Annotated in this window: 50 protein-coding genes, 1 tRNA gene and 1 riboswitch; of the genes, 27 read left to right on the top strand and 24 right to left on the bottom strand. The window is 67.6% G+C overall.

Features of this window, described 5'->3' with window-relative positions:
- Positions 1-106: 106 nt before the first annotated feature.
- Complete coding sequence (locus ACR9ZH_RS13915) at positions 107-1057, top strand: bifunctional helix-turn-helix transcriptional regulator/GNAT family N-acetyltransferase (protein ID WP_481291352.1); 951 nt, start codon at positions 107-109, stop codon at positions 1055-1057.
- A gap of 24 nt (positions 1058-1081) precedes the next feature.
- On the opposite strand, the gene crp is transcribed toward ACR9ZH_RS13915, so the two are convergent.
- Positions 1082-1759: a cAMP-activated global transcriptional regulator CRP gene (gene crp / locus ACR9ZH_RS13910; RefSeq protein WP_427460509.1), complete on the bottom strand. Its 678-nt coding sequence runs from the start codon at positions 1757-1759 to the stop codon at positions 1082-1084.
- Positions 1760-2124: 365 nt separating this feature from the next.
- Here crp and speD point away from each other — a divergent pair, with 365 nt between their 5' ends.
- The 3 genes from speD to ACR9ZH_RS13895 all read left to right on the top strand — a co-directional run bounded on the left by speD (position 2125) and on the right by ACR9ZH_RS13895 (position 5085).
- Positions 2125-2910 (top strand): adenosylmethionine decarboxylase, encoded by a 786-nt coding sequence (gene speD, locus ACR9ZH_RS13905; RefSeq protein ID WP_036109987.1) that lies wholly within the window; start codon positions 2125-2127, stop codon positions 2908-2910.
- A gap of 87 nt (positions 2911-2997) precedes the next feature.
- The gene (locus ACR9ZH_RS13900; protein ID WP_481291351.1) at positions 2998-3684 is read left to right on the top strand and encodes an extensin-like domain-containing protein; all 687 of its coding nucleotides are present in this window, start codon (positions 2998-3000) and stop codon (positions 3682-3684) included.
- Between the two features lie 165 nt (positions 3685-3849).
- Complete coding sequence (locus ACR9ZH_RS13895; RefSeq protein WP_481291350.1) at positions 3850-5085, top strand: DUF2599 domain-containing protein; 1236 nt, start codon at positions 3850-3852, stop codon at positions 5083-5085.
- An 18-nt stretch (positions 5086-5103) separates the two neighbouring features.
- Here the strand turns inward: ACR9ZH_RS13895 and coq7 are convergent, their stop codons facing one another.
- On the bottom strand, positions 5104-5745 hold the full coding sequence (gene coq7, locus ACR9ZH_RS13890; RefSeq protein WP_481291349.1) for a 2-polyprenyl-3-methyl-6-methoxy-1,4-benzoquinone monooxygenase: 642 nt from the start codon (positions 5743-5745) through the stop codon (positions 5104-5106).
- Positions 5746-6008: 263 nt separating this feature from the next.
- Here coq7 and rplM point away from each other — a divergent pair, with 263 nt between their 5' ends.
- The 3 genes from rplM (at position 6009) to ACR9ZH_RS13875 (ending at position 6967) form a co-directional block, all read left to right on the top strand.
- On the top strand, positions 6009-6437 hold the full coding sequence (rplM, locus tag ACR9ZH_RS13885; RefSeq protein WP_166699779.1) for a 50S ribosomal protein L13: 429 nt from the start codon (positions 6009-6011) through the stop codon (positions 6435-6437).
- Between the two features lie 9 nt (positions 6438-6446).
- Positions 6447-6839: a 30S ribosomal protein S9 gene (gene rpsI / locus ACR9ZH_RS13880; protein ID WP_481291348.1), complete on the top strand. Its 393-nt coding sequence runs from the start codon at positions 6447-6449 to the stop codon at positions 6837-6839.
- Between the two features lie 54 nt (positions 6840-6893).
- A tRNA-Gln gene (locus tag ACR9ZH_RS13875) sits at positions 6894-6967 on the top strand.
- A 32-nt stretch (positions 6968-6999) separates the two neighbouring features.
- Here the strand turns inward: ACR9ZH_RS13875 and ACR9ZH_RS13870 are convergent.
- Entirely contained in the window at positions 7000-7854 is an 855-nt protein-coding gene (locus tag ACR9ZH_RS13870; RefSeq protein WP_481291347.1) for a LysR family transcriptional regulator, read from the bottom strand.
- A gap of 104 nt (positions 7855-7958) precedes the next feature.
- Here ACR9ZH_RS13870 and ACR9ZH_RS13865 point away from each other — a divergent pair, with 104 nt between their 5' ends.
- Positions 7959-8450 carry a lipocalin-like domain-containing protein gene (locus ACR9ZH_RS13865; protein WP_481291346.1) on the top strand — a complete coding sequence of 164 codons (492 nt, stop codon included), beginning with the start codon at positions 7959-7961 and terminating at the stop codon, positions 8448-8450.
- Positions 8451-8632: 182 nt separating this feature from the next.
- Positions 8633-9685: a class I SAM-dependent methyltransferase gene (locus ACR9ZH_RS13860; protein ID WP_481291345.1), complete on the top strand. Its 1053-nt coding sequence runs from the start codon at positions 8633-8635 to the stop codon at positions 9683-9685.
- 11 nt (positions 9686-9696) lie between these two features.
- Here the strand turns inward: ACR9ZH_RS13860 and arsN2 are convergent, their stop codons facing one another.
- The 3 genes from arsN2 to ACR9ZH_RS13845 all read right to left on the bottom strand — a co-directional run bounded on the left by arsN2 (position 9697) and on the right by ACR9ZH_RS13845 (position 11051).
- Positions 9697-10143, bottom strand: a complete 447-nt coding sequence (gene arsN2 / locus ACR9ZH_RS13855; RefSeq protein WP_481291344.1) for an arsenic resistance N-acetyltransferase ArsN2 — start codon at positions 10141-10143, stop codon at positions 9697-9699.
- Positions 10144-10215: 72 nt separating this feature from the next.
- Complete coding sequence (locus ACR9ZH_RS13850) at positions 10216-10722, bottom strand: arsenate reductase ArsC (protein WP_481291343.1); 507 nt, start codon at positions 10720-10722, stop codon at positions 10216-10218.
- Positions 10723-10730: 8 nt separating this feature from the next.
- The gene (locus ACR9ZH_RS13845; RefSeq protein WP_481291342.1) at positions 10731-11051 is read right to left on the bottom strand and encodes an ArsR/SmtB family transcription factor; all 321 of its coding nucleotides are present in this window, start codon (positions 11049-11051) and stop codon (positions 10731-10733) included.
- A gap of 77 nt (positions 11052-11128) precedes the next feature.
- On the opposite strand from ACR9ZH_RS13845, the gene ACR9ZH_RS13840 reads away from it, so the two are divergent.
- Together ACR9ZH_RS13840 and ACR9ZH_RS13835 are read left to right on the top strand one after the other, a co-directional pair.
- Positions 11129-11995 (top strand): MBL fold metallo-hydrolase, encoded by an 867-nt coding sequence (locus ACR9ZH_RS13840; RefSeq protein WP_481291341.1) that lies wholly within the window; start codon positions 11129-11131, stop codon positions 11993-11995.
- Between the two features lie 183 nt (positions 11996-12178).
- The gene (locus ACR9ZH_RS13835; RefSeq protein WP_481291340.1) at positions 12179-12616 is read left to right on the top strand and encodes a hypothetical protein; all 438 of its coding nucleotides are present in this window, start codon (positions 12179-12181) and stop codon (positions 12614-12616) included.
- A gap of 39 nt (positions 12617-12655) precedes the next feature.
- On the opposite strand, the gene ACR9ZH_RS13830 is transcribed toward ACR9ZH_RS13835, so the two are convergent.
- The 3 genes from ACR9ZH_RS13830 to ACR9ZH_RS13820 form a co-directional block, all read right to left on the bottom strand.
- Positions 12656-13603, bottom strand: coding sequence for an MASE1 domain-containing protein (locus tag ACR9ZH_RS13830; RefSeq protein WP_481291339.1), 948 nt, complete (start codon positions 13601-13603; stop codon positions 12656-12658).
- Between the two features lie 212 nt (positions 13604-13815).
- Positions 13816-14457 carry an NrsF family protein gene (locus tag ACR9ZH_RS13825; RefSeq protein WP_481291338.1) on the bottom strand — a complete coding sequence of 214 codons (642 nt, stop codon included), beginning with the start codon at positions 14455-14457 and terminating at the stop codon, positions 13816-13818.
- Entirely contained in the window at positions 14454-15149 is a 696-nt protein-coding gene (locus ACR9ZH_RS13820; protein ID WP_481291337.1) for a sigma-70 family RNA polymerase sigma factor, read from the bottom strand. Before ACR9ZH_RS13820 ends, ACR9ZH_RS13825 begins: the two co-directional genes overlap by 4 nt.
- A gap of 121 nt (positions 15150-15270) precedes the next feature.
- Between ACR9ZH_RS13820 and ACR9ZH_RS13815 the strand changes: the two genes are divergently transcribed.
- The 11 genes from ACR9ZH_RS13815 to ACR9ZH_RS13765 all read left to right on the top strand — a co-directional run bounded on the left by ACR9ZH_RS13815 (position 15271) and on the right by ACR9ZH_RS13765 (position 25514).
- A complete protein-coding gene (locus ACR9ZH_RS13815) occupies positions 15271-15546 on the top strand; it encodes a BufA1 family periplasmic bufferin-type metallophore (protein WP_481291336.1) in 276 nt (91 codons plus the stop codon).
- Between the two features lie 4 nt (positions 15547-15550).
- Positions 15551-16387 (top strand): MNIO family bufferin maturase, encoded by an 837-nt coding sequence (gene bufB / locus ACR9ZH_RS13810; protein WP_481291335.1) that lies wholly within the window; start codon positions 15551-15553, stop codon positions 16385-16387.
- Positions 16384-17118 carry an HvfC/BufC family peptide modification chaperone gene (locus ACR9ZH_RS13805; protein ID WP_481291334.1) on the top strand — a complete coding sequence of 245 codons (735 nt, stop codon included), beginning with the start codon at positions 16384-16386 and terminating at the stop codon, positions 17116-17118. Before bufB (ACR9ZH_RS13810) ends, ACR9ZH_RS13805 begins: the two co-directional genes overlap by 4 nt.
- An 11-nt stretch (positions 17119-17129) precedes the next feature.
- A complete protein-coding gene (locus ACR9ZH_RS13800; RefSeq protein ID WP_481291333.1) occupies positions 17130-17597 on the top strand; it encodes a DoxX family protein in 468 nt (155 codons plus the stop codon).
- Positions 17598-17680: 83 nt separating this feature from the next.
- Positions 17681-17944, top strand: coding sequence for a BufA2 family periplasmic bufferin-type metallophore (gene bufA2 / locus ACR9ZH_RS13795; RefSeq protein WP_481291332.1), 264 nt, complete (start codon positions 17681-17683; stop codon positions 17942-17944).
- Positions 17945-17995: 51 nt separating this feature from the next.
- Positions 17996-18838, top strand: coding sequence for an MNIO family bufferin maturase (bufB, locus tag ACR9ZH_RS13790; RefSeq protein ID WP_481291331.1), 843 nt, complete (start codon positions 17996-17998; stop codon positions 18836-18838).
- Entirely contained in the window at positions 18835-19569 is a 735-nt protein-coding gene (locus ACR9ZH_RS13785; RefSeq protein ID WP_481291330.1) for an HvfC/BufC family peptide modification chaperone, read from the top strand. The genes bufB (ACR9ZH_RS13790) and ACR9ZH_RS13785 overlap by 4 nt, the downstream gene beginning before the upstream one ends.
- The gene (locus tag ACR9ZH_RS13780) at positions 19566-20699 is read left to right on the top strand and encodes a phosphotransferase enzyme family protein (protein ID WP_481291329.1); all 1134 of its coding nucleotides are present in this window, start codon (positions 19566-19568) and stop codon (positions 20697-20699) included. The genes ACR9ZH_RS13785 and ACR9ZH_RS13780 overlap by 4 nt, the downstream gene beginning before the upstream one ends.
- A 21-nt stretch (positions 20700-20720) precedes the next feature.
- Positions 20721-20817, top strand: a riboswitch (TPP riboswitch).
- Between the two features lie 54 nt (positions 20818-20871).
- A complete protein-coding gene (locus ACR9ZH_RS13775; RefSeq protein WP_481291328.1) occupies positions 20872-23052 on the top strand; it encodes a TonB-dependent siderophore receptor in 2181 nt (726 codons plus the stop codon).
- Positions 23042-23623 carry a nicotinamide riboside transporter PnuC gene (gene pnuC, locus ACR9ZH_RS13770; protein WP_481291327.1) on the top strand — a complete coding sequence of 194 codons (582 nt, stop codon included), beginning with the start codon at positions 23042-23044 and terminating at the stop codon, positions 23621-23623. Before ACR9ZH_RS13775 ends, pnuC begins: the two co-directional genes overlap by 11 nt.
- A 49-nt stretch (positions 23624-23672) precedes the next feature.
- A complete protein-coding gene (locus tag ACR9ZH_RS13765) occupies positions 23673-25514 on the top strand; it encodes an aspartyl protease family protein (RefSeq protein WP_481291326.1) in 1842 nt (613 codons plus the stop codon).
- Positions 25515-25659: 145 nt separating this feature from the next.
- Here ACR9ZH_RS13765 and ACR9ZH_RS13760 read toward each other — a convergent pair whose 3' ends face one another.
- The 6 genes from ACR9ZH_RS13760 to ACR9ZH_RS13735 all read right to left on the bottom strand — a co-directional run bounded on the left by ACR9ZH_RS13760 (position 25660) and on the right by ACR9ZH_RS13735 (position 30691).
- Positions 25660-26448 carry a hypothetical protein gene (locus ACR9ZH_RS13760; RefSeq protein ID WP_481291325.1) on the bottom strand — a complete coding sequence of 263 codons (789 nt, stop codon included), beginning with the start codon at positions 26446-26448 and terminating at the stop codon, positions 25660-25662.
- Positions 26449-26512: 64 nt separating this feature from the next.
- Entirely contained in the window at positions 26513-27595 is a 1083-nt protein-coding gene (locus ACR9ZH_RS13755; protein ID WP_481291324.1) for a DNA topoisomerase IB, read from the bottom strand.
- A 48-nt stretch (positions 27596-27643) separates the two neighbouring features.
- Positions 27644-28813, bottom strand: coding sequence for a class I SAM-dependent rRNA methyltransferase (locus ACR9ZH_RS13750; RefSeq protein ID WP_481291323.1), 1170 nt, complete (start codon positions 28811-28813; stop codon positions 27644-27646).
- 19 nt (positions 28814-28832) lie between these two features.
- On the bottom strand, positions 28833-29276 hold the full coding sequence (locus ACR9ZH_RS13745) for a hypothetical protein (RefSeq protein WP_481291322.1): 444 nt from the start codon (positions 29274-29276) through the stop codon (positions 28833-28835).
- 21 nt (positions 29277-29297) lie between these two features.
- Entirely contained in the window at positions 29298-30242 is a 945-nt protein-coding gene (locus ACR9ZH_RS13740) for a serine/threonine protein kinase (protein WP_481291321.1), read from the bottom strand.
- A complete protein-coding gene (locus ACR9ZH_RS13735) occupies positions 30239-30691 on the bottom strand; it encodes a hotdog fold thioesterase (protein ID WP_481291320.1) in 453 nt (150 codons plus the stop codon). Before ACR9ZH_RS13735 ends, ACR9ZH_RS13740 begins: the two co-directional genes overlap by 4 nt.
- Positions 30692-30741: 50 nt before the next feature.
- On the opposite strand from ACR9ZH_RS13735, the gene ACR9ZH_RS13730 reads away from it, so the two are divergent.
- Positions 30742-31797 (top strand): 2Fe-2S iron-sulfur cluster-binding protein, encoded by a 1056-nt coding sequence (locus ACR9ZH_RS13730; RefSeq protein WP_481291319.1) that lies wholly within the window; start codon positions 30742-30744, stop codon positions 31795-31797.
- A gap of 98 nt (positions 31798-31895) precedes the next feature.
- Here ACR9ZH_RS13730 and ACR9ZH_RS13725 read toward each other — a convergent pair whose 3' ends face one another.
- The 3 genes from ACR9ZH_RS13725 to ACR9ZH_RS13715 are packed head-to-tail and all read right to left on the bottom strand — an operon-like array spanning position 31896 to position 33297.
- Positions 31896-32342 carry a rhodanese-like domain-containing protein gene (locus ACR9ZH_RS13725; protein WP_481291318.1) on the bottom strand — a complete coding sequence of 149 codons (447 nt, stop codon included), beginning with the start codon at positions 32340-32342 and terminating at the stop codon, positions 31896-31898.
- Positions 32343-32389: 47 nt separating this feature from the next.
- Positions 32390-32803, bottom strand: coding sequence for a hypothetical protein (locus ACR9ZH_RS13720; RefSeq protein WP_481291317.1), 414 nt, complete (start codon positions 32801-32803; stop codon positions 32390-32392).
- A 29-nt stretch (positions 32804-32832) separates the two neighbouring features.
- Complete coding sequence (locus ACR9ZH_RS13715; protein ID WP_481291316.1) at positions 32833-33297, bottom strand: YiiD C-terminal domain-containing protein; 465 nt, start codon at positions 33295-33297, stop codon at positions 32833-32835.
- 134 nt (positions 33298-33431) lie between these two features.
- Between ACR9ZH_RS13715 and ACR9ZH_RS13710 the strand changes: the two genes are divergently transcribed.
- From ACR9ZH_RS13710 to ACR9ZH_RS13700, 3 genes are all read left to right on the top strand, one after another.
- Entirely contained in the window at positions 33432-34202 is a 771-nt protein-coding gene (locus tag ACR9ZH_RS13710) for a uroporphyrinogen-III synthase (RefSeq protein ID WP_481291315.1), read from the top strand.
- 64 nt (positions 34203-34266) lie between these two features.
- A complete protein-coding gene (locus ACR9ZH_RS13705; RefSeq protein WP_481291314.1) occupies positions 34267-35430 on the top strand; it encodes a uroporphyrinogen-III C-methyltransferase in 1164 nt (387 codons plus the stop codon).
- Positions 35427-36683, top strand: a complete 1257-nt coding sequence (locus tag ACR9ZH_RS13700) for a heme biosynthesis HemY N-terminal domain-containing protein (RefSeq protein ID WP_481291313.1) — start codon at positions 35427-35429, stop codon at positions 36681-36683. The genes ACR9ZH_RS13705 and ACR9ZH_RS13700 overlap by 4 nt, the downstream gene beginning before the upstream one ends.
- Before the next feature lie 35 nt (positions 36684-36718).
- On the opposite strand, the gene ACR9ZH_RS13695 is transcribed toward ACR9ZH_RS13700, so the two are convergent.
- From ACR9ZH_RS13695 to polA, 5 genes are all read right to left on the bottom strand, one after another.
- Positions 36719-37834, bottom strand: a complete 1116-nt coding sequence (locus tag ACR9ZH_RS13695) for a hypothetical protein (protein ID WP_481291312.1) — start codon at positions 37832-37834, stop codon at positions 36719-36721.
- A gap of 1 nt (position 37835) precedes the next feature.
- Complete coding sequence (locus tag ACR9ZH_RS13690) at positions 37836-39551, bottom strand: Hsp70 family protein (protein WP_481291311.1); 1716 nt, start codon at positions 39549-39551, stop codon at positions 37836-37838.
- A 129-nt stretch (positions 39552-39680) separates the two neighbouring features.
- The gene (gene uvrD, locus ACR9ZH_RS13685) at positions 39681-41882 is read right to left on the bottom strand and encodes a DNA helicase II (protein WP_481291310.1); all 2202 of its coding nucleotides are present in this window, start codon (positions 41880-41882) and stop codon (positions 39681-39683) included.
- A 95-nt stretch (positions 41883-41977) separates the two neighbouring features.
- On the bottom strand, positions 41978-42196 hold the full coding sequence (locus tag ACR9ZH_RS13680; protein WP_481291309.1) for a hypothetical protein: 219 nt from the start codon (positions 42194-42196) through the stop codon (positions 41978-41980).
- Between the two features lie 316 nt (positions 42197-42512).
- A complete protein-coding gene (gene polA / locus ACR9ZH_RS13675; RefSeq protein WP_481291308.1) occupies positions 42513-45242 on the bottom strand; it encodes a DNA polymerase I in 2730 nt (909 codons plus the stop codon).
- Between the two features lie 96 nt (positions 45243-45338).
- Between polA and ACR9ZH_RS13670 the strand changes: the two genes are divergently transcribed.
- Positions 45339-45869 (top strand): DUF2782 domain-containing protein, encoded by a 531-nt coding sequence (locus ACR9ZH_RS13670; protein WP_481291307.1) that lies wholly within the window; start codon positions 45339-45341, stop codon positions 45867-45869.
- Positions 45870-45882: 13 nt separating this feature from the next.
- On the opposite strand, the gene ACR9ZH_RS13665 is transcribed toward ACR9ZH_RS13670, so the two are convergent.
- Positions 45883-46145: glutathione S-transferase family protein (locus ACR9ZH_RS13665; protein ID WP_481291306.1), on the bottom strand; the 263-nt coding region annotated here is incomplete at its 5' end.

Genomic DNA, 46145 nt, shown 5'->3' with positions numbered 1-46145 from the left:
CCATATACGAGGTGGACGACACGACGGCATGAAGGGCGACTTCTGGCGCTTGCACGCGGCATCGCGCCACGGCTAGCCTCATCCATCTCATACGGCGAGATCTCCGATGTACCTCTCATCCCTGCGCGAGCTGGCGCTCGGCAGCCGGCTCAAGGCATTGAGCGACCAGTTCTACACGGCCATCGACGAGGTCTACCGCGCCTGCGGGGCCGGCATCGAATCGCGCTGGTTCCCGGTGATGCGCTACCTCCGGGACGTGGGTCCGACCACGGTCACCGACATGGCGCTGGCCATCGGCCAGACGCATTCCGCGGTCAGCCAGCTGGCCGACCGCCTGGTGGAGGCCGGCATGGTGGTGCGCGGGCGAGATCCCCACGACGGGCGCCGCAGCGTGCTGGCGCTCACCGACGCGGGCGAACGCGCGCTGGGTGCACTGGGACCGGTATGGCTCGCCATCCGGCGTGGCATGGCCGAGTCGCTGGGCCCGCACGGCGCGGCCATGCTGGAAGCCATCGCCGACTGCGAACAGGCCCTGCGTGACCGGCCGCTGGTGGCGGCCATCCTCGACCAGCGCGCGGCGCTCTCGCGCGCGGGCGTCGAGGTGGTGCCCTTCGAGCCGGCCCTGCGCGACCACTTCCGCCGGCTCAACCAGCAGTGGCTCGAGCGTCATTTCCGCGTGGAAGGGGTCGACCGGACCCTGTTCGCCGATCCGGAAGGGCAGATTATCGCCCCCGGAGGCGCCATCTTCTTCGCCACCTATGCGGGCGAAGTGGTGGGTACCTGCGCCCTGATCCGCGAAAGCGAAGGCGTCTTCGAGCTTTCGAAGATGGGGGTGGACGAGAACTTCCGCGGGCTGGGCGCGGGGCGCGCGCTGCTCGACGCGGCCATCGCCGAATACCGGCGGCGCGGCGGCAAGGAGCTGTTCCTGGAGTCGAACAGCCGGCTCGACCGCGCGCTCGGCATGTACGAGCGCGCCGGCTTCGTCCGCCAGCCGTCGATCCGGCCCGGCTCGCATTACGAGCGCGCCGACGTCTACATGGTCTACCGGGGCGCCTGATGGCGCTCCGGCGCCCCCGCGGCCTCAGCGCGTGCCGCGCACCACGATGGTCTTGCCGGACACGTCGATCATCCGCTCCTCCTCCAGCTGCTTGAGCACCCGGCCCACCATTTCGCGGGAGCAGCCGACGATGCGGCTCACTTCCTGGCGGGAGATGCGGATCTGGGTGCCGTCCGGATGGGTCATCGCGTCGGGCTCCTGGCAGAGGTCGAGCAGGGTGCGGGAGACTCGGTTGGTGACGTCCATGAAGGCCATGCGGCTGACCTGGCGCGAGGTGCGCAGGAGCCGCTGGGTCAGCTGGGAGCCGATGGCGAAGAGCAGCTTGGGGCATTCGGCGGCCAGGGGGCCTTCGAGCAGCTGGAACAGCCGTTCATAGCTGATTTCGGCCATTTCCACGGCCGTGCGGGTGCGCACGAGCGATTCGCGCTGCGCCTGCTCCACGAAGAGCCCCATCTCGCCGATGAACTGGCCCCGGTTGATGTAAGCCAGGATCAGCTCGCGGCCTTCCTCGTCCTCCGTGCACACGGCGAGCGAGCCGTCCACGACGTAGTAGAGCGTGTTGGCCGGGTCGCCGGGCCGGATGATCGCCGTCTTCCCCGGATAACGGCGGCGGTGGCAGGCATCCAGGAAACGCCCCATCGACGTGGGATCCGGTGCGAAGCTCGAGGGAGCCTGCGACCGTTCGAACGCCTGTTGCAACATGTATTTGAGTTGAGCCACAGCAGATTCCGTTGAGCCTCAATGGCATGGCGTCCCCTTCGGCCGCCTGCTGACGAACTTCCGTCATGCGCGCCCGACACGCCATGTCCCAGTCAGAATGTCCCTGCCCGATTATTGCAGACATCCGGGCGGCAAAATCCACCATTTGGAGGGACGGGACCCGGGCTTATTCAAATCCGTGCCCGCTTGCCCCATAATTTCACCCCCTCGGCGTCCGGACCCCTTGTCTCACGCCGTACATAAGCACCGGGCAGGCTAGACCCCGCTCGGTGCGTTCATTTTGCGGGGACCCTAGCTGCTAACCCGCGTCTGCTGCTGGCCGCTTCCCCCGGCCTCGGAGAGTCGCTGTGGTCAAACCGCTTCCCCGCCTTCGCCTGCAGGGTTTCAACAACCTTACCAAGGCGCTGAGTTTCAACATCTACGATATCTGCTATGCGGTTTCCGAACAGCAGCGGCAGAACTACATCGAGTACATCGACGAACAGTACGATGCCGACCGCCTGACCCAGATCCTCACGGATGTGGCGGAGATCATCGGTGCGAATATCCTGAATATCGCGCGCCAGGACTACGACCCTCAGGGGGCCTCGGTCACCATCCTCATTTCCGAGGAGCCGGTGGTCGAGAAGCTGGGCCGTGACACGATCTCGGGCGCCGTCGTGGCGCACATGGACAAGAGCCACATCACCGTCCATACCTACCCGGAAACGCATCCGCACAACGGCATCGCCACCTTCCGCGCCGACATCGACGTGGCCACCTGCGGCGTCATCTCGCCGTTGAAGGCCCTGAACTACCTGATCGACAGCTTCGAGTCGGACATCGTCATCGCCGACTACCGCGTGCGCGGCTTCACGCGCGACGTGAAGGGCAAGAAGCACTTCATCGACCACAAGATCAACTCGGTGCAGGACTACCTGGCGAAGCACATCCGCCAGAAGTACGAGATGTTCGACGTGAACGTGTACCAGGAAAACATCTTCCACACGAAGATGCACATCAAGGACTTCGACCTCGATACGTACCTGTTCGAGGCCCAGGCCGACGATCTCTCGTTCAAGGAACGCCAGCGCATCGAGTCGCTGCTCCGCCGCGAGATCGAGGAACTCTTCCACGGCCGCAACCTGATGTAACGAGGAGCCCCGCGGAAGCGGGGCTTCTTCTTCATGCCGTGGGAAGCGCCTCGAAAGCCTTCACGCACGCTTGGCTAGCGTGGCTTCATGCGCGCGTTCCTGCTCTTCGTCCTCCTGCTGGCCCTGGCCGCCCTCGTCTGGTCGCGCGGCTGGCGCCCGCCTGACCGTTACAACCCCTGGGCGCCGCTGGACCTCAAGGCGGAGCCGGACATGTTCCTGCGCTTCAAGCTCGCCCGGCTGGGCGAGGATCCGGCGGCCTGCCGGGCGGCGATCAAGGACGCGGGAGCGGTCTTCACGCCCGTGGCGGACCGCGTCGAGCCCAATGGATGCGGCTGGAGCGACGCGGTGCGACTGTCGGCGATCGGCCCCGCGCGCCTCGCTTCGCCTGCGACGCTCACCTGCCCGCTGGCCGCGTCGCTGGTGCTGTTCCACCGCCACGTACTCCAGCCGGAAGCGGAAGCGACCTTCGGCACGTCCGTCCGCGTCGTCGACCACGTCGGCAGTTACGCCTGCCGCAATGTCTACCACCGCGACCAGGCCCCGCTGAGCCGTCATGCCCAGGCCGACGCGTTGGACGTCACGGGCTGGCGCCTCGCCGACGGCCGGCGCATCAACGTGGCGTACGGTTGGACGCTGCCGCGCGAATCCGGCTTCCTCCACGAGGTGCAGGCGCGGGGCTGTGGTTTCTTCGGAGCATTCCTCGGTCCCGACTACAACGCCGCCCATCGCACGCATTTCCACCTGCAGGGACGCGGTTTCGGCTATTGCCGATAAGCGGAGATCGCTGTTGCCGGCCGTGCGGAGCAGCGACCGGATGGCCGTTGGCGTATCGAGTCGGCGACTCCGGGGGGAGTAGATTGGCATCCCCATCGCAGGGCGCGATGGGCCGATGACGGACGCTCGCCATCGGGGATGATTCGTCATTCAGGACAAGGACCGATGAACAGGAAGTTTGCACGAGTCGATCCGGGCTGGATCGCCGCCTTGCTCTTTGCAGGCGTTTTCGTTTGCGGATCGTGGATAGGCACCGCGCGTGCCGATGCCGAAGGCGACGCGCTGGGGGCGAAGACCGCGGCCAGTCTCCGGGCCCGTTACCTGGATACCCGCATGGATTGCGGAAGGGCTTCCACGCCGGGATTCGCATGCAACGGCGTGTTCCTGAGGGCCACGACGCCTTCGCCCGCATACAGGTTCTGGGAGCCGAGCCCGGCATCCGCGGCGAGTGGCGGGGTTTCGTTTTCGTACCTGCGCGCCGACTCGAAGTTCAGCCGGCTGGTTCGTCACGAGAATAATGGGTACATCGTGTTTGCGCCGCTCTCCACCCCTGTCAGCAGGGTGAAGGTCGGCGTCCTCTGCGCATTCCCCGTCGGCGGCGCGACCGCTACCAGGCCGCAGCTGCAAGGATGCGGCGCCAGCACCGAATCCCTGGCGAACAGCAGGCCCTGCCATGAACAGGGCATCTACACCGGCGAGCAATGGTTCGACAAGCACAGGAGACACCATTACAGCGACGTGGACGACTGCGGATTCAACGTGCGCGACGACGCGAACGAAAAGGCGACCCAGTCGTTCGCCGCCTTCATCAAGGCGCGGGCTCTCGACCACGTGGAGTCTTTCGACCAGCAAAACGAATTCCGCCTGGCGGTGTGGGATGCGCGGGAACCCGCCCGATTGCCGATCGAAGCCTTGTTCTACCTGCCAGGCGGCTTGCCCGACGCCCAGCACGACCAGAGGGATTACTGGACGGCCACGGGCCGGTTCCTGCCCATCATCGCGCTCACCCTTCCGCGCGACGGCGCCGCGGATGCCGGTTTCAGCTACAGCCCGGCCGAGCAGCTGTCTTTCCACGACGAGTTTCGCGGCGCGTACATCCGCTCCGGCGAATGGATCCACCGGTACGACCCCGGAACCAGGAGGAACGAATGGACGCTGTCGGTCCGACCCACGCCACGGGGACGCGACGCGTTGCCCGACGCGACCGATGCCGTCTACAGGGAGCTGGTCCAGAAGTTCGGCAACGACCGCCAGTGGAGGGAGAACGACGGCGGCGGCATGCGGCGCCAGCTCGTCTGCCACTATGTGATCGCGCGCTACAAGGTTCCGTGGAACCTGGAGCCGTTCCGGCCCGATGTCCCCGAGAGCGTGGCCGAGGCGAACGGATGCAATCCGCGGTAGGAATCCGTCCGGAACCGCTCAGATGCGATAGGCCACGTGCTTCATCACCGTCGAGGCGGCGTGCATGAGGCGGGGGAGCGGCCAGGGCAGGTCCACGCCGCCCCGCGCCTGGGCGGCTTCCGCATGGCGGACCTCGTCGGCCTGCATCTGGGTGAGGATGGCCCGGGAACGCTCATCCTGCGGCGGCAGGCGTTCGAGGTGGTCGGCGAGGTGGGCCTCGACCTGGCGCTCGGTCTCTACGACGAAGCCCAGGCTGACCGGATCGCCCACGGCCGCCGCGGCCACGCCGATGGCGTAGCTCCCCGCGTACCAGAGGGGATTGAGCAGGCTGGGGCGGCTGTCGAGCTGCGTCAGGCGCTCCGCGCACCAGGCCAGGTGGTCGGTCTCTTCCTGCGCCGCGTGCATCAGGTGCTGGCGGGTCTCGTCCGTCCGCGCCAAGGCGGCCTGGCCCACGTACAGCGCCTGGGCGCACACCTCGCCCACGTGGTTGATTCGCATCAGGCCCGCCGAGTGGCGGCGCTCGGCATCGCTCAGCGCGGCCTCGGGCAGGTCGGCCGCCGGCGAGCGGCGCGACGGCTCCGGCGAACCTGCGACGGCCTCCATCGCCCGCTCCAGGCCATCCAGCAGGCGATCCAGGGGGCTGAGGGTGCGGACGGACATCGGGGGCTCCAGCGTGCGGGGACGACACACGTTACAATGCCCGTTGTCACGCCCCGGGTGAAGGCATGGCGGCGGGTTGCCGCACCGCCCCCGGATGCGACAGGGTTGTGAAGGTTACCGGCCGTCATGTTATGATTGTCGGCCCGAAGCTCACCACTATCGTGGGCTTGCGCGATGAGGGAAAAGTTCGCTATTCTCTCGCGCCTTTGCTTTCACCGATTCCGTGTTCCGCCTTCCAAGGCGGCAAACCAGGTATTTTCGAAATGAAAACGTTCAGCGCCAAGCCGGAGAGCGTCAAGCGCGATTGGTTCGTGATCGACGCCACGAACAAGACCCTGGGTCGCCTGTCGACCGAGGTCGCGCGCCGTCTCCGCGGCAAGCACAAGCCCGAGTTCACCCCGCACGTCGATACCGGCGATTACATCGTCGTGATCAACGCCGGCAAGGTGGCTGTCACCGGTGCGAAGCTGGACGACAAGATGTACCACCGCTTCACCGGCTATGTCGGCAACCTGAAGACCACCAGTCTGAAGGACCTGCTCGCCACGCACCCGGAGCGCGTGATCGAGATCGCCGTCAAGGGCATGCTGCCGAAGAACCCGCTGGGTCGCGCCATGTACCGCAAGCTCAAGGTGTACGGCGGCGCCGAGCACCCGCACACCGCACAGCAGCCGCAGGCGCTGGAAATCTAAGGAATCGACATGGCTATCCAGCAGAATTACGGTACCGGCCGCCGCAAGACCTCCGCCGCCCGCGTGTTCCTCCGCAAGGGTACCGGTGGCATCGTCGTCAACGGCAAGCCGCTCGACCAGTTCTTCGGTCGTGAAACCTCGCGCATGATCGTCCGCCAGCCGCTCGAGCTGACCGACAACAGCAGCAAGTTCGACATCATGGTGACGGTCGCCGGTGGCGGCATCACGGGCCAGGCCGGCGCCATCCGCCTCGGCATCGCCCGCGCCCTCGTCGAATACGACGAAGCGCTGAAGTCGCCGCTGCGCAAGGCCGGTTTCATGACCCGCGACGCCCGCGAAGTCGAGCGCAAGAAGGTCGGTCTCCACAAGGCCCGTCGCGCCACGCAGTTCTCGAAGCGCTAATCCCGCTTCACACTTTGGTGCTCTAAGGTCAGAGCGCACCAAAGCCCGGTTTATTGGGAGATCGTCTAACGGTAGGACAACGGACTCTGACTCCGTTTATCTAGGTTCGAATCCTAGTCTCCCAGCCAAACTGAAAAACCCGCCCACGTGGCGGGTTTTTTTATGCCCCCGAAGCACTCCTGAACGCCGCAGCAAGCGTCGCCAGTGCCTGACGCGATCGCGGATCGTTGAGCGCGGAATGGAGGACGACCTGCTGCGTCGGCAGGGCAGGCAGCGCGTGCCTGCGTCCCACGTCGATCGTTCCCGGCGGCGCCGCACGCTTCGCCAGCACGGCGACGGCCCAGCCCATGCCCGCGGGAACGCCGACCAGTGCGGCGCCCTTGCCGATGAAGACTTCGGTCCATGGGATGCCGGCCGCATCGAGCGCCTGGGTGGCGGCGTTGCGGATGCTGCACGTGTCGCCCTGTGTCGACAGCGGCAAGGCCTTGCCGGCGCGCGGCTCCCATTGCGGGGCAGCCACCCAGGCGAAGGATTCCTCGAACAGCACCTCGCCGCGCCGGCGATGATCGTGCGGCTGGAGCACGATGGCCGCGTCCAGCGTGCCCTGGTCGTAGCTCGCCATCACCTCGCCGGATCCGGCGACACGGAGTTCGACGACCAGGCTGGGATCGTGTTGATTGAGCCATCCGAGCAGCCGCGGCATGTCGCTTCCGACCAGCTGGTGGCTGATGCCGATGGTAAGCCTGCGCGGGCGCGCCTCGAACGACGCGAGCGCCTGTTCCTGGGCCTGGACCAGGTCGCGGGCGGCGTCGAAGAACCTCGCTCCCTCGGCGGAAAGACGCACTTGCCGGGGTGTGCGTTCGAGCAGGCGCCGGCCGAGCTGGCCTTCGAGCCGGCGCAGCTTCAGGCTGATCGCAGACTGGGTGGTGCCCAGCGCATCCGCCGCACGAGTGAAGCTCTGGAGTTGCGCCGTAAGGACGAAGGCCCGTACCGCATCGAGATCTAGGGACTTCATGGCGACCATTTCATTTTGAAATGCCTGAAATATCTGGTCATGCGTTTTCTAAATGCATGGTAGCGCATATCCTGCCGGTCACCCCTGGAAGCGAGGATTTCCCGATGAACCTGCGCAAGGCGTTTTCTCTCGGTGGCATGCTCATGCTGGTGGCGCATACCGCCAGCGCTGCGGAGACGCTCGAAGGCACCTGGACCCTTGCCTTCGCCGACGTGGTGCACCCCGATGGCACCCGCGGACACGATTACGGCGATGCCCCCAAGGGCGTCCTGCAGGTGGACCGCGACGGGCACTATGCGATGTTCATCTTCAGTCCCGAGCGGCCGAAGTTCGCGGCGAACGACAAGGGCAAGGGCACGCCGGAGGAATTCCGCAAGGCCATCATGGGCACCAGTTCGCACTACGGCACGGTACAGATGGATCCGGCCGCACATACGCTGACCTTCCACGTCGATGGCTCGACTTACCCCAACTGGGAAGGGGCCACCCAGGTCCGCCGCTACACGATCGACGGTGACGTCCTGAGCTACGAGGTCACTGCGCGCCCGAATGGCGACATTCCCATGACGGGTTGGCGGCGGTTGCCGCGCCGGTAACGCGAGGTGAGTGCGTTGCCGTTGCGACGATTATGTCCGCGGCATAGATGTCCGTTGGAAAGTTGTCGAATGAGGCGGCGCTATACTCCATCCGCCGCATGCAAGATGCGGACAGCAACAGAGACCATCCGGCGGCAGGACGATGTCTCGCATCGAACCCTCTGGCTTCGGAGCGCGTACTCATGTCCATCGACGAAGAAAAACTCAACGCATTTCTAGGAAAGGCGGTCAGCGACATGGGCGCCGCCTTCAGCGCGGTGCTCGTCCTGCTCGGCGACGAACTCGGACTGTACAAGGCCTTGGCCAAGGAATCGCTGACACCCGCCGAATTGGCTTCCCGCACGAACACCAACGAGCGCTACGTGCGTGAGTGGCTGGGCAACCAGGCCGCAGGCGGATACGTCGATTACGACGCGGCATCCGGCACCTTCCGGCTCAACGAAGTGCAGGCCGCGTGCCTCGCCGATCCGGCAGGCCCGGTCGATCTTTCCGGCGCCTACGAGATCGCGCTCGCCTTGTTCCACACCTATCCGCGAGTGCGCGACAACTTCCGCAGCGGTGCGGGCATGGAGTGGGGCGACCATCATCCCTGCCTGTTCCACGGTGTCGAACGTTTCTTCCGCGCGGGCTACAACTCGCATCTGCTGGGCGAATGGCTGCCCGCACTCGACGGCGTCGTCGACAAGCTCGGCCGTGGCGCCAGGGTGGCCGACATCGGTTGCGGCCACGGTGCCAGCACGGTGCTGATGGCGAAAGCCTTTCCCGCGTCGCACTTCGTCGGCTACGACTATCACGCACCGTCGATCGACGTCGCGCGTGAGCGCGCCAAGGCGGCGGGCGCAGGCAACGCCACCTTCGAACAGGCGGACGCTGCGGGGTACGAGGGTCGGGATTTCGATCTCATCGCCTTCTTCGATTGCCTGCATGACATGGCCGATCCGAAGGCCGCCGCGCGTCATGCCCGTGGCGCGCTGAAAGACGACGGCACCTGCATGGTGGTCGAGCCCTTCGCGGGAAACCGTCCGGAGGACAACCTCAACCCGGTGGGGCGCGTGTACTACGCGGCGTCCTCGATGATCTGCGTTCCCGTGTCGCTGGCCCGCCAGGGTCCGGCGCTGGGTGCACAAGCGGGCGAGGCGCGGCTACGCGAAGTGATCGTCGACGCCGGCGGCTTCAGACGCTTCCGCCGCGCGGCCGAGACGCCGTTCAACATCGTGCTGGAAGCGCGTCCCTGAGGGAAGGCCGCTCATGAGTGACGTGGTTCCAGACGTTTGACCATGAGCACCGAGCTCGCAGGGCACAGGCTCGAGAACTGGCGGGTATGCCTGATCTCCTCGGGCGCATCGTTGCGGTCGAGCCGCGCGTAGCCGCAACGGTCGAAGAAGCCGTCTGCGTCGGTCGTCAGCAGGTGCAGGACCGGGATGCCGCTGGACACGGCGAACTCATGGGCCGCCTCGACGAGCGAGCGGCCCAGGCCGCGCCCGCGACCTTGCCCAGTCACGGCAAGCGAACGCAGCAACGCGTGGGCACCCACGCGTTCGATGCCCACCACGCCGACGATGCCCTTGTCGCGAACGACGAGGAAACCCACGGACCGCGCATCCGCAAGATCTTCCGTGGGAAGTCCTGCTTCCTGAAGAACACGAAGGATCGCGAGGCGATCTTCCGGCCGGGCGACTTCAACGTTGGTCATAAGCCTCCGCATGACCGATGCCGGCATCGAACCAGGGTTTGCTCCGGCGAACGATATGTACCACGGACAGCATCACCGGAAACCATGCGCGTCGGCGACCTCGCCGATCCTGCGCAGCTCGCGCTGCATGGCCTGCGCGTCGAGTCGTTCCATGGGCAAGGCGAGCAACAGGTCGATGCGTCGTTTCAGGCGGAGCCACGCGTTCCCGAACGCCTGGCGGCATTCTTCCGCCGGGCCCGTCACGGCGGCAGGATCCGGTACGCCCCAGTGCGCAGTCACCGGTTGTCCCGGCCAGATGGGGCAGACTTCGCCTGCCGCGTTGTCGCAAACCGTGATGACGATGTCCATCGATGGTGCGCCGGGTTGCGCGAATTCGTCCCAGCTCTTGCTGCGCAAGGGCTCGTCGTAGCCCGCCTTGCGGGCGAGTTCTTCGGCGAACGGTTGCACCTTGCCGGAGGGAAAACTGCCGGCGCTGTACGCGCGGAACCGGCCGCGTCCGAGGAGGTTGAGCAAGGCCTCTGCCATGATCGAGCGCGCGGAGTTCCCGGTGCAGAGGAAAAGTACATGAGTGACGGGCATGGCAACGCTCAGCAACAGGAGGTGGAGGGGCACCCCGCCACCGCCGACCCGCCGCAGCAGTTCTCGGTGAGGTACGCCAGCAACCCATTCATCCGGGCATAGCTCGCACGGCACTGGATGCCGCGCCCGCGGCGTTCGTCGGTGACCAATCCTGCCCGGCGCAGGATGTTCAGGTGACTGGTGAGCGTGGCGCCGGGCAAGCCCGTGGCCTGGCCCAGTTCGCCCACGGAAAGGCCGGCGGCTCCCGCCTGGACGAGGAGGCGGAACAGGTGGAGGCGATGTTCCTGCGCAAGGGCGCCGAGACAGTCGAGGGCAGTCGATGTTTCCATTATTCTAGATTTATAGAAATATCTGTCGCCGTCAAGGCTTGGGCTTAGAATGCGGGAAAAAAGCCGGGACGACAGCCGTGGCCACCCCCGATGTCAAAGCCTTCTTCGACGAAGCAAGCAACACGTTCAGCTATGTTGCCTGGGACCCCGCGACGCAACAGGCCGCGGTGATCGACAGCGTTCTCGATTACGACGCGGCCGCGGGGCGGACGAGTCATGTTTCGGCTGACGTTATCGTCGACTTCGTCAGGGCCCACGGGCTCCATGTCCAGTGGGTGATCGACACTCACGTGCATGCCGACCATCTGTCGGCCGCGAGATACGTGCAGTCGGTGCTAGGCGGGCGCGTCGGCATCGGTGAACGCATCGTCGCCGTGCAAGAGACATTTGGGAATCTGCTCAACGCGGGCGCGGATTTTCCGCGGGACGGCAGCCAGTTCGATCATCTCTTCAAGGACGGCGAGCGTTACCTTCTCGGCAGCATCGAGGCGGTGGCCTTGCATACGCCGGGACACACGCCAGCCTGCATGACGCATGTCATCGGCGATGCCGCATTCGTAGGCGACACCTTGTTCATGCCCGACTACGGTACGGCGCGGTGCGACTTCCCTGGAGGAGACGCGCGAATCCTTTATCGCTCGATCCAGAAGATCTTCGCGCTTCCCGACGAAACGCGCATCTTTCTTTGCCATGACTACAAGGCGCCGGGGCGCGATCGATTCGTCAACGAAACGACCGTTGCGGAGGAACGCCGCGACAACGTCCACCTTCGCGATGGCGTGGACGAAGAAACGTTCACCGCCATGCGCACGGGTCGCGACGCGACGCTGCCGGTGCCGCGGCTCCTTCTTCCTGCGGTGCAAGTGAACATGCGTGCGGGCATCCTGCCGCCGGCTGAGGCGAATGGTGTCAGCTATCTGAAGATTCCTCTCAATCAGGTCTAGCAGACCTGCTGTCCGGAATGTCGCTTCCGGACAATGTATGCGCTAATTCGGCACGCACAGCCGCATTGGCAGGATTCATGCGGGAAAGTGGCCTCGCTCGTTCGTCTATACAGCACGGACGGGTTGCACGATCTGACGCCGTCCGAGCGCAGACTGCATAAACCAACCACGAGGATCACTGCCATGCGTAATCCCACCCGCAGCTTGCTTGCGTCGCTCGTCGTGTTTGCTCTCGGCATCGGTGCCGCTCATGCGCAAACCGCCATCTCCGGCCTCGGCCAGTCCTGGCCAAATGCCACCGACGTGAGCACGAATCCCAACTACCATGTCTATGTGTTCGAGCGTGGCGGCACACGCTACATCCAGGTCAACGATGCCAGTGGCGCCGTGCGCGGCGCGTTCGCTCGCACGCCATACAAACTGACGGGCCTGCCCATCGGTACGGACACGCTCGCCACCCCGGATGAACCGCTGCCTGCGCCTGCCAGCACAGCTGTCCAATTGGTCTACGACGATGGATCGGTGCAGCTGTTCGTCGCGCCACAGACCGATGGCACCGCGCGACTCATGCTGGTTCCCGCCGACTGCAAGAACAATCCCGTGGAATGCACGGGTCGATAAACGCCGTAGCAAGCCGCCCGTTGGGGAGTGGCAGGCTCCTCAGCGGCGGCGTCCGTGGACGGACAGTTCCTGGGTTGCTAGAACGTGCAGGGCCGCCTGCCGCCGTGCGACACGGACACCGAACAGGAGCGACGTGGTGATGATGAAGGACAGGACGACCTGGGCCTGGATCATCGCGGGATCCTGCAGCGTGAACGCCGTCGATGCGATGGCGATGCTCGCGAGGAGGGAGCTGATGGAGGCGCCGTGCCAGCCATGCCGCAACGCCATCACGATCACGGGCAAGCCCATGGCGATGCGCGCACATTGCAGCGCGCCGTCGCTGGTGAACGACGTCAGCACCGTAAGCAAGGCCAGCAAGGGCAGCGCGATGAGCATCGTGTCGCGGAACAGCGGACTCTGCTTCACGGCACGCCACGTGACGACGCCCTGCGGCTGACCCGCCAGGCGCTCGCGGAGTGCGACGATGGTGGGAGCCAGTGCCAGCGCGCCGAGATAGGCACCGAGGAACCACACGAGGAAGATCGGAACCGTCATGACGGGGCCGGGCGAACCATCGCCCATCACCACCGTCGTCAGCACGAGGGAGTTCTCCCCTGCGGTGACTGCCGCACACAGGAGGGTGACGGAAACGATCAGGCTCATGTTGATCTGCCCGTCGCTCAGCACCAGCGGCGCGCGGTTACGCATCCACGCAACGACAGGCATGCAGAACACGATGGGTGGAACGGATGCGGCCAGCGCCCACACGATGCCGAAAGCGGAGGTATGCAGGAAGGCCATTTCCGCAACGGGAAGGGCTTCGCCGATGGCCAAAGCCGGCCAGAAGCGTCGCGGTACCAGCAGGAGACAGGCCAGCCTCAGCCCTGCAGGCAGCATCCAGTGCGAGAACGAAAAATGGCGGGTCAGCTCGTAACAGGCCGCATAGGCCCCTGCCACGGCGAGGTAGCGCCCCCAGATCAACGGATCCCTGTTTGCTCTGACCACGTCGTTCGCCCCTCTGGCTTACGTCCTGGGATGATTGGCCAGTGATGACGAGGCACTTCATACGCCGGCCGTGCGTTCGGTTCGGGATCCTGGCGGCACCAGGAAGATCCCGACCGCACGTCTAGTTTGAAGGTATAGCGGCCCGTCCGCCATCGACTGAACGGCGTTTTCGACGATTTGCCGAATACGCGCCCGGATTTCTCGCGATATGGCTACCAGCGCAAGGCGCGCGGACCGACCAGGGCGCCGAGGGCGGCGGGGATGAGCATGCCCAGCAGGTACCAGGTGGACCAGAACGGCGGGGCCATTTCCGGGCAGTGGAGACAATAGGCCACGGTGCCGGTGGCGCCGGAGAGCAAACCCACCGCGGCGCCGGCCAGCCGCGGTCGCACCGGCGCCATGCCCCGGACCGCCCAGAGCATCGCGACGAACGCCGGCATGGCCAGGATAGCGATGAGGATCGGACAGACCCGCCAGGTATGGCCGAGAACCAGCGGTATGTGGGTACCCGGCGCGGCGTGGGCCAGCACCCAGCCCATGGCTACCCAGCCGATGGCGACCGGTGTCGCAAGCACGGCCCACGCGCCACCCACGTGGACGCCCGGGCGGGACAGGCGCGCCGTGACCCAGAGAGCCGCAGCGGCAATGGCGCTCGCGTAGCCCAGACGGAACCAGAAGGTCGGCATCGCCATGGCCTCTTCGATATCCGGGCGCACGCCAAGCAAGACGACCATCAGCAGCAGCGCCGCCGCAAAGCCGGCGATCCAGGCCAGGAAGAAGCGGCGCGCGGGCCCGCGGCGGTCCACCGGGGGCGTCTGGGTCGCGAGCAGGGCGATCAGATCCTCCGTTTTCATGACTGCCGCCGGATGTGCGAGGCGAGGGCCTTCAAGCCCCGATGCACGCCGACCTTCACGGCCGACTCGGACATGCCGCTGCGCTGGGCGGCCTCGGCGACGGACAGCCCCTCGAGCTTCACCAGTTGGATGGGCACGCGGTGACGGTCGGGCAGGGCCTCGAGCAGCATGCCCACGTCGCGCCGCGCATCCGCCGGCTCCACATCGGAGGCGACGAAAAGGCCGCCGTCGTCTTCGAACGGCTCGTGCAGTGCCTCTCGGCGGGAATGGGCGCGGAAGAAATCCATCAGCTTGTAGCGGGCGATCGCATGAACCCAGGCAGTGAGCGGCTGCTCCGTGCGGTAGGTATGCCGTGCGTTGTGCACGGCCAGCAGGGTTTCCTGCAGGATATCCTCCACATCCGCTTGCGCGCGGGGCAACCGGCGGCGGAGGTGGGCGCGCAGGTGGCCCGACAGGCCTTCGAGGAAGCGGCGGTAGCGCGCCGCGTCGCCGGCGAGGCCGGCGATGAAGCACGCGCGCAGATCGGCTTCGGCGGGCGATGTGCCCACCGTTTGTCCTTCCCCGACGACCTGCCGCTTTTTCATCGGCAGGGGTCTATCCGTGCTGCGTCTGACATCGCAATGACCTGGACGTATGGGAACGTGCCGCGATGCCGGTAAGACCAGGAACCAGGGCGACGCGTCGATGCTCATGTCCGGAACTTCGTTCCATTGGCCTTTCCGGTTACAAGCGCCGCACGCTGTAACCAGACCGGGCCTCCCGGCGAACTCTTTCAAGACCCGGACACACCGTCCGGTACCCAAGGAGTTACGCATGAACCGTCACGCCGTCACGCTCGCCCTGACCCTCGCCGCACTGGCGACCGGGGTTGCCCACGCCGACGATAAGGAAAGCGCCAAGCCCGCCATGGAAAAATGCTGGGGAGTCGCGAAGGCGGGACATAACGACTGCGCCGCCGGCCCGGGCACCACATGCGCGGGCACCGCGAAGGCCGACTACCAGAAGAACGCGTGGAAGCTCGTGCCGGCCGGCACCTGCACATCGATCAAGACGCCGGACGGCCACGGTTCGCTGACGAAAACGGACTGACCCCATGCCCGTGCCGCTCGCTGTAGGCATGGGCTTCAAGCCGCAGCACATCGACGACGCGCTGCATTGCGCATCGCCCGGACTGTGGTTCGAGGTGCATCCGGAAAATTACCTGGCCGAGGGCGGTCCGTATCCGGCCATGCTCGATGCGCTGGCCGAGCGGCACCCCGTGTCGCTGCATGGCGTGTCGCTTTCGCTCGCCGCCGCCGCGGCGCCGGATGCGCAGCACCTGCGCCGTCTGCGCCGGCTCATCGATCGCGTGCAGCCCGTGCTCGTGTCCGAACACCTGGCATGGTCGGCGTGGAACGGAACCTACCTTCCCGACCTCCTGCCGTTCCCGCGCAGCCACGAGGCACTCGCGCGTGTCGTGGAGAACGTACAGCGGAGCCAGGACGCGCTTGGGCGCCGGCTCTCGCTGGAAAATCCATCGCATTACCTGGCCCTCGAAGGTCACGACTGGAGCGAGACCGAGTTCCTCGCCGAACTGGTCCGGCGTAGCGGATGCGGGCTGCTTCTCGACATCAACAATGTTTACGTGAGCGCACACAACCTCGGCATGGACGCGCGCGCATACCTCGACCGGTTCCCGTGGCACGCGGTGACCGAGATCCACCTCGCCGGCCATGGCGTCGACGACGGCCTCGCGGCCGGCCTGCTGGTGGACTCGCACGACGCTCCGGTTGCCGAACCGGTATGGGAACTCTATCTCCATGCCCTGGCCATCGGTGGCGCGCATCCGACGCTCGTCGAGCGGGACGGCAACGTGCCGGCGTTCGACACATGGCATGACGAATGCCTTCGCGCGAACGCCTTGCTCGGCGCATACCGGGCGGCGGCATGAGCGGACTCGCCTCGTTCCAGCACGCGTTCGCCGCCGCGCTCTTCGATGAAGCACCGGCGTTCGATCCGGCAGCCCACCCAGCCTTCGCGGTCTACCGCAACACGGTGATGCGCGCCTGCCTGGACGCGCTGGAAGCCAATTTCCCGAGCGTCGTCTGCCTGGTCGGCCGCGCGTGGTTCCGTGCCGCCGCCGCGATCCACGTCGCGTCGGAACCGCCGCGCGACGCCCGGCTCGTCGCCTACGGGGCAGCGTTCCCGCGATTCCTCGGCGGCTTCGCGCCGGCCTCCGGGCTGCCGTACCTCGCCGACGTCGCGCGGCTGGATCGCCTGTGCTCGGAAAGCCTCCACGCCGCCGACGCGACACCGCTCGGCACACGACACCTGGCGATGCGCGCTCCCCCGGCACTGGCCGGCACGCGCCTGCGCCTGCATCCGGCCACGCGCTGGTTCGCCTCAAACTTTCCGGCGTACACGATCTGGAAGGCAAGCCGTGCGGGCCAGCCCGTGGGCGACGGGCTTCGCTGGGAGGCCGAACACGCCGTCGTGGTCCGCGTGGCGCACGAGGTGCGCGTCCTTCCGGCGGGCGCCGTGGACATCGCGCTGCTCGAGGCCTGTCTTGCCGGCGCCACGCTGGGCGAGGCCACGATCGCGGCAGCTCGGGCGCATCCGGACGCACGCATCGACCTCATCCTTTCCGGGCTCCTGCAGTCCGGCGCATTCGCCACGTCATGAAGGAGCCCGCCATGGCATCCACCGTTGTCACACCCGTCCGTCCCACCTTGCGCAGCCGCTGGAGCACCGCGGCCGGTCACCTGGAGCGGTGGATCGGTCATGACCTGCTCGCCTTCGTGGCACGCCTTTCCATCGCCGCCATCTTCTTCCAGTCCGGACGCACGAAGGTGGAAGGTCTCCTCACCGTCACCGAGGGCACGTACGAATTGTTCCGTACCGAATACCGCTTGCCGCTGGTGCCGCCGGAGATCGCCGCCCACATCGCGGCCAGCGTGGAGACCTTCGTCCCCGTCTTGCTGGTCCTCGGCCTCGTCACGCGGCTTTCCGCAACCGTGCTTCTCGGGATGACCGCGATCATCGAGATCTTCGTTTACCCCGATGCATGGCCGACCCACCTTTCCTGGGCGGCGATCCTGCTCTACCTCATCGGGCGGGGCGGCGGCCGCGTCTCGCTGGACCGGGCTTTCGGCATCCGCTGAAGGTATGCTCTGTAACCGGCGGGCCCTGCCCAGCGAATCCGACCATGCCATCCGGCAAATCATCCTGTCACGGAGAACGATCCATGAATACCGCCACCCACAGCATCGCCGCGGCCGCCGCCGTTTTTGCCGTCTCGGTCGCCGCCATCTCGGCTCCGGCGCATGCCGCGGAGCAGGGCGCCGGCAAGACGGTGCATTGCTACGGTATCAATACGTGCAAAGGCACCTCCGACTGCAAGACCGCCCACAACGAATGCAAGGGCATGAACAGCTGCAAGGGCCAGGGCTTCAAGGAACTTTCGGTGAAGGAATGCAAGGCCCAGGGCGGCAGCGAAACCGCCAAGTAAGTCAGGCTGCCCGGCTTCCCCGCGAAGCCGGGCTCTTGTCCGGAGCGCTGCATGTCCCATCCTTCACCCACACCGTTGTCCGGGTTCGGGCTAGGCCTGCGCATCCCGCATTACAACGACGTGATCGAGACCGCCCAGCCGGTCGATTTCCTTGAAGTCATCTCCGAGAACTTCATGGTCGAGGGCGGGAAGCCGCTCGACGTGCTCGCCGGCGTCCGCGCGCGTTACCCGGTCGCCCTGCACGGCGTCTCGATGAACATCGGCTCCGGCGACGGCGTCGACATGGATTACCTGCGGCGTCTGCGCCGCCTCGCGGATCGCATCGAGCCGATGTGGGTATCGGACCATCTCTGCTGGACCGGCGTGGACGGTTTCAACTCCCACGACCTCCTGCCGCTGCCGTATACGGAAGAGGCGCTCGACCTTGTCGCGTCCAACGTGCACGCCGCGCAGGATGCCCTCGCCCGGCCGCTGGTGCTGGAAAATCCCTCAACGTATGTCGCGTTCCCGGAGGCGGGCATGAGCGAGGCCGCCTTCCTCACCGAACTCTGCGCGCGCACCGGCTGCTACCTCCTGCTCGACGTGAACAACATCTACGTGAGTGCGACGAACCACGGCCTGGATCCCGACGACTGGCTGCAGCGCCTGCCGCTCGAACGTGTCCTGCAGGTTCATCTGGCCGGACACAGCCAGGGGCGCGACATGCTGGTCGATACCCACGATGCGCCCGTATGCGATCCGGTATGGGCGCTCTATGGGCGCTTCGTCGAGCGCCTGGGAGATGTCGCGGTGATGATCGAGCGCGACGATCACATCCCACCGCTCCCGGAGCTGCTGGCCGAGCTTGCGCACGCGCGCGAGCTGGCCAGCGAAGCACGCCGGCGCGCGGCATGAATATCAGGGAACGGCAGCGCGCTTTTGCCGCCGCGCTCACTACCGGTGCGATACCGGAGGGTATCGATGCGCGGGGCATGGCCATCTACGCGAACAATTACCGCGCCCAACTTCTCGCAAGCCTGCGCGATACGTTCGGGAAGACCTTGCTTTGGCTTGGCGACGATGCGTTCGATGCCAACGCGGCGCGTTATATCGACCGCCATGCGCCTGCGTCGTGGACGCTCGACGCGTACGGCGAGCATTTCGTCCAATGGCTGGAGGACGCCTATCCCGCCGACGTCGAGGTGGGGGAACTGGCTTGGCTAGACTGGCACCTGCGCCGTGCGTTTTCCGGCCCCGACGCACAGCCGATGGAAGTGCGCGACCTGGTCGCCGACGACTGGGATCGCGTGGAGATCGATTTCGTGCCGACGCTGCGCTTTCGTTCGATGCTGAGCAACGCGGTCGCCATCTGGCGAGCGCTGGCGGACGAAGTGCCACCTCCCCCTGTCGTCATCGTCGATGCCGGCGTGGGCGCCCGCGTCTGGCGACAAGGCCTGTCCCCGCGCTTCGCCAGCATGACCGCCGATGAATCCTCCTGCCTGGACCTGGCCCTGGCGGGTGCCAGCTTCGGCGAAATCTGCGCCAGCCTGCGCCGCACGCACGACGAAGAGCAGACAGCCCGTATCGCCGGCGGCTGCCTGGGCGCCTGGACGTCCGAAGGGATGATTCGTAGTCTGCGTCGATGATCGACGACGCCCATCTCTCGCACGGACTCGCCGGCGACCAACTGGAACCCGACTGGCCACCGCTGACGGCGGACGAAGTCGCCGCGGCGGTCGCGCGCGTTCCGTCGCTGGGCGAACTTCGCTCCGTCGACTGGCGAAGCCCAAGGCCGCTTTCTGCCGCCGCGCTGGCGACAACCGCGACGGGACGCGTCTTCGTCAAGCGCCACCACCGCGGCGTGCGCGACGAAGCCAGCCTGGCCGAAGAACACCGTTTCGCCATGGCTCTGCGCGAGGCCGGCATCCCGGTGCCGCGCATCCTCGGCGATGCCGGAGGCAATACCGTTTTCGGTACGCGGCATTGGGTGTACGAGTTGCATGAGCCCGCACGTGGCGTCGACATCTATCGCGACGCGTTCTCGTGGTCGCCGATCGGCGGCAGGGGACATGCGCTCGCGACGGGAAGCATGCTCGCGAGGTTGCACTGCGCGGCGGAAACGTACGACGCACCGCAACGGCAGACGCAAATCCTCGTCGCCCGCGCTGACATCCTTGCTGCGAAGGATCCACTGGCGACGCTGGCAGGCCAGCTTCCCGCACGCCCGGCCCTGGCGCGCTACCTCGATGAGCGTGACTGGCGCGGCGAGATCGGCTCGGCCATCGCGCCATGGCATGGGCGCGCCGTCGATGCGCTCGCCCGGCAGCCCCGGCTGTGGACGCATGGCGACTGGCATGTATCCAACCTCTGCTGGAGCGGCGCGGAAGACGATGCGACGATCACCGATGTCCTCGACTTCGGGCTCAGCGCGGCGACGTTCGCCCTGTTCGACCTCGCCACCGCCATCGAACGAAATGCCATCGCCTGGCTGGAAATAGAGGGGGGCGACATCGCGCGGCACGACCTGGCCCTCGCGATCGTGGAGGGCTACCGCGCGGTACGGCCGCTGGACGCCGCTGCGCTGGCACTGCTGGCAGACCTGCTGCCCCTGGTGCACCTGGATTTCGCCCTCTCCGAAGTGGAGTACTTCGAGGGCATCACGCAGCGGCGAGAGCACGCGGACGTGGCCTACCACACCTTCCTCCGCGGCCATGCGGCATGGTTCGGCGGACCTCACGGCCGGGCCTTGCTCGAAGCGATCCGCAGCGCCGTCTGAGGATTCGTGGTTCAATAGGCGTTCTAGAAGCGGGGGTGCCCGGCGAACGCCGGGCTGAGAGAGTCCCTTGGAACCTGACCCGGTTAGCACCGGCGTAGGGAGCTTGCAGAACCCCGGAGGCCGTTCGCGCCCGTGGTTTGCCGTCGCTTCGTCCGTGAACCCGAAGACGACGATGACTCTCTCCCGTACCCCGCTTTTCCTGGCCCTGCTGCTCCCCGCCACCGCCGCTCACGCTGCCGACGAGGCGGCGACCCCGCAGCAGGCGCGCACCCTTCCGGCCGTGGATGTCCACGCCAGCACCGCGAACAGCTACCGTGCCGCGGATTCGCAACTCGATACCTTCGGCAGCTTCGGCAGTGCGCCGCTGCACGACACGCCCGCGGCGATCACGGTGATCACCCGCGCCCAGATCGACGACCGCCAGCCGCGTACCCTGAGCGAACTGGTGCGCGGCGATTCGGCGGTCAACGACAACTACGCGCCGGCGGGCTATTACCAGGACATCTCCATCCGCGGCTTCCCGCTCGATCTCGCCACGGGATTCCGCTTCAACGGCATGATCATGTCGGCGGAACAGCTCCAGGCGCTGGAAGGCAAGGAGCGGGTGGAGATCCTGAAGGGGCTCGGCGGTCTGGAAGCGGGCGTGGTGGAGCCGGGCGGCCTCGTGAACTACGTGAGCAAGCGCGCGGCGGACGTGCACACGGTGACGGTCGGCACGGACTCGCACGGATCGAACTATGAAGCGCTGGATCTCGGCGCCTGGTTCTCGCCCAGCTTCGGCATGCGCGTGAACGCGGCCAACGAGAAGACGCACTCGTACGTCGAACATGCCGACGGACGGCGCAGCTTCGTCTCCGTCGCGGCGGACTGGAAGATCAGCGACAAGGCCACGCTGCTGCTGGACACCGATTACCAGACCAGCGGCCAGCGCTCCGCATCGGGCTACCAGTTGCTTGGAGGCACCGGCATCCCGCAACACCCGAGCCGCACGCGGTTGCTCGGCTACCAGCCGTGGCAGCGCCCGGTCGGCATTCATTCGAGCAACAGCTCGCTGCGTTTCAATTACCGCTTCAGCGATACCTGGAACGCGCAGGTATCGGCCGGCCACAGCCATACGGTGATCGACGACAACGTCGCGTTCGCCTACGGCTGCTTCTACGCGGCATCCTGCGCGTCGGGTGCCACGCCGGGATACTTCTTCGCGCCGAACGGCGATTACGACGTCTACGACTTCCGCAGCCCGGACGATACGCGGCAGAACGACGAATTGCGCGGCGTGCTCACGGGAAGTTTCGCGACCGGCGCGGTGGACCATGAAGTCAACCTCGGCGCCACGTCGTTCCGCCGCACGCTGGACCAGCGCCCTTACGTTTACGACTACGTCGGCACCGCGAACATCGACGATCGCGTCGTGCCCGTCTTCGATCCCTCGCCCAATCAGCCCGGCCCATCGGTGCGCCGCCTGACCAGCTGGCAGCGCACGCTGTTCGCCATCGACAGGATCCACCTGGGCGAACACTGGCAGGTGCTGGCTGGCGCGCGCCACGTGCGCCTCGACGAGCGCTCGTATGACGATGCCGGCGTGCCCGACCGCCGGACGGAGATGAGCAAGACGCTGCCCCAGGCGGCCGTGCTCTGGCAGCCGACCGAGCCGCTCACCACCTACGTCAGCTACGGTGAGGGCCTTTCGCTCGGCCGGGAGGCGCCGTACTGGACGTCGAACGGCGGCACGACGCTTGCGCCGCTGCATTCGCGCCAGGTGGAAGCGGGTGTGAAATACGCGGTGAGCGATGCGCTGGACCTGCAGGCAGCGCTCTATCGCATCAGCCAGTCGTACCAGTTCGCGCGGCCGGACGGCACGCCGGAAGGTTTCACCTTCGTGCAGCAGGGACGGGAGGTGCACACGGGCGTGGAGCTGAACCTCGCCGGCCGCGTGAGCGACGACCTGCGCCTCACCGCCAGCGCGAACTTCATCCGCGCCCGCGCGGAAGACACCGGCGTCCCGGCCTACGAGGATCACCAGGTGGTGAACGTGCCCCGCTGGCGCACGGCGGTCTACGCCGATTACAGCCTTCCGTTCGCACCGGGCCTCGCGCTGCTCGGCGGCTGGCGCTACGCGAGCGCCAACGTCGCCACGCCGGACGGCACCCGCCGCGTTCCCGCCTATCATGTGTTCGATGCGGGCCTGCGCTACGCGACGAGCGTGGACGGTCACGCGCTGACGTTCCGGTTGAACGTGGACAACGTCTTCAATCATTTCTACTGGCGCGACACCGGCAGTTCGGGCGGCGACAGCTACCTGTTCCCCGGCATGCCGCGACTTGCGCGCCTGTCGATGACCTATGACCTTTGAGCTGTCGCCCTTCGAAGTCGCCGCCGCGCTGGTGAGCGCGGCGGGCGTGTGGCTGACCGCGCGGCGCAGCCCGTGGTGCTGGCCGGTCGGACTGGCTTCGGTGGCCGCGTACGCGTGGATCTTCGTCGACGCGAAGCTCTACTCCGACACGCTGCTCCAGGCGATCTTCGCCGTCTTGATCCTCTACGGGTGGCATCGCTGGCTGCGTAACCTCGACGACAGCGGTCATGTGCGCGTGGCCGCGCTGCCGGTGCGCGATGCGGCGCTGCACCTGGCGATCGGCACGGCGGCCGCGCTTGCGCTGGGCTATGGCATGCATCGCTATACCGATGCGTCGCTGCCGTGGCTGGACGCGGCGCTCACCGCCTTCAGCCTCGTCGCGCAATGGTGGCAGGCGCGACGCCACGCGGCGGCCTGGTGGCTGTGGATCGTGGTGGACGTGTTCTACGTGGGCGAGTACGTCTACAAGGCGCTGCCGGTGACCGCGGTGCTCTACGCGGGCTTCATCGTGCTCGCCGCGATGGGGCTGAAGGCGTGGCGGCGTACCCTGACGTCTGGCACCCGCGCCTGAGGAGAGTGTTCCCTAGGATGCGGTGAAGCCCGCACGACGGAGGTGAACGATGCGCGTGTCCCTGCTTCTCCTGCTTGCGCTTGTGGTCCCGGCCGTCTCCGCCGCGGATCTTCCGCCTCCGTTGCAGGCTGCACGAACCGCCGTGGCACCGGCATGGAAAGCCCACCCCGCCTTCGTCGCGGAGGGGAAGCAGGAAAGCGAGGGGCTGCAGAGTTCCTGGCGCGAGGCGGTGGACCGGCGGACTGGCAGCTGGCGGGTCTCGGTCACCCATCCGGCGCGTTCCTATGCGGACGGCGCAGACGGGAAGGGGCGGTGGCACCAGGACGTTTCCGGCGGCGTGCACGCCTTCGATTCGCGGGAGGCGCTCCCCGTCGCGGTGACCGAGGCGTGGTTGCTGCGCATGGGCTGGCTGGATGAAGACGACACGACTTACTCGGCGGTCGCCCCGGACGGCGGACTGCTGCGTGTGGACGCGACACCACACGAGGGACGTACCGTCACGCTGTGGATGGACCGCCAGAACGGACGCGTCGTGCGCGCGCGGTGGCGCTCGTCGTTCTTCACGGTGACGCGCGAGTTCGGCGATTACCGCGATACCGCCGGCGTACCCATGCCTTACCGCATCGTCACCGTGGCCAGGACGGACAGCGGTACGGAGGACAGTAACGAGACCGTGCGGATCGGCCGCTACAGCTCGCCGGATGCCACCGCCCTGGCCACGGCGCTTCCGCGTCCACCGCTGCTGCCAGGCGACGTGGTCATGCGCAACAAGGCGCACGAAGCGTCCACGCCGATGACGCTCGAAGGCGGCGCCCTGCTGGTGGACGTCTCCATCAACGGCGCGAAGCCGTTGCCCTTCATCCTGGACACCGGCGGCCACGCCATCCTCACCGAAGCGGCGGCAAAGAAGCTTGGCATCGAGGGGCAGGGCAAAGGCGTGAGCACGGGCTCCGGGCCGGGCTCGATGTCTCTCGCTTACGCGCACGTCGCCTCGATGGCGCTGGGCGATGCGGAACTTCACGACCAGACCTTCCTCGTGATGCCGTTCGGATTCAGTTTTTCCGATCGTGGCGAGCGCGAGCCCATCGCCGGGATTCTCGGCCTCGAAGTGTTCGAGCGGTTCGCCGTCACGTTCGATTACGACGCAAAGCGGTTGCGCCTCGTTCCTTTCGACATCGGTACGGCGCCGCTACCCGGCACGGGCACCGCCGTGCCGCTGCGCTTCACCTTCGACATGCCGCTGATCGACGGCGCGCTGGACGGCAAGCCGGGCGTGTTCGGCATCGACACCGGCAACAGCGGGCACCTCCTCGTCTTTCCGCAGTGGGCGGAGCGTAACGGCCTGCTCGAGCGCTATAGCAAGGGCTACGCCCTGGGCGGCGGCGGTGGCGTGGGCGGCGCCTTCGTCTCGCGCATTTCGCACATCCAGTCGCTGGGCATGGGCGAGGTGACCGTTCACGGGCATGTCGCCCAGCTGACGCCACCGAACGCGGGCGCGACAGCCAACGTCAGCGAAGCCGGCAACATCGGTCAGGACGTGCTCTCGCAGTTCCTCGTGCACATGGACTACCGCCGTGGCGCGATGTACCTCGCCCCACGTGTATCGAAGCCCGGGGGCCCATGGAACCTCGAGCCGGGCATGCGCGTGGGCCGCAAGGAAGACCGGCCGGACCGTCTTACCGTGGCCTTCGTCGTCGCGGACAGCCCCGCTGCCGAAGCCGGCATCAGGAGCGGCGACGCCATCCTTTCCGTCGACGGCGTGCCAGCGGCGAAACTGGGCGGGTGGGGCTGGCGCGACGTCGTCAATACGGCAAGGCCGGGACAGAAGCTGGTCCTCGGCATGGCCAGCGGCCGGACGATCACGCTGACGCTCACCGATTTTTCAGAATAGTTCCATGGGCTGGAATCGCTGACTCACGCATCATGGACGGGTCGCCGCAGGCTGGCACCGCGGTGGGCTCAAGGACTTGAGCTCCCGGTCCGCCAGCCAGTGAACGGCACGGCCGGGGCGTGGGACGCGCCCCGGCCGTTCTGCATCAGGGCTGTGGCTTCTGCGAGGTGCCCCAGTCGCCGGGCCCGAAGGACAGGTGCAGCACGGCACGCGCGGCGTCCTCGCGCGGCGGCTCGTATCGAAGGGTGGTGCAGCCGTTCACCTTCTGTCGTTTCGGCGACAGTGCGCCCATCCCCCCGCAGGTGCCCACGCTGACGATATCGAGGCCATCCAGCAGGCTGCCGATGAAACGGTCCGCGTTTTCCGCCAGCGAGTCCACCGCTTCCACCGCCGTGCTCAGGCGGATCTTCACGAAGTAGAGTTTCCGGTAGAAGAGATAGGCGCGCGAGGTGAGCATGTCCTGCTGCGCGTCGAACACGATCGGCAGGAAGCGGCCCTCGAGTTTCTTACCGCCCGGCAATACCGCCGTGTATGGACTTTCGTCGCCCCACCACACGTTGCGATAAATCTCCTGGCGCTCGGCGAAGGCCACGGATTCGCGAAAGTCGTCCATGGCTCGGCGCAGCATCGTCGCGTTGTCGCCTTCGCCGGCCGGGTAGATGAATACGTCGGCGATGATCCACTCGGCGTTGTCGATCCTGTAGCGCAGGGATACCCCGGCGGCGATGTCGCCTTCGTCGGCATAGTTCTTCACGGTGACGAGCGTGGCGTCCCCCAGCCGCTTGGGCGCGATGATCCAGGTGTCGTCCACCACGCCGCGATGCTCCCCGGTGGCAGGCTCCGCCAGCGGCGGGCTCGCCGGGGCTTCCTGGGCATGCGCGGCCATGCCCGCGCACAGGCCCAGCAAGATCGGGATTGCCTTCCACTGCGACATCTTCACCACTGTCCCAAGATCATTCGAACCCCAACCCCGCGCGCACTATAGCCGTCCATTCGTCTCAGCGGGAGCGCTTCGTCGCACGAAGCCGTCGCCGCAGAAAAGTCAGGGTTGCTGCTTCCAATTTCCGGGGAAAACGAAGGCAGGTTTCAGGAACCCACCGATGGAGGTGGCCGTCGGTCCAGCCGGCGAAGACTTCGGGATGGATGTACGACGCCCGGCACACGGCGGGCGTGTTGCCCAGTACCGCCGCCACCTCTTTCACCGCGCCCGCCAGCACGGATTTCACCGCCCGCTCGCCGCCTTCCTCGGGCAGGGTCAGGGCGGCCAGCGTCGCGACGGCGTGCACGGTGCCGCCCCAGGTCCGGAAGTCCTTCGCCGTGAATTCGCCGCCGGTGATCTCGCGCAGGTAATCGTTGACCATGCCCGAGTCCACCGGCTGCGGCTGGCCCTCGTCGTCGATGTACTGGAACAGGCGCTGGCCGGGCAGCTCCTGCACGCGGCGTATCGCCTTCACCAGTTTCCGGTCGTCGAGCTCGACATCCCGCCACAGGCCGCTCTTCCCGCGGAAGTGGAAGCTGATGCGGCCCTTGCGCACGGCCACGTGGCGGGAGCGCAGCGTGGTGAGTCCGTATGAGTTGTTCTGCTTCGCATAGACGTCATTGCCGACGCGGATCATCGTTTCTTCCAGGAGGCTCACCACCAGTGCCAGGACCTTCTCCCGCGGCAGGCCGGGCAGGGCCAGGTCCTTGCGCAGCCGCCGGCGCAGCCGGGGAAGCGCCTCGCCGAACTCGAGGATCCGCTCGAACTTGCCGCGATCGCGGACATCGCGCCAGCGCGGGTGGTAGCGGTACTGCTTGCGCTGGCGGGCGTCGCGCCCGGTCGCCTGCAGGTGGCCGCGTTCGTTCGCGCAGATCCACACGTTCGTGTACGCGGGAGGGATGGCCAGCGAGCGGATGCGCTGGAGCACGGCATCGTCGGTCACGCGCCGCCCGTCGCTATCGATGTAGTGGAACGAGCGGCCGCGCTTGCACCGGGTGATGCCCGGGTCGGTGTCGCATACGTAGACGAGGCCCGCCGCTTTCGCGTGTGCCTGCTCCGCGCTCACCAGCGCGAGCGCCTCGGGTGGGGGATTCCTGGACATGGCCGGGACTATGTCCCGGCGCGCGATCAAGGCAGGGTGAACGCTCCGTCAGGCAACCCGGCAGAAGACCGCCTTGAGGTAACGGTTCTCCGGCACGTTGCTCGCCACGGGATGGTCGGGACCGGCGCCCGCGACGTCCAGCACCTGGATGTCGCGGCCGGCGTTGAGCGCGACACGGCGGATCATTTCCAGGAAATCGTTCTCGCCGACCAGCCCCGTGCAGGAGCAGGTGAGGAGGATGCCGCCGGGTGCCAAGACATCCAGCGCCGTGCGATTCATCGCAAAGTATTTCTTCAACGCGTTCATCACCTGGTTGCGGTCGCGGGTGAGCTTGGGCGGATCGAGGACCACCGCGTCCCAGGTCTCGCCGCGGGCGATGGCCGCGCGCAGCCACTCGAAGACATCGCCCTGTTCGAAGTGCGCCTTCACGCCGTTCATGCGTGCGTTCTCGCGCGCCACCTCGAGGATGGCCGCGTCGGCGTCCACGCCGGTGGCTTCCAGGGCTCCTGCCTTCATCGCATGCACGGCGAAGCCGCCGGCATTGCAGCAGAGGTCGAGCACGCGGCGGCCGCGGGCGAGCGCGGCGAAGCGGCGGCGGTTCTCGCGCTGGTCGGCGAAGAAGCCGGTCTTGTGTCCCAGGCCGGGCGCCGCGTGGAAGGCCAGGCCGTGCTCGTGGACGTCCACCGCCGCGGGCGCGTCATTGGAGCGCACGTCGAAGGACTCCTGGCGCTGCACGTGCTGTTCGGCGAACCAGTACAGCGACGCGCCCGGGAAGTGGCGCTGCAGTTCGGCGTGGATGGTGTCGCGGAAGCGCCACATGCCGGCGGCGAAGTACTCCACCACCAGGTGGTTCGCGTAGCGGTCGACCACGAGGCCGGACAGTCCGTCGCCCTCGCTGTGCACGACGCGCCAGGCGTCGCTTACCTCGTCCAGCCGAAGCAGTTCGCGGCGCAAGGCCACGGCGCGGTCCAGGCGCGCGGCGATCCAGCCTTCGTCGATGGCCTCGCCGGCGTTCGTGGTGAGCAGGCGCAGGGCCACGCGGGCGTGGCCGTTCCAGAAGCCGCGGCCCACGAAGCGGCCCCTGGCGTCCTCCACGTCCACCACGCTGCCGGGCGGCAGGCGGTCGGCGGGCTTCACGATCTGGGCCGACCAGATCCAGGGGTGGCCCGGCACGCGGTCGGACTTGAGGCGGATGACGGGAAGTGCGGGAGCGTTCATTGGTGAATGATACCGGCGCTCATCGGCCGAAGCGCAGGACCAGCCACGACGCCAGCGCGAGCAGGTTGATGCCGACGTGCGCGGCGGAGGGCCCGCCGATGGCGAGCAGCCAGCCATGTTCCGCGATGGCCCAGTCGAAACCGAGGCGCGGCGAGCGCTGCAACGTCATCGACAGGTTCGCATACGCGCCGCTGGAAAGCGCGTAGCTGAAAACGGGGGTGGCGATCAGCGGCGCCTGCAGGAACTGCGCCCAGATCGACATGCTGGTGCCGCGGCCGTCGTTGCTGGCCAGCAGCACGCCGGCCACGAGGATGAAGCCGAACAGCAGCACGCCGAGCACGGCGCCGATGGCGTCGAGACCGCCGAAGCGTCCGCCGAGCAGCCGGTCGAACTGGTGGACCAGGCCGAACAGCCCGCCGGCGATTTCGAAGACGGCAATGACGCGGGTCAGGAAGGAATGCATGGAGTCTCCGGGTTGAAGCGATTACAGATCATCGGCGATTTCGTGCAGGTCGGCGATGTGCTGTTCCCACCAGCGCGCCTCGGCGGCGAACGGGAATGCCGCGGGGAAGGCCGGATCGTGCCAGCGCTCGGCGATCCAGCCGGCGTAGTGGACCTGGCGCATCGCGCGCAGCGCGGGGATGAGGGCGAGCTCAACGGGATCGAAATCGCGGAACTGCCCATAGCCTTCCAGCAGGGCGTCCAGCATCGCGTCGTCGCCTGCAAGCATCCACAGGTCCTGCACGGCCGGACCCATGCGCGCATCGTCCAGGTCGACGAAGTGCGGCCCCGCATCGGTCCACAGCACGTTGCCGGGATGGCAGTCGCCGTGCAGGCGGATGGGGCGCAGCGGACCCACCGCCTCGAAGCGGCGCGCCACCGCTTCGTCCACGCGGCCGGCGGCATGCCGGTAGGCCTCGAACAGGTGTCCGGGAAGCAGGTCCGAACCGAGTGCCGCGCGCATCGGCATATCGATCATCGTGGCGCGGTCGAGCGTGCTGCGCGCTTGGAAACGCTCGCGAGAGCCGATGGCATGCATGCGCCCGAGCAGGCGGCCCAGCCATTCGAGCTGGTCCGCCGACTCCAGCGAGGGTGCGCGTCCGCCGCGGCGTGGATACAAGGCATAGCGATAGCCGTCGCGACGCAGCAGCGTGCGCCCTTCGACCACGAGCGGTGCGACCACCGGCAGTTCGGCCGCGGCGAGTTCGAGGGCGAACGCGTGCTCCTCGCCGATCGCGGCGTCGGACCAGCGGCCGGGGCGGTAGAACTTCGCGACGACGAAGCCGCCGTCTTCGAGCCCGACCTGGAACACGCGATTCTCGTAGCTGTTGAGCGTGAGCAGGCGGCCGTCGCTCCAGCTGCCCGCCGCGTCGACGGCGGCGAGCACGACATCGGGCGAGAGCGCGGCGTACGGCGCGGGCCCGGTCACGCCCGCAGGTTCCCCGGCGCGCCGCCTGGCGAGGGAATCACCGCCATCGTGAGGCGCGAGAGGCAGACCAGCTTGCCGTGTTCCTCTTCGATGCGGATTTCCCACACCTGCGTGGTGCGGCCGAGGTGGACGGCCTTCGCCGTGCCGGTCACGATGCCGCCCCGTACTCCGCGGATGTGATTGGCGTTGATGTCCAGGCCCACCGCGACTTCTTTTTCCACGTCCAGGGTCAGCAGCGAGGCCGAGCTGCCCAGCGTCTCGGCGAGCACCACGGAGGCGCCGCCATGGAGCAGGCCGAACGGCTGCCGGGTACGGTGATCGACCGGCATCGTGCCTTGCAGCCAGTCGTCGCCGAAGGCCGTGAAACGGATGTCGAGGGTCTCCATCATGGTGCCGCGGCTCCATCCGTTGATCCGGGCGAGGTCGATGGGGTGCTTCCAGATGGCCATGGCCGTCGTGCTTCCTGTGGGGCAAGCCGCCATTGTCCTACAATGTGCGGGTGCCCACCGTAACCCTGACAGCGTCCGGCAAGCGCTTCGACGCCGCCGCCGGCGAAACCGTGCTCGAAGCCGCCCAGCGCGCGGGAATCGCCCTCCCGTATTCGTGCCGCGGAGGCGTGTGCGGCAGCTGCAAGGCCACGCTGGTCAGCGGCGAATGCCGCTATCCGCGCAACCCGCCCGTGGCGCTCTCCGGTGCCGCGCGCTCCCGCCACGCCATCCTGCTGTGCCAGGCCGTGCCTTGTGGCGACATCGCCATCCAGGCCCGCGAGATCGCCTCGGTGGAAGACATACCGCACCGTCGCGTGGAAACCGAGGTGGCCGAGCGCCGCGCCCTCGCGCCCGACGTGGTCGGCGTATGGCTGAGGCCGCTCGACGGCGTGCGCGTGAACTGGTTGCCCGGCCAGTACCTCGACGTGATCCTGGAGGACGGCAAGCATCGTCCTTTCTCCATCGCCGGCTGCCCGGGCGAGGACGGGCTCATTGAACTGCACGTCCGCCATGTGCCGGGAGGCGGTTTCACCAGCTGGGTATACGATGCGCTACGCGTCGGCGATCGCCTCACCGTCGAAGTGCCGCTGGGCACCTTCGTGCCACGCGAAGACTCGGAGCGGCCGATGCTGTTCATGGCCGGAGGCACGGGCTTCGCACCGGTGAAGGCCATCGTCGAGCACTTCATCGCGCTGGGCACGCGGCGACCGATGCACATCTACTGGGGCGCGCGCAGCGAGGCCGACCTCTACCTGCTCGAGCTTGCCCGTCACTGGACCGAAGAACTGCCCACGATCCGTTTCACGCCCGTGCTTTCCGATCCCGAAGCGGCACGGGCGAGCGGACTGCGCGAGGGCCTGGTCCACGAGGCGCTGCTCGAGGACCATCCGGACCTGTCCGGCGTCGACCTGTACATGAGCGGCCCGCCGGCCATGATCGCGGCGGCGCGCCAGCTGTTCGTCGACGCGAACCTGCCGGAAGACCGGCTGTACTTCGACTCGTTCGACGTGGCTCCGGATGTGCTGACCGAGATCCTGCAAGGGCGTGCAGGTATCCACGGCCTGTAGGAGCGGACCTGGTCCGCGACAGCTTTTAGCCCTGAAGCAACAGGGCCTGCTGCGCGCTCGCGAAAGGCTGTCGCGGACGATGTCCGCTCCTACACCGGTTATTTCTTGCCTTTGACGACCGGCAGCTGCGCGGTCTGCCATGCGTAGGTGCCGCCGTCGAGCACGAACACGCGCGCGAAGCCAGCCTTGACCAGCCGGTTGGCCGCCTTGCCCACGCCGCGGCCGTCCTTGTCTACCAGCACCACCGGCAGTTCCTTGGCCTTTGAGAGGTCCTTCTGCGTTTCCGGGTCGAACTGGCTCATCGCCACGTTCTTCGCGCCGGGGATGTGCGCCTTCTCGAAATCCGCGCTGGCGGAGAGGTCGATGATCAGCGGGGTGTCGCGATTGATCAGCTGGGTGAGACCCGCGGGCGTCAGCGACTTCCACTTGCGGAACAGCCGGCCGACCTCGCCCGCGACGAGGGCGATGAGGATCACCGCGAACGCGGCAACCAGCAAGGCGTGGTTGCTCACGAAAGCGGGCAGCTTCTGCATGACGTCGTTCATCGGGTCTTCCGCGTCCCAAAGGGAGGTAAACGCCCGATTATATCGGCTTAGCGGGGCGAGAAGTCCGGCAGGCCGGTCATCAGCGACCACTTGTTCTTTTCGCGGTCGTAATGCCAGCGCTGGCGGTCGACGATGCTGCGTTCGGCCTGGGTATTGATGTTCACCACGTTGATCTGGACCACCTGGACCACGTCGTCGTCGCCATCGGGCCTCGGGCCGGAGCCCTCGTCGTAGCCGGTCACGCGCAGCTGCTGCAGCCGGCCCTGCTCGATCGAGCTCAAGGGATGCTCGACTGCGTAGTCCTTGTCCACGAAGGTCTGCGCGCCGGCGAAATCGCCCCAGCGGATGGCCGAGGCGTAGCTCATCAAGGTCTTGTTGAGGGCCTGGTTGCGCTTGTCCGTGGCGCAGCCCGCGAGGGCCATGAGAGCGAGAGCGAGGGCGGGCAGGGCGAGCGGGCGCATGGCGGCTTCCATCTGGGCGTCGGGCGGCATTATGCCCGGCGTTTGGCCACGAAGCGCGCGTCCAGACTGGCCGCGGGCTTGTCGCCGGAACCGGGTACGACGCAGGCGAGGTCGGCACGGGCGCGGCCGCGGGCCTCCAGCGTGGCGAAGAACGGTTCCCATGTGGAGCCCGGGGCGAGCGTGGCTTCCGCACGGAGGTCGTCCCACACGGGGTCCAGGTAGCGCACCGTGGAATCGGCCACGAACACGTCGCAGTCCAGACCGCGCTCGCGCAGGCGTGCTTCCACCAGGGCCCAGCAGGCCACGGTCATGAGGCTGACCAGGCTGCCCCCGAAGGCGCAGCCCTTGTCGTTGATGTTCGGGGCCAGCGGCGCGGTCATGACCAGCCGGTCGCCGTCGAAGGCGGCGATCCGCAGGTCCATGGCACGCGCGAGGGGAATGCCGTCGCGAATGAATCGCTCGAGCTCGGGGAGAGGGGCTTGGATCGTTGGCATAAGCGCGGAAGTGTAAGGGCCGGTGCGCCCCGTTCGCACGCGTATGTGAAGACCCAACCTTCGGCATTGGCGACGGCGTCCCCACCTTCCTATCCTGACACTCAGTCGCAGGATGCCAGACAGGACTCTCAGTAGTGAGTCGCTCCCTCCCCCTTCGTAACGTCACCATCGTCATCACCCGTCCCGCAGGTACCGCCGGCCCCCTCGCACGGCGCGTCCGCAAGCTCGGCGGCATCCCGGTCAGCGTGCCGGGCCTGTCCCTGCGCGCCACGGAGGACGCCTCCAGCGTGAATGCGGAGCTGCGCCGTGCGCTGGACGGCGACGTGCTGATCTTCACCAGCCCCGCCGCCGTGCGCTTCGCCGCCGACGTCCTCCCGCTCGCCACCAGGGCCAGGGTGATCGCGGTCGGGCGCGGCACGGCCCGGGCGCTGAAGACGGCCAACGTGCCCGATGCCTCGTTCCCGGAAAGCTCCCAGGACAGCGAGGGCGTGCTCGGCATGCCCGAACTGGCCGATCTGGCCGGGCGGCGCGTCGCCCTCGTGGGCGCGCCGGGCGGCAGGGGCCTGCTGCGCGAGCAGCTCGCCCTGCGCGGCGCCGAATTGCAGGAAATCCACGTCTATCACCGGGTGGCCCCGCGGATCGACCGGCGCCATATCGACCCGCTGCTCAAGCTGGGCCGGCGCTCGGCCGTGTTGCTCTCCAGCGCCGAGGCCCTCGAGCACCTGCGCCGTGCCCTGATCGCCCCGGCCTGGCGCAAGCTGGTCCAGGCCGTCGCGGTGGTCAGCAGCGAGCGCCTGAGGGAGATCGCCACCGAGGCTGGCTTCGATCGCGTCGCCGTGGCCCGCTCCGCGCTGCCCAGCGACCTCCTCAAGGCCGCGGCCGAGTTGTCCTTCACGGGCCGCTGAGCCGGGGGACTCGCTTCCTCCGCGAATACCGTGCGTTGGCGTATGGCCTGCTAGCATGGCGGCCATGACGAACGAGACCACTCCGACCGATCCCTCGCCGGCGACGCCGGCCCCGGCCGCCGCGCCCTCGCCCGCCACACCGCGCCGGCCTGCTTCGCCCGTCCCACGGCGAGGCGGCGGGGCGCTGGCCATCGCCATCCTCTTTTCCCTCGCCGCCCTCGGTGCCACGGGTTACACCGCCTGGACCGTATGGGGCATGCGCGAGGACCTGGGCGCGGCCAACGGCCTGCGCGGGCAGGTCGATACCTTGCAGGCCGGCGTGGACGGCATGCGCGAGGAGAACGCCAACCTGCGCCGCCGGCTCAACGACGCCGACGCCGTGAACCGCTCGGCCCGCGAGGAGATGCTCGGCGTCTCCGAGCGCATGCGTAACCTCGAGGACGCCGTGGCGAACCTTTCCGAGCGCAGCCTGAGCGGACACGACGCCATGCTGCTCGACGAGGCCGAGTCGCTGTTGCGCATGGCGAAGGAACGTTTCGCCCTGTTCGGCGACGCCAGCGGCGCGCTCTCCGCCTACGATCTCGCCGACAAGACGCTGGCCGCCGTCAACGACAGCGCGTTCGCCGCCGTCCGCCAGGACCTCGCCGCCGAACGCGAGGCGCTTGCCGCGGTCGCGCCCGCCGCGCGGGCCAACGATCTTTCGACGCTGGCCGATCTGCGTGCGCAGTTGCCCACCCTGCCGTTGAAGCGCGACGAGGTGAAGCCGGCGGGCGATGTCCAGCCCGGCTTCTGGCAGCGTGCCGGCAGCGCCCTCGGCAGCATCGTGCGAGTGAGCCATGACGACGGGTCGCCGGTGGCGCTTGCCGACGAGCGCATCGCACGCGAGCTGGCCGCGCTCGACATCGCCCACGCGGAAGCCGCCGTGCTCGCGTATGACGACGTGGGCCGCGAGGCCGCGCTGAAGCGCGCCGATGCAGCGCTTGCCGCGTATTTCGAGGATGCCGCGCCGGCCGTGCAGGCCGCGCGCTCGCGCATCGCCGCGCTCCTGGCCAGCCAGGCTCGCGGCAACCAACCCAGGCTCGGTGCGGCCCTGACGGAACTGCGCAACCTGCGTTCGGTGCACGCCTTGCAGGGCGCCGCGCCCGCGGCGCAGCCCGCCGCCGCCGGTTCCGCCGCGGCGCCTGCGCGCGCAGCCACCGCCGCCGCGCCGCACGAGGGCACGCCATGAAACCGTGGCGCTGGATCGTCGGCCTGATCTTCGTCGCGGTCGTCGCGGCGTTCGCATGGCATTGGGTCGCCGAGGACCCGGGCTACGTGCTCATCCGCCTGCGCGGCACCAATGTGCAGATGACGGCGGTGACAGCCCTGGCCCTGCTGTTGCTCGCCTGGGCGGCGATCGCGTTGATCGTGACCATCCTGCGCTGGCCGTTCGGCGCGATGAGCCGGCGCCACCGCCGGCTCAGCCGCCGCCGTCTTGCCGATGGCCTCGTGTCACTCGTCGAGGGACGCCACGGCGAAGCCGAGCGCGACCTCAATCGCGCAGCGCGTTACCCGTCGGTGCGCGGTCCCGCCTTGCTCGCCGCCGCCGAAGCGGCTGAACGGCATGGCGAATCCGCACGCGCGCTGGAGACGCTGGATCAGGCCGCGCAGGAAACGCCGCGCGCGGCACGCGTGCTGCGTGCGCGTTACCTCCGCAACAGTGGCCGGGCGAGCGAAGCCGTGACCTTGCTTGCGCCTGAGGCGAATGCCGGGTCGCTCACGCCGGCCGGTTGGATCGAATACGCCGAGGCCTCGCTCGCCGCCGGTGAAGCACGCAACGCGATGCGTGCGCTGGAACCGCTGCAGAAAAGCGGTGAGCTGGGCTCGCGTGGCTACGCGGAGATCGAGTCCCGCGTCGTAGGCGCGTATGTCACGAGCGCGACCGATGGCGCGTCGCTCGCCACGCTGTGGTCGCAGTTGCCCAAGGGGCAGCGACGCCTGCCTGCGGCGGTCGACGCGTACGCGCGGCAGGCCGCGCGCTACGGCCAGACGATGGCGGCGATGGACGAAATAGAGACCGCGCTGCACCGCGAGTGGTCGCCCGCACTCGTCGCCACCTACGGCGGCATGGGCGCCGAAGACATCGAGCAACGGCTGCGCCGCGCCGAAAGCTGGCTGGACGCGCATCCGAACGATGCCGCCTTGCTCACGGCGCTCGGCCGCATGTGCGTGCGCGTGCGTCTGTGGGGCAAGGCCCGGCCTTACCTCGAGCGGGCGCTGGCGATCGAGCCGAACGCCGTGGCGTGGGAAGCGCTCGGCGATGTGTATACCGGTGAAGGCGAGCCCGAACTTGCGCAACGCTGCTACCGCAACGCGCTGGCACTGGCGCGCGGCGAAACCACGGAGGCGCTGCCCGAGGACCTGCGCGCCCGGCGCATCGATACGCGCGTCACGGCAGTCGAGGAACGCGACCAGCACGGCGTGCCGCGACTCTCTCCCTGAGAGCGAACGCCGGTCGTGTGCGAGGACCGGTGGCGTCAGTGCGCCGGTGGATGCCAATGTCCGTCGCGTGCGCAGTTCGCGCCGCGCGTCTTCAGCGCGGCGATCTCCTCGTCGTCGAGGCCGGCGAACGCGTCGCTCCGGTCCAGCCGCACGTAGAGCGCGGCGCATTGCTCCGCGCTTTCATGCGGTACGGACAACGTCGTGGGCGAAGAGACCAGGGTGGGGGCGATCCTTTCCGCATCCAGAAGATAACGCGCGCTGCTGCCGAGCAGGAACAGGGCGAAGCCAACCGCGGTCCACGTGCTCGAGCGGCCGCGCGAACGCCGCTGCGCAAGGTCCGGGCGCTTTGGCCAGTAGACCGAGGCAGGTGGCGCCATGCGCCGGTAAGTCTCTTGCGTCGACGCGGGCAGAGCGTCGAACGCCGCCTGCCACGCCTGCAGCGTGTCGGCGGAAACGTGCAGGCTCACCCACGCCGGGAAGCGCTCGCTGATCCTGCGCATCTCCGGCCAGCGCCGCAGCAGCGAGTTCTCAAGGCCGGACTCCGCCTGGGCGAACATGTCGAGCCACGCCCGGCGGCGATCCTCCGGTAACGCGAGCCAATCCTCGCGCTGCGCGAGCACCAGCTCGATCCACTGACCGCGCTGGCCGAGGGCGGCGAGGTGACCGACCTCGCGCCAGTGAAACTGTTCTTCCGCTGCCGCGAACACCTCGGGGCGATGGCCGATGCGCTGCAGGCCGAGCAGGTCGATCAGGTATTCCTCGAACCGTCCAGGCGCATCGATGTACTGCGTGCGCAGTTCCACCAGGGCTTGCCCGAGCAGTTGCGGTATGGCCTCCGCCCGGCGCGCCCCGACATCGGCGGCGAAGCGCCAGGCCAGCGTCACCGTCGGATCGATGTACGGCGGCGGTGCTTCCTGCGGCGGCGCGGGTTCCGTTTCCGGCTCCTCGGTCTGCGCTGGTGGAGGGGATGCCTCAGGCACGGGCGCCTGTTCGCACCAGGCCCGCGCCGCTTCATAGGCTTCGCGAAGGCGGGCGAAGCCTGCGGGATCGGCGGCCGGGTCGATGCCGCGCAAGGCGGTCGCGTACGCGCGGCGTACGGCTACGAGATCGGCATGGGCGGGCAGCCCCAGTGCTTCGAGATGCCAGTGCATGTCAGTCCGCCACGTCCGGAGCGAAACGGTAGTCGCGTTCGATGCTGTCCAGCGCTTCGCTGAAGGCGGCGGCGTCGCGCGCGATCTTGCGCGTATCCTGTGTCGCGAGCACCTGTTCGAAGCGCAGGATGAGCTGCCCGAGCCGTTCCCGCATGTCGCCGAGCAGCTGCTCGTAGAGGCGCTCCGCGCGCGCCATGAGCGTACGGTTCTGCAGGGTGTCCCGGGGGTGGATCTTCAACGCGGAAAGCGATGCAAGGCGCTGGGCAACCTCCGCCGGGGTCAGGTGCGTACCGCTGCTCTCGATCACCAGGCGTTCTTTCGCGCCCGTGGCGACAACGGTCACCTCCACCTCGAGCAGCCCGTTCACGTCATAGGTAAAGCGCACGTCCACGCCTTCGGCATGGCCCGGTCCGGGCGTCAGGGGAACGACCACCTCGCCGAGCGAGACGTTGTCGCGCACCATGCGCGATTCCCCTTGATACACCCCGATGCGGATCTGTTTCTGCTGCGGCGACACCGGCGAGAAGCGCTGCACGCGGCTCACCGGCACCACGGTATTCCTCTCGATGACCGGTGCGTAGAAGCCGCCCGCCTGCGCGCCATGGTCGAGGACGCGTACCACCTCCGTACCGAGGGTGTAGGGACACACGTCCGTCATCACGATTTCGTCGAGGGCCTTGTCCTTCATTTTCAAACCGGCCTGCACGGCGGCGCCGAGCGCCACCACTTCGTCCGGATTGTGGCCCACGGCCGGAAAGCGGCCGAACATGCGTGTCGCCAGCGCACGGATCATGGGCATGCGCGTCGCGCCGCCGGCGAGCACCACGTTGTCGAGGTCGGCGGCGCGGATGCGGGCGTCGCGCAGGGCGCGCTCGATCGGCCGCCAGAGGCGGTTGAGCAGCGGCTGCGCCAGCTTCTCGAACGCGTCGGCATCCACGGCGACGCTGACCGCCGTATCCTTGAAGCGCATCTCGAAAGTGGCCGACCCGTTCGTCCCGAGATCGCGCTTCGCGGCCTCCGCCCTGGCCGCCAGGCGCTGCATGAAGAGGGCATCGCTGCGAGCGGCGTCGGGGATGCCCTGGGCGAAGGCCAGTTCGGCGATCAGGCCGGTGAAGTCCTCGCCGCCCAGCATGTTGTCGCCCGCGCTGGCGCGCACTTCCATCACGCCTTCGAACATCTCCAGGATGGAAACGTCGAAGGTACCGCCGCCGAGGTCGAACACCAGGAACTGCGCTTCGCCCTTCGCATCGTGCAGTCCATACGCCAGCGCGGCGGCGGTGGGTTCGTTGAGCAGGCGTTCGACCTTCAGGCCGGCAAGTTCGCCGGCGATGCGTGTGGCCTTGCGCTGCGCGTCGGAGAAGTAGGCGGGGACGGTCACGATCGCTTCCGTGACCGGACGGCCCAGGTAAGCCTCGGCATCCGCCTTCAGCGAGCGCAGCACCAGGGCGGAAAGCTCCTCGGGCCGGTACTCGCGATCGCCCAGGCGCACGTTGCGCGCGCTGCCCATGTAGCGCTTGAACAGTGCGGCCGTCCGCTCCGGATGCGTCTGCAGGCGTTCGCGCGCGGCCTGGCCTACCAGCACGCTGCCGTCTTCATCGATGCCGACGCAGGAAGGCGTGAGCGTGCCGCCGAGGGCATTGGGAATCAGGCGCGGCGCGCCATCCAGCCAGGCCGCGACCAGACTGTGGGTCGTGCCGAGGTCGATACCGACGATCATGTTTTCCCCCTTTCTTCCTTGGCTGCGCACCGCCCCAGCGTCTTGTGGGAGCCGCTTTGCGGCGATGGGAGGCTTATCGCAAGCGTGCCCGCTGCCGCGGATCGCCGGCATAGCCGGCTCCCACAGAAACTAAAGCGCGGTCAGATTCGCGTAAGCGTAAACCAACCACTTGCTGCCGGCATCCTCGAAGTTCACCTGCACCCGCATATGGGCGCCGGCGCCCTCGGCGCTCACGATCGTGCCCTCGCCGAACTTGGGGTGGGTGACCCGCTGGCCGAGGCGGATCGGCGAGGCTTCCTCGAAGGCCGGCGCCGCGGCGAAGCGATCGGCGTAGGCCGGCCGGGACACCTGCACGCGGGGGCGCAACTCGTCGATCAGGTCCGGCGGGATCTCGCCCAGGAACCGCGACGGCCGGGCCAGCATTTCTGTGCCGTGCATGCGGCGCGACTCCGCGTGGGAGAGGTAAAGCCGCTCGCGGGCGCGCGTGATGCCGACGTAAGCCAGCCGCCGTTCCTCCTCGAGCCGGTTCTCCTCCTCGGTGGAGCGCTGGCTAGGGAACAGGCCCTCTTCCATGCCGACGAGGAAGACCACTGGGAATTCCAGGCCCTTCGCCGAGTGCAGGGTCATCAGCTGGACGCAGTCGTCCCATGCTTCGCCCTGGCCCTCGCCGGCTTCCAGCGCGGCGTGGGAAAGGAAGGCGGACAGTTCGTTGAGTCCGGCGTCGATGTCCTCGGGCGTCATCTCGAAACGGCTGGCGACGTTGACCAGCTCGTCCAGGTTTTCCACCCGCGCTTCGCCGTTACCGCGCTTGTCGTTCTCGTAGAAATCGCGCAGGCCGGTATGGATGATGGCGTGTTCGATCTGCTCGGCGAGGTCGAGCGCCGATGGTGTTTCTTCACCCTCGCCATGCCCTGCGAAGGTGCGCGCGAGGTTGTCGACGAGGCCGATGAAGGCCCTCACCGCGTTCTTCGCGCGGCCCGCCATCGAGCCGATCGAGACTTCGGTGAGCGAGGCCTCCCACATGGAACTGCCGTCGGCGCGCGCGCGGCGGCGCAGCTCGTCGAGCGTGCGATCGCCGATGCCGCGCGGCGGCGTGTTCACGGCACGCTCGAACGCCGCGTCGTCGTGGCGGTTGGAGGCGAGGCGCAGGTAGGCCAGGGCGTCCTTGATTTCGGCGCGCTCGAAGAAGCGCAGGCCACCGTATACGCGATAGGGCAGGTCGCGCTGGATCAGCTGTTCTTCGAAATTGCGCGACTGCGCGTTCGAACGGTAGAGGATGGCGCAGTCGCGTGCATTGCCATGCTCGGCGATGTACTCGCGGATGCGCTCGATGACGAAGCGGGCCTCGTCCTGTTCGTTGTACGCCGCATACAGCGCGATGCGCTCGCCTTCGCCGCCGTCGGTCCACAGCTGCTTGCCGAGGCGGCCGCCGTTGCGGGCGATCACCGCGTTCGCGGCCTTGAGGATCGTGGAGGTGGAACGGTAGTTCTGTTCGAGGCGGATCGTCTTCGCGCCAGGGAAATCGCGCAGGAACTGCTGCACGTTCTCTACCTTGGCGCCGCGCCATCCATAGATGGCCTGGTCGTCGTCGCCCACCACGAAAGCCTGTCCGGTGCTGCCGGCCAGGACGCGGATCCACGCGTACTGCAGCGTGTTGGTGTCCTGGAACTCGTCGATCAGCAGGTAGCGCCAGCGCTCCTGGTAATGCTTCAGGACCTGCGGATCCTTCAGCCACAGCTCGTGCGCGCGCAGCAACAGTTCCGCGAAATCCACGAGGCCGGCGCGCTGGCACTGCTGTTCGTAGGCCTTGTAGATCTCGACGAAGGTGCGGGTGACCGGATGGTCGCGGTGCTCGATGGCGTCGGGCCGCTTGCCCTCGTCCTTCCAGTTGTTGATCTGCCAGGACGCCTGGCGCGGCGGAAAGCGCGCCTCGTCCAGGCCCATCCCCGCGACGACGCGCTTGATGAGGCGCTGCTGGTCGTCCGAGTCGAGGATCTGGAAGCCTTCGACCAGCCCCGCCTCACGCCAGTGGCGGCGCAGGAGGCGGTGGGCGATGCCGTGGAAGGTGCCCACGGTGAGCCCCTGCGTCCCGCCCGGAATGATCCCGTCGAGGCGGGAGCGCATCTCGCCCGCCGCCTTGTTGGTAAAGGTGACGGCGAGGATCGCCCAGGGCGGCACCCGCTCCACCTGCGTGAGCCAGCCGATGCGGTTGGTCAGCACGCGGGTCTTGCCGGAGCCGGCACCGGCGAGGATCAGGTAGTGACCGGGCGGAGCACTGACCGCCTCGCGCTGGGCGTCGTTGAGGGAGTCGAGCAGGTGGGAAACATCCATCCGCCCATTGTAACGGGGGAGCAGCGCGCCCTGAGTGTTTGCGCCCGCGCCGGGTTCGGCAGCCGCTCCGCCTTGGGTCCGGCCCCTCGATCCGCTCAGCTCTTGCGAGCGATCCCCGCCACGGCCACGATGCCGCCGATCACGATGCCGGCGATGCCGACCCACTGCGGGATGGCCTTGTCATGCGTGGCCTCGATCTTGGCCGGGCCGATGGACGCCACGGTATCGGTCTTGCGATAGCTGCCGTTGCCCAGGGTGACCCAGAGGCCGAGACCGATCAGGATGACGCCGACGACGATGAGACCTGCACGCATGTGGATTTCCTCCCGTTTTGTTGTGGCGGAAGGATGGGGTCACGAATGTGCAGGTTCCGTGTGCGCACGCGTTCCAAAAAAAAAGCCCCGAGAGCCAGGGGAGCTCTCGGGGCCCGGTGGAAGGCCGGATCCAGGGGAAGATCGGGCCATCCGCAGGGTGACTCCAGGGAGGTGGAGTCCACCGATGGGACGCCGTTGCGTGCGTCCACTTGTATTGACGTGCAAACGTGCCGAAAGTTGCAGCGAAGGGCAGAAAAAGTCAGCTTCCGTTCATGGCCAGATTTGGCTAACGGAAAACTTACGTCTGGACGTCCAGTCAGTGTGCCTCGTCCCAGTTGGCGCCCACGCCGATGTCCACCTGCAGCGGCACGCTGAGGACCGCGGCGCCTGCCATGCGTTCCTCTATGCCCGCACGTACCGCGTCCACCGCATCGGCACGCACTTCGAACACCAGTTCGTCGTGCACCTGCATCAGCAGGCGGACGTCGTCGCGGGGCTCGATCCACGCGGCCACCGCGATCATGGCGCGCTTGATGATGTCGGCGGCCGTGCCTTGCATGGGCGCGTTGATGGCCGCGCGCTCGGCGCCGGCACGGAACGCCTGGTTCCGCGACTTCAGGTTTTCCAGGTACAGGCGCCGGCCGAACAGGGTCTGCACGTAGCCGTCGCGGTGCGCCTGCTCGCGGGTGCTGTCCATGAAGGCGCGCACGCCGGGGTAGCGCGAGAAGTAGCGGCCCATGTAGTCGGAAGCCTCGCCGCGATCCACGCCGAGCTGACGGGCGAGTCCGAAAGAACTCATGCCGTACATCAGGCCGAAGTTGATCGCCTTGGCGGCGCGGCGCTGGTTCGCGGTGACTTCCGCCGGCGGCACGCCGAACACCTCGGCCGCGGTGGCCCGGTGCACGTCGCCGCCTTCCTGGAAGGCGCGCACCAGGCCTTCGTCCTTCGACAGGTGGGCCATGATGCGCAGTTCGATCTGCGAATAGTCGGCCGCTAGGATGCGCCAGCCTTCCGGTGCGATGAAGGCCTGGCGGATCCGGCGGCCTTCCTCGGTGCGTACCGGGATGTTCTGCAGGTTCGGGTCGGACGAACTGATCCGGCCCGTGGCGACGGCGCCCTGGTGGTAGCTGGTGTGCACGCGGCCCGTGCGCGGATTCACGATGCCGGCCAGCTTGTCGGTGTAGGTCGAACGCAGTTTCGCGAGGCCGCGGTATTCGAGGATCAGGCGCGGCAACTCGTGCATGTCCGCGATGGCTTCCAGGGCTTCCTCGTTGGTCGAGGGCTGGCCTTTCGGCGTCTTGATCTTCGCGGACAGGCCGAGCTCGTCGAACAGCACGGTCTGCAGCTGCTTCGGCGAGTCCATGTTGAACTCGTGGCCGGCCGATGCGTAGGCCTGTTTCTGCAACTCGACCATGCGCTTGCCGAGCTGCTGGCTTTGCAAGCGAAGCTCGTTGGCGTCGATGAGCACGCCGGTGCGCTCCATCTTCGCCAGCACGGGTACGAGGGGTATCTCGATGTCCGAATACACCGCGCGCAGCGACGGTTCGGCTTCCAGCTGTGGCCACAGCGCGTGATGCAGGCGCAGCGTGATGTCGGCGTCCTCCGCGGCGTAGCGGCACGCGGCGTCGCAATCGACCTGCGAGAACGGGATCTGCTTCGCGCCCTTGCCAGCGACGTCTTCGTACTTCACCGTGGTGTAGCCGAGGTAGCGCGAGGCGAGCGAATCCATGTCGTGGCGCGTCGCCGTGGCGTTCAGCACGTAGGATTCGAGCATCGTGTCGTGCACGAGGCCGCGCAGGGCGATGCCGTAGTGCGAGAGGATGTTCACGTCGTACTTGCCGTGCTGGCCGACCTTCGGCCGCGACGGATCTTCGAAGATGGGCTTCAGCGCGCCAAGCACGTGCTCGGGCGAAAGCTGCGACGGCGCGCCCGGGAAGTCGTGCGCGAGCGGCACGTAAGCCGCCTTGCCCGGCTCCACGGCGAGCGACAGACCCACGATATCCGCCTGCATCGCATCGATGCTGGTGGTCTCCGTGTCGAAGGCGATCAGCGGCGCGGTCTCGAGTTTTTCGAGCCATGCGGCGAAGCGGTCTTCGGTGACGACGAGCTCGTATTCGCCGTCGCCGGCAAGGCCCGGCGTAACCGTGGATGCGGCAGGTGCCGGAGCGGCCGCCGCGGGGGCGGACGACGGCGCGGCCGTGTCGCCCGCGTCCAGGTCCTTCAGCGCCGCCTTGAAGTCGTAGCGGGTGTACAGCTCGCGCAGTGCCTCGACGTCGCGTTCGCGCATGCGCAGGTCGGCGGGGCCCTGGTCCAGCGGCACGTCGGTGCGGATCGTGACCAGCTCGCGCGACAGTGGCAGGCGCGGGATCGCGGCGCGCAGGTTCTCGCCGATCTTGCCGCCGATCTTGTCCGCGTTGGCGAAGAGGTTCTCGAGGTTGCCGTATTCGGCAAGCCATTTCGCGGCCGTCTTCGGGCCGCACTTTTCCACGCCGGGCACGTTGTCGATGCTGTCGCCCATGAGGGTGAGGTAGTCGACGATCTGCTCCGGGCGCACGCCGAACTTCTCCACGACGCCTTCGATGTCCATCGTGGTGTTGCTCATCGTGTTGATGAGCACGATATGCGCGCCGACCAGCTGAGCGAAGTCCTTGTCCCCGGTGGAGATGACGGTGTCGATGCCCTGCTCGGCGGCCTGCCGGGCGAGCGTGCCGATCACGTCGTCGGCCTCCACGCCGGGCACGCAGAGGATGGGGAAGCCGAGCGCGCCGACGATCTTCATCATCGGCTCGACCTGCGCGCGCAGGTCGTCGGGCATCGACGGGCGGTTGGCCTTGTACTGGGGATAGAGGTCGTCGCGAAAGGTGCGCCCCGGCGCATCGCAGACGAAGGCCACGTAGTCGGAACCCGCCTTCATCGTCGTTCGCAACATGTTGACGATGCCGAACAGCGCGCCGGTGGGCTCGCCGAAGGTGTTTGTCAGGGGTGGCAGCGCGTGGAAGGCGCGGTACAGGTACGAGGACCCGTCGATGAGGGTGAGCGTAGGCATCCCCGGATTCTCTCACGGCCGCGCGCGAACCGTCCGTTCACGTGGCCGGAGGTGTGGGAATTGCTATTCTCCTCGTCCCGCAAGGAGGACTCCCCCATGATCCGCTCGCATGCCCTCGTCGCCGCGCTCGCCCTGGCCCTGGCCTTACCCGCCGCCGCGCAGGACGCCTCGTCGTTCAAGCCGGCGCCGCCTCCGCCGGGGCTCAACGACCCGGGGGTGAAGGCGGGCGAAAAGGACCGCTCCGGGCTCAAGCCGATCGAGCGTCCGGTGCCCTATGACCAGGCCCAGGACGGCAAGACCACGCCGGCCACGTCGGACGCGAACCGCAGTGCCGGATCGTCCGTCGCCCTGCCGTCCATGCAGGACGACGGTGGCGTCGACGCGCAGGGCAATCCGCCGCCGACGCTGAGCCGCTCGTACGACAAGGGGGGCGCCCACGTGGACGAGTTCACCATGGGCGGCAAGCCGTACATGGTCGTGGTGACGCCGAAGAACGGCGTGCCGCAGACGTACATGCTCGATCAATCGGGAAATCCCATCCATGATCCGAAGAACGGCCCGGTGAGTCCCGTTTTCTACAAGGTGTACGAATGGGGCAAGGCACCCAAGCCGCCCGGTTCGGAGTGACCCGCCGGCGCGCCTAGCCGTCCAGCTCCGGGTAATGCCTGAAGATGCCGTTCGTGTTGAACGGCAGGCGCCGGTCCGAGACCAGGTACGCGGCGATGTTCGGCCGGTCCGCCACGCGCCGAGCCAGGTCGCGCAGCAAGGGCAGCTTCTGTTTCTTCATCGTTTCCGGGAACGCATATTCCAGCCCCGCCATGAGCTGGAACAGCGACAGGTCGACATAGGAGTGCGTGCGCAGCGGATGCTTTCCGCCGCCGCGCTCCACGGTCTTCTCGAAGT

The organism is Luteibacter sp. SVR4-7G, from assembly GCF_056755555.1.
Note: the sequence above shows the minus strand (reverse complement) of the source record. Positions and strands in the feature narration are given on the sequence as shown.

Coding starts and splice junctions, on each gene's coding strand:
- ACR9ZH_RS13915 (WP_481291352.1), top strand. CDS start 107: ATGTACCTCTCATCCCTGCGCGAGCTGGCGCTCGGCAGCCGGCTCAAG.
- crp (WP_427460509.1), bottom strand. CDS start 1,759: ATGTTGCAACAGGCGTTCGAACGGTCGCAGGCTCCCTCGAGCTTCGCA.
- ACR9ZH_RS13900 (WP_481291351.1), top strand. CDS start 2,998: ATGCGCGCGTTCCTGCTCTTCGTCCTCCTGCTGGCCCTGGCCGCCCTC.
- ACR9ZH_RS13895 (WP_481291350.1), top strand. CDS start 3,850: ATGAACAGGAAGTTTGCACGAGTCGATCCGGGCTGGATCGCCGCCTTG.
- coq7 (WP_481291349.1), bottom strand. CDS start 5,745: ATGTCCGTCCGCACCCTCAGCCCCCTGGATCGCCTGCTGGATGGCCTG.
- rplM (WP_166699779.1), top strand. CDS start 6,009: ATGAAAACGTTCAGCGCCAAGCCGGAGAGCGTCAAGCGCGATTGGTTC.
- rpsI (WP_481291348.1), top strand. CDS start 6,447: ATGGCTATCCAGCAGAATTACGGTACCGGCCGCCGCAAGACCTCCGCC.
- ACR9ZH_RS13870 (WP_481291347.1), bottom strand. CDS start 7,854: ATGAAGTCCCTAGATCTCGATGCGGTACGGGCCTTCGTCCTTACGGCG.
- ACR9ZH_RS13865 (WP_481291346.1), top strand. CDS start 7,959: ATGAACCTGCGCAAGGCGTTTTCTCTCGGTGGCATGCTCATGCTGGTG.
- ACR9ZH_RS13860 (WP_481291345.1), top strand. CDS start 8,633: ATGTCCATCGACGAAGAAAAACTCAACGCATTTCTAGGAAAGGCGGTC.
- arsN2 (WP_481291344.1), bottom strand. CDS start 10,143: ATGACCAACGTTGAAGTCGCCCGGCCGGAAGATCGCCTCGCGATCCTT.
- ACR9ZH_RS13850 (WP_481291343.1), bottom strand. CDS start 10,722: ATGCCCGTCACTCATGTACTTTTCCTCTGCACCGGGAACTCCGCGCGC.
- ACR9ZH_RS13845 (WP_481291342.1), bottom strand. CDS start 11,051: ATGGAAACATCGACTGCCCTCGACTGTCTCGGCGCCCTTGCGCAGGAA.
- ACR9ZH_RS13835 (WP_481291340.1), top strand. CDS start 12,179: ATGCGTAATCCCACCCGCAGCTTGCTTGCGTCGCTCGTCGTGTTTGCT.
- ACR9ZH_RS13825 (WP_481291338.1), bottom strand. CDS start 14,457: ATGAAAACGGAGGATCTGATCGCCCTGCTCGCGACCCAGACGCCCCCG.
- ACR9ZH_RS13820 (WP_481291337.1), bottom strand. CDS start 15,149: ATGAGCATCGACGCGTCGCCCTGGTTCCTGGTCTTACCGGCATCGCGG.
- ACR9ZH_RS13815 (WP_481291336.1), top strand. CDS start 15,271: ATGAACCGTCACGCCGTCACGCTCGCCCTGACCCTCGCCGCACTGGCG.
- bufB (WP_481291335.1), top strand. CDS start 15,551: ATGCCCGTGCCGCTCGCTGTAGGCATGGGCTTCAAGCCGCAGCACATC.
- ACR9ZH_RS13805 (WP_481291334.1), top strand. CDS start 16,384: ATGAGCGGACTCGCCTCGTTCCAGCACGCGTTCGCCGCCGCGCTCTTC.
- ACR9ZH_RS13800 (WP_481291333.1), top strand. CDS start 17,130: ATGGCATCCACCGTTGTCACACCCGTCCGTCCCACCTTGCGCAGCCGC.
- bufA2 (WP_481291332.1), top strand. CDS start 17,681: ATGAATACCGCCACCCACAGCATCGCCGCGGCCGCCGCCGTTTTTGCC.
- bufB (WP_481291331.1), top strand. CDS start 17,996: ATGTCCCATCCTTCACCCACACCGTTGTCCGGGTTCGGGCTAGGCCTG.
- ACR9ZH_RS13785 (WP_481291330.1), top strand. CDS start 18,835: ATGAATATCAGGGAACGGCAGCGCGCTTTTGCCGCCGCGCTCACTACC.
- ACR9ZH_RS13780 (WP_481291329.1), top strand. CDS start 19,566: ATGATCGACGACGCCCATCTCTCGCACGGACTCGCCGGCGACCAACTG.
- ACR9ZH_RS13775 (WP_481291328.1), top strand. CDS start 20,872: ATGACTCTCTCCCGTACCCCGCTTTTCCTGGCCCTGCTGCTCCCCGCC.
- pnuC (WP_481291327.1), top strand. CDS start 23,042: ATGACCTTTGAGCTGTCGCCCTTCGAAGTCGCCGCCGCGCTGGTGAGC.
- ACR9ZH_RS13765 (WP_481291326.1), top strand. CDS start 23,673: ATGCGCGTGTCCCTGCTTCTCCTGCTTGCGCTTGTGGTCCCGGCCGTC.
- ACR9ZH_RS13760 (WP_481291325.1), bottom strand. CDS start 26,448: ATGTCGCAGTGGAAGGCAATCCCGATCTTGCTGGGCCTGTGCGCGGGC.
- ACR9ZH_RS13755 (WP_481291324.1), bottom strand. CDS start 27,595: ATGTCCAGGAATCCCCCACCCGAGGCGCTCGCGCTGGTGAGCGCGGAG.
- ACR9ZH_RS13750 (WP_481291323.1), bottom strand. CDS start 28,813: ATGAACGCTCCCGCACTTCCCGTCATCCGCCTCAAGTCCGACCGCGTG.
- ACR9ZH_RS13745 (WP_481291322.1), bottom strand. CDS start 29,276: ATGCATTCCTTCCTGACCCGCGTCATTGCCGTCTTCGAAATCGCCGGC.
- ACR9ZH_RS13735 (WP_481291320.1), bottom strand. CDS start 30,691: ATGGCCATCTGGAAGCACCCCATCGACCTCGCCCGGATCAACGGATGG.
- ACR9ZH_RS13725 (WP_481291318.1), bottom strand. CDS start 32,342: ATGAACGACGTCATGCAGAAGCTGCCCGCTTTCGTGAGCAACCACGCC.
- ACR9ZH_RS13720 (WP_481291317.1), bottom strand. CDS start 32,803: ATGCGCCCGCTCGCCCTGCCCGCCCTCGCTCTCGCTCTCATGGCCCTC.
- ACR9ZH_RS13715 (WP_481291316.1), bottom strand. CDS start 33,297: ATGCCAACGATCCAAGCCCCTCTCCCCGAGCTCGAGCGATTCATTCGC.
- ACR9ZH_RS13705 (WP_481291314.1), top strand. CDS start 34,267: ATGACGAACGAGACCACTCCGACCGATCCCTCGCCGGCGACGCCGGCC.
- ACR9ZH_RS13700 (WP_481291313.1), top strand. CDS start 35,427: ATGAAACCGTGGCGCTGGATCGTCGGCCTGATCTTCGTCGCGGTCGTC.
- ACR9ZH_RS13695 (WP_481291312.1), bottom strand. CDS start 37,834: ATGCACTGGCATCTCGAAGCACTGGGGCTGCCCGCCCATGCCGATCTC.
- ACR9ZH_RS13690 (WP_481291311.1), bottom strand. CDS start 39,551: ATGATCGTCGGTATCGACCTCGGCACGACCCACAGTCTGGTCGCGGCC.
- uvrD (WP_481291310.1), bottom strand. CDS start 41,882: ATGGATGTTTCCCACCTGCTCGACTCCCTCAACGACGCCCAGCGCGAG.
- ACR9ZH_RS13680 (WP_481291309.1), bottom strand. CDS start 42,196: ATGCGTGCAGGTCTCATCGTCGTCGGCGTCATCCTGATCGGTCTCGGC.
- polA (WP_481291308.1), bottom strand. CDS start 45,242: ATGCCTACGCTCACCCTCATCGACGGGTCCTCGTACCTGTACCGCGCC.
- ACR9ZH_RS13670 (WP_481291307.1), top strand. CDS start 45,339: ATGATCCGCTCGCATGCCCTCGTCGCCGCGCTCGCCCTGGCCCTGGCC.